This is a genomic window from Pseudomonas sp. B21-047, from assembly GCF_024748775.1.
In the GTDB taxonomy this organism is placed as follows: Bacteria; Pseudomonadota; Gammaproteobacteria; order Pseudomonadales; family Pseudomonadaceae; genus Aquipseudomonas; species Aquipseudomonas capeferrum.
In genome coordinates, this window is sequence record NZ_CP087169.1 from 4,618,920 (window position 1) to 4,674,449 (window position 55,530).

Consider the following 55,530-nt stretch of genomic DNA (forward strand, 5'->3'; position numbering starts at 1 on the left):
GCAGAGTGCTCCGGCCGTCAGGAAATCTCCCGCCGGAACGGCGGTAGCGCATTGAGAATAGCCTTGCCGTAGCGCTGGGTGACCAGACGTCGATCGAGCAAGGTGATGACACCGCGATCCTGCTCGGTACGCAGCAGCCGGCCGCAGGCCTGAATCAGGCGCAAAGAGGCGTCGGGCACGGCAATTTCCATGAACGGGTTGCCACCACGGGCCTCAATCCACTCCGCCAGGGCCGCTTCGACCGGGTCGTCAGGCACCGCGAAGGGAATCTTGGCGATCACCACGTGCTCGCAATAAGCGCCGGGAAGGTCGACCCCCTCGGCAAAGCTGGCCAGGCCGAACAACACGCTGTGCTGGCCATCATCGACCCGCGCCTTGTGCTTGTTCAGGGTTTCCTGCTTGGAGAGGTTGCCCTGGATCAGCACCAGCTTGCGCCAGTCGCGGTCCAGGCCGTCGAACACATCCTGCATCTGCTTGCGCGACGAGAACAGCACCAGCGCGCCACGGGCATCATCGAGCATGTTGGGCAGTTCACGGATGATCGCCGCGGTGTGCGCCGTCGCATCACGCGGATCGGCGCCCAGGTCGGGCACCCGCAGCACGCCGGCATCGCCATGCACGAATGGGCTGGGCACCACGCAGGTAACAGCATCGCGAGGCAGGCCAGAGCGCATGCGGTAACGGTCGAACTTGCCCAGGGCGGTGAGCGTGGCGGAGGTTACCAGCGCACCGTGGGCGACGCTCCACAGGCTGCGACGGAGCATTTCGGCCGCCAGAATGGGGCTGGCGTTGACTTCGATGTCGAACAGCGCACCGCTCTCGGCCAGGGTCAGCCAGCGCGCCATGGGCGGGCTGTCCTCGGGGTCTTCGGCGGTGAATGCCGTCCACAGTTCCCAGTTGCCCTGGGCACGGGTCACCAGGCTGCCGAACAGCGGGTACCATTCCTCGGCCTGATGGCTGGCGATACCGATATTGACTTCACCGTCCATGCCTTCCTTCAACAGGTCGGCCAGGCGGGTGAACAGATCGTTGAGGCGGGCAAAGCCCTTCTTCAACTCGATGCCCACCTCGCGGATCTGCTCCGGCACCACACCGCCTTCGAAGCGATAGCGCGGGCGCTCACGGCCCTCGGTGTCTTCACTGGGGCGGAAGTCCGCGACTTGCTCGCACAGGGTGAACATGAACTGCTGCTGGGTACGGATCTCGCGGGCCAGCTCCGGCACCTGCTCGATCAGTTTGCCCAGGTCCCCCGGCAGCGGGTGCTGGGCCAGCAGCTTGGTCAGGTTCTTGGCGGTCTGCTCCAGCCAGTCGGCGGTGGAGCGCAGGCGCGAGTAATGGGCGAAATGGCCGATGGCCTTGTCCGGCAGGTGGTGGCCTTCGTCGAACACGTACAGGGTGTCGCGGGGGTCGGGCAGCACCGCGCCGCCACCCAGGGCCAGGTCAGCCAGGACCATGTCATGGTTGGTCACGATCACGTCGACCTTGCCCATGCCTTCGCGCGCCTTGTAGAACACGCACTGCTGGAAGTTCGGGCAGTGGCGGCCCGTGCACTGGCTATGGTCGGTGGTCAGGCGTGACCAGTCCTGGTCTTCCAGGGCTTCGGACCAGCTGTCACGGTCGCCATCCCAGCGGTTGCCCGCCAGCTTCTCGATCATGCTGTTGAACAGCTTCTGGCTGCGCTCGTCGACCTCGATATGAAAGCCTTCTTCCTCGAACAACTGGGCGGTGGCCGACTGCGCGTGGCCTTCCTGCAGCAGCACGTCGAGCTTGGACAGGCACAGGTAACGGCCGCGCCCCTTGGCCAAAGCGAAGCTGAAGTTCAGCCCGCTGTTGCGCATCAGGTCGGGCAGGTCCTTGAAGACGATCTGCTCCTGCAGGGCGACGGTGGCGGTGGCGATGACCAGGCGTTTGCCGGCCGCCTTGGCAGCCGGAATCGCGGCCAGCGCATAGGCGACCGTCTTGCCGGTACCGGTACCGGCCTCCACCGCGACCACGGCAGGCTCGCCGGCGCGGCGGCCTTCATCGTCGCAGGCGATGTCGCCAAGTACCTTGGCCACTTCGGCGATCATCAGGCGCTGGCCGTAACGCGGCTTGAGGCTCTTGGCTTCGAGAAAACGCGAGTAGGCGCCTTGGATAGTGGCTTTGAGTTCGTTGCTGATCATGGTCTGCAGGCGCCCGAAGGGCTGGATATATTTTCAGTGTTTCGCATGGGGCGGCTATCATACCCCGCTATTGCCCTTTATGCCGCATGGAGATCCGGATGCTTGCCTTTGCCCTGCCCTACACACTGCATGTCCTGGCCGCCCTGGTTTGGGTCGGCGGCATGTTCTTCGCCTGGCTGGTGCTGCGCCCGGCAACGGTTGCAGCCCTCGACGGGCCTGCTCGCCTGCGGCTGTGGGTGGAAGTTTTCCGACGCTTCTTCGGCTGGGTCTGGGTGGCAGTGGCGATCTTGGCGATAAGTGGTATCGGCATGTTGCACATGCGCTTCACGGGCCTGGAGACCGCGCCCAAGTACGTGCAGGTGATGATCGGTGGCGGTATCGCCATGTTCGCTCTGTTCATGCGCATCCAGGCGTTACTGTTGCCGGAGCTGAAAACGGCCGTGCAAGCAGAGGACTGGCCAGCGGGGGCTGCGGTGCTGGGAAGGATTCGACGCATGGTCGGCATCAACCTGCTGCTGGGCATCGCCGTGGTGGCAGTGGCCAGTTCGCGATTGATGCTGTAGGCGACGCGCCCCCTTGGGCCACGCCGCCCTTTAACGTCAAAGGCGTTGCAGGATCAACTCACCTGAAGCGCCGGCCAAGCCTGGCTGGCCCGGTTGCCCTGGCCGGCCACTGGCGCCGGCATCGGTGCGATACACCAGGCACCCTTTGCTCGCCCCGCCCTTGCCGGCCTTGCCAGCGGCACCGGCCTGGCCTGGCGCACCGCCATCCAGGCGCGCCACGATGCGCTCCTGGGCAAAACCTTGCGGCAGGCTCAGGCGAATTCGCCCACCCGCCGCGCCATCGTGCCCATTGCCTCCGTCATCGCCATTGGCGCCGCGGCTGGCCTGGCCCCAGGTACAGCCGCCAGGCTGGCCGTTGGCGCCGTCGAGCCCGGCATAACCGGGCGCACCCGCGCCACCTCGTGCGTCGATCGACAACAGCCCGGCATCGACCTCCTCCAGCTTCAGGTCCAGGCTTCGACCGGAACGGGCCGCACGCTGGTAGGTGCCCGACGCACCCGGGGCACTGATCTCGCTACCCTCGCCCATTTGGGCGTTGCGCACCTCGATGCGCAACGGGTGGTCAGAAGGGGCAATGGCGATACGCGCATCACGCCCCAATTGCAGATGATCGATGGTCAACTCGGTCAGCGTGGCAGGCAGCAGCAACGTCGCCGAATCGGCCACGCGCAAATGCTCCAAGTGCACGCTGGCCGACTTGTCGGGCAGGCGCAGCATGGAATTGGACGCCACTTCAAGGGTTTCGGCCTGGGCCAGGGGAGCAGCCAACATGGCCAGCAACATCAGATTACGCATTGCGCGGCGCCTCCTGCGCACGAGGAATGGACATGACATGGAAAATACCCGTCAGCAGGATCTGCAGACGGTCGAACCACCGGTGGCTACGGCCACGCAGGCTGGCGTTGAAGAACAGCACCTCGAGCACATGCAGGCTCAGCAGGACAATGCCTGCCGTATTGATCAGAAGATTGAATGGCAGTGGTTGTGGCAGCAGCAGATTGAACAGCACCACACCCCAGAAGACAACCGTCAGGACCTTGCCCAGGCCCAGGATGAATTTCATGCCCCGCCCCCTGCATTTATTGTTCTGTCTAAACGGCCCGTTCGAGCGGGCCGTGCGGCCAACAGTACCTGCACTGGCTGCCTGTGTCATTGGCCACACCCGGCTTGCCGGTTTGAAAGCGCGCCCGCGCCACTGCCCAAGGCGCGGGCGCGGGCCGTCAGCGCTGGATCTTGATCTCCGTGCGACGGTTCATGGCGCGCCCATCGGCGGTGGCATTGTCTGCCACAGGTTGGGTTTCACCCGCACCGACCACCGAGACGAAGCTGCTGCGGGGTACGCCGCTTTCGACCAGGTAATCGGTCACCGAATGAGCACGGCGCTCGGACAGTTTTTGGTTATAGCTGTCTGACCCGACACTGTCGGTATGGCCACTGACACTCAGCCGCGCACTGGGTGCTTCCTGCTTGAGGCGGGTGGAGATGGTATTGAGGCGCTCTTTATCGGCTGCAGTCAGGCGTGCAGAGTCGAACTCGAAGTGCACGTCACGGATGACGATGACTTCTTCCTTCTGCACCACCACTTCCTCGACCACCGCGACCGGCTCCGGTGGGCAGCCATTGGCATCGACCTGCACGCCGCGCGGGGTGCCTGGGCATTTGTCTCGGCTGTCCGGCACGCCGTCACCATCCTCGTCGCCATCGCCATGGGCCCAGCAATAGCCCGCCGCCAGGCCACCGCCCAGCAACGCGCCCCAGCCAGCCCAGCTGGAACTCTCGATGGCGCCCAAGGCGGCGCCGCCTACACCCCCGACGGCAGCACACTTCGGCCAGTCGGTCTTTTGCAAACCTGCACAACCAGTCAACACACTGGTGAGCAGTACCAGGGGTATCGCTGTGCGTACTATGCTCATTTTCGTCGCATCTCCTAGGGGGAATCGGCATAAGGCCGATCTCTGGCAGTAAAGACCGCACATTCCATCCCTGCCAGCAATAAGCCACGACGCAGTCACATGACGCTTTGCCCACGCGCTGCGGCCCGCTAGTCTTGGACGACTTGAACGAGGATTGGCAATGACCGACGGTTTCTCCCAGCGCACCCCCCAGCAGGCCCTGGCAGCCCTGCTCGATCGTTTCACCCCCCAACGCCTGTTGCTGGTAGGCACACGCTTCCCCGCGCTGGACGCCTTTGCCCAGGCTCACCCGCAGGTGGTGATCGCAACGACCGCGCCTGGGCCGCTGCCGGTTGACCTGGCAAACCAGCGCTTCGACTTGGCGGTACTGGTGGACTGCCTGGAACACCTGCCCAAACGCACGGGCCTGGAACTGCTCGGTGGCATTCGCAACCTCAATGCCAGCCGGGTTGCCGTGCTGGCCGACCTCTCGGCTTGCGGCTGGCAAGACACCGATTTCTTCGCCCTGGCCTTGTCGGCCAGCGAAAAATTCCGTCGTGAAGGGCAGGTACTGAGCCTGTTCACCTATGATCTACATGACTACAAGCAAGTCCCGGACTGGCTCAATGCACGGTTCTGGGCCAACCCTGAAAATTTTGGAAAGTACTGGTGGTGATGATGAGTGTCTCGGTCTGCCCTTGTGGCAGTGGCAACCTGCTGGACGCCTGCTGCGGGCACTACCATGCCGGAACCCCGGCCCCCGATGCCCAGACGCTGATGCGCTCGCGCTACAGCGCTTACGTGCTGGGCCTGATCGATTACCTGGTGCACACCACCCTGCCGGCCCAGCAGGCGGCACTGGACCGTGCCGCGATGGCCAGCTGGAGCGCACAGAGCACCTGGCTGGGGCTGGAAGTGGAAAACGCCGAGGTGCTGGGTGGCCAGCCTGAGCACGGCTTTGTCACCTTCACCGCTCGCTGGCACGATCAGGAGGGCGATCACCAACACCGCGAGCGTTCGGCGTTCGTCCAGCATGATGGGCGCTGGTACTTCATCGACCCCACGGTCGGGCTCAAGGCCGGGCGCAACGACCCTTGCCCGTGCGCCAGCGGTCAGAAATTCAAGAAATGCTGCGCAAGCTACGTGGCCAGCTGAACATGATCGCCCAGGCCCGCGTACTCGTGCTTGGCGCCTTGCTGGCCCTGCTGGCCGGCTGCGCCAGCTGGGGCGGCGACGACTGGCGCGAACCCGAGGTACATCTGGTCAAGGTCGAGACGGTCAAGGCCAAGTTGCTGCAGCAGGAATTCGTGCTGCACCTGCGTGTCGACAACCCGAACGACAGCCGGCTGTTCATCCGTAGCCTGGCGTATTCGATACGGCTCAACGACCTGCTGCTGGTGCAGGATGAGACCAGTGTCTGGCGCAGCGTTGGCGGCCATGCTCGGCGCACGTTCAAGATCACCGCGCGGACCAACTTGTGGCAGCACCTCAAACCACTGGCCAAGCTGCTCAAAAGCGAACAACCGCTGCACTACACCCTGCAGGGGGAACTGGCCACGGGGCTACTCATCCATCGGGACCTGCACTTGTCGCGCAGTGGTGAGATAATCCCCGGTGATTTCTTACCGGAGTAACCCTGCAATGACCCAGCAACCCCATGTTCATGGCCCTGACTGCAACCACGATCATGATCACCCGCACGATCACGACCATGGCCATGTGCACGGCCCGCACTGCAACCACGGCCATCAGGAGCCGGTGCGTAACGCCCTGAAGGACGTTGGCCGCAACGATCCTTGCCCCTGCGGCAGCGAGAAGAAATTCAAGAAGTGCCACGGCGCTTGATGCGACCGCTGTGCTGATGATATCGAGCGCCTCGTACATGCCTTGAGCATGAGGGCGCTCGATCTCGACAGCACCTCAACACCCAAGCCAAGCACCTCGAAGCCCCCTACCATTCGTAAATAAACCGCCTCAGCACCTTGCACCGCGCCTGCGCGCTCACTACCTTAGCGCCTTCCAAACCCCCGCCACGCCTTGCAGGAGCCCTTGTCATGGCCGCCCCCGCCTTTCCTCCCTTCCGCCTGCGGTTCACGACCGCTGCCACGCTGCTCGGCACGCTCGGACTCGCCGGTTGCCAGATGGGCGGCTATCAGGGCAGCGTGCCACCGACCACCGGCGTGCAACCCCTCAAGGGCCTGGCGCAAAACGTCTCGGTACGGCGCAATGCCATGGGCGCTCCGCTGATCGAGAGCGGCAACTTCCATGACGCCCTGTTCAGCCTGGGGTATGTACATGCCGGCGATCGCATCGAGCAGATGGTCGCCATGCGCCTGCTCGCCCAGGGCCGCCTTGCCGAACTGGCCGGCAGCGAAGCACTGGACATCGACCGCCTGATGCGGGCCGCCAACCTCAAGCAAAGCGCCGCCCAGCAATACGCCGACGCGTCGCCACGGCTCAAGCGCTTCTTCGAGGTCTACGCCCGCGGGGTCAACGCCTACCTGTTCCGCTACCGCGACAAACTGCCCGCCGGCCTGGCCAACAGCGGCCATCGCCCCGAGTACTGGAAGCCGGAAGACTCGGCGCTGATCTTCAGCCTGTACGCCTTCAGCCAGTCGGTGAACCTGCAAGAGGAACTCAGCGCCCTGACCTTGGCGCAGAAGGTCGGCAGCGACAAGCTGGCCTGGCTGCTGCCCGGCGCTCCGGACGAGCCCTTGGCCGACGCCGAAGTGGACAAGCTCAAGGGCCTGAACCTGGCCCGCCAGCTACCCGGTTTGCCGGCTCTGGCGGCGGCCAGCCAGAAACTCGCCGACCTCGACCTGCTAGGCAGCCCCGGCTCGGCCAACCTGGCCTTGGCAGCCCAGCGCAGCCGCAGCGGCAAGAGCCTGCTGGCCAGCGACAGCCAAGCGGCCTGGGCCTTGAGCCCGGTGCAGATCCACACCAGCAAGTACCAGGTCGCCGGCCTGTCACTGCCAGGCCTGCCGATCGTGCTGGCCGGCTTCAACGGCAAAGTCGCCTGGAGCAGCAGTGCCGTGATGGCCGACAACCAGGACCTGTACCTGGAACAACTGCGCCGCCAAGGCAACCAGCTTAGCTACCTGGCCGACGGCAAGTGGCAGCCGGCCCGGGCGCGCAGCGAAACCTTCTTCGTGCGCGGCCAACGCCCTCTGCGCGAGGTGATGTACGACACACGCCACGGCACCCTGCTCGCCCAGCCGGGTAACGCAAGCCTGGGCCTGGCCCTGGCCCTGCCGCAATTGAAGGGCGACCGTAGCCTCGACGCGCTGTTTGACCTGACGCGTGCCAAAACGGTCGAACGCGCCTTCGACAGCACCCGTGAAGTCGCTGCAGCGGCGCTCAATTTCGTCTTCGCCGAGCCTAATCACATCGGCTGGCAGGTCAGTGGGCGCTACCCCAACCGCCGCGAAGGCCAGGGCCTGCTACCCTCGCCCGGTTGGGACGGGCGCTACGACTGGGACGGTTACGCAGACCCGATGCTGCACCCTTACGACCAGGACCCGCCCGCCGGCTGGATCGGCCACGCCAACCAGCGCAGCCTGCCGCGCGGCTACGGCATGCAGTTGTCCAACACCTGGTACTACCCCGAACGCGCCGAGCGCCTGGCCCAGTTGGCCGCTAACGGCCGCCACGACAGCCGCAGCCTGATGGCCCTGCAGAACGACCAAGTCACCCTGCTGGCCGACAAGCTCAAGCAGATGTTCGACGCCCCGGGCATGGCCCAGCCGCTCAAGCAGGCGATCGACGCACTGTCGCCCGCTGAGCGCGACAAAGCCCGCGACGCCCTGGCCAGGCTCAAGGCGTTCGATGGCCGCCTGAGCCCGGTGTCGGCGGATGCCGCACTGTACGAATTGTTCCTCCAGGCGTTCGCCCGCGAAACCTTCCTCGACGACCTCGGGCCGGTGTCCAGCCCTGCCTGGCAGGCGTTCGTCAGCAATGCCCGTTTGTCCTACTCGGCCCAGGCCGACCACCTGCTGGGCCGCGAGGACAGCCCGTTCTGGGATGACCGCAGCACACCGCAGAAGGAAGACAAGCCGGCAATTCTCGCCCGCAGCCTGGCCGCTGCGGTGGATGCAGGCACTGCGCAACTCGGCGCCGACCGCCGCGCCTGGCAATGGGGCAAACTGCACCAGTACCGCTGGCCAGCACCGGCCTATCACGGCCTGGGGGACACTGTCAGCCGCTCACCGCTGGCTGCCGGTGGCGATTTCAGTACCCTGGCACTGACACCCTACGCCTGGGGCAATGACTTCGACACGCACCTGCCGGCCTCGGCACGCATGGTCGTCGACTTCGGCCAGGCCGAACCCTTGCAGGTACTGACTAGCAGCGGCCAGTCCGGCAACCCGGCCAGCCAACACTACGGCGATGGGCTGGACGCCTGGTTCAAGGGCCGTTTCATGAGCCTGCCGCTGCAACCGCAGAACTTTGCGCGGGCCTATGGCAACCCGCGGCTGACCCTGGTACCTGGCCGCTAGAGGCCAGTTTCCCTCTGATCAACAGCGCGTCGGGCTCTTAGCATCCTCGGCACCGCACTGGGTAGTTCCTATCGAGTGCGGCCATTTCCAATGAGGATGCCACCATGACTACTGAAACACTGAACATAGAAATTTCCTGGCCAGAAACGCTTGACGTCCCGGCTGGCGCTACCGTGAACGCCCAAATCTGGGTCGGCACCGAGGCAGCCAGCTACCGGTTGATCTGCGATGAAGATGTCGCTGCCCCGGCCACCACTTCGCCAGCCACCATCGCGTTCACCTACAATACCGAAGACCTGCTGCCCGAAGACGCCGAAACTGTGTGGGACCACTTCCACACCTCCCCCTACCTCATGCACGATGGCAAGCGCCTCAACATTGCGCGCGCTGCAAAAATCAGCGTTTCCGAAGCTCAGTTGTCCGGTTGGAAGATAGCGATTTCCTGATGCCCCCAGGCAGCCCTGCTCCAGGGCTGCCCGTTCAATTTCGAACTTCCCGATACCTGCCACGCTCTGACTTAGCAAGCCCTTTGCCAGCCGCCGTGCCATGGACCTCGTAATCGCCCGCCCCGAAGGCCTGTACTGCCCGCCCGGTGATTTCTACATCGACCCCTGGCGGCCGGTGGACCGTGCCATCATCACCCATGGCCACGGTGATCACGCGCGTACCGGTAATCGCCACTACCTCACTGCCGCCTCTGGCGAAGGTATCTTGCGCAGTCGCCTGGGCCAGTCTATCGACCTGCAGACCCTGGCCTACGGCGAGCGCATCCGCCACCACGGGGTTACCCTGAGCCTGCACCCGGCGGGTCACGTACTGGGTTCGGCGCAAGTGCGCCTGGAACACCAGGGCCAAGTCTGGGTCGCTTCGGGCGACTACAAAGTCGAACCCGACGGCACCTGCGCAGCCTTCGAGCCTGTGGCGTGCCACACCTTCATCACCGAGTCGACCTTCGGCCTGCCGATCTATCGCTGGCCCAGCCAGGCCGAGGTCTTTGCCGGCATCAATGCCTGGTGGCGGGCCAACCGCGATCAGGGCAAAGCCAGCGTGCTGTTCTGCTACGCCTTCGGCAAGGCGCAGCGCATCCTTCATGGGCTGGACGCGAGTATCGGGCCAATTCTGGTGCACGGTGCGGTCGAGCCGCTGAACCGGGTGTACCGAGAGGCAGGCGTGTACTTGCCAGAAACCCGCTATGCCGGCGATATCCCACGCAACGACCCGTTGCTGCGCCAGGCCTTGGTCCTGGCCCCACCGTCAGCCGGCGGCAGCAGCTGGATGCGCCGCTTCGGCGACTACAGCGATGCCTTCGCCAGCGGCTGGATGCTGTTGCGCGGTACACGCCGCCGACGTGGCGTCGACCGCGGCTTCGTGCTGTCGGACCATGCTGACTGGCCAGGGCTGCTGTGGGCCATCGGCCAGACCGGTGCACAGCGGGTGATGGTCACCCATGGTTCGGTCAACGTCCTGGTGCGCTATCTCAACGAGCAGGGCCTGGATGCCCGTGCCTTCGCCACCGAATACGGCGATGAAGACGAGTCGACACCCGCCGGTGCCGAGGCATGAAGGCCTTTGCCGCGCTGTACCTGCGCCTGGACGCGACCACCTCCAGCAACGCCAAGCTCGAAGCGTTGCGCGATTACTTTGCCCAGGCCCCTGCCGACGATGCGGCCTGGGCCGTTTACTTCCTCGCCGGTGGCCGCCCCCGGCAACTGGTGCCCACCCGTGTGCTGCGTGAACTGGCCACTGCCCTGGCAGCACTGCCCGACTGGCTGTTCGAAGAAAGTTACCAAGCCGTGGGCGACCTTGCCGAGACCATTTCGTTGCTGCTGCCTCAGAACAGCCAGGGCAGCGACGATGGCTTGGCCTACTGGGTCGAGGCTCACCTGCTGCCCCTTCGCGGGTTGCCGGCCGAAGAGGTCCGCCAGCGCCTGCCACCGCTCTGGGCACAGCTCGACCGGCCCAGCCTGATGCTGTGCCTGAAGCTGATCACCGGCAGCTTTCGCGTTGGTGTGTCCAAGCTGCTGGTCACCCGCGCCCTGGCTCAGCTGGCAGGCCTCGACGCCAAGCGCGTGGCCCAACGCCTGGTCGGCTACACCGACATCGGCCACCGCCCCAGCGCCGCCGATTACCACCGTTTGGTGGCCGCCGAGTCGGCCGATGAGCACAGCCAGCGCGGCGGCCAGCCGTATCCATTCTTCCTGGCGCATGCGTTGCAAGCGCCAACCGAGCATTTCGATGCGCTGCTCGGGCCGCCGAGCGATTGGCAGGTCGAATGGAAGTGGGACGGCATCCGCGCCCAGGTGGTCAAGCGTGACGGCCAGCTGTGGGTCTGGTCACGCGGCGAAGAACTGGTCACCGATCGCTTCCCCGAGCTGCACAGCTTGGCGCAAACCTTGCCGGATGGCGTTGTGCTCGATGGCGAGATTCTGGTCTGGAAGCCTGGCGCCACCCGCGGTGCGCTGGCCGTGCAGCCCTTCGCCCTGCTGCAACAGCGCCTGGGCCGCAAGACCTTGGGCAAGAAGCTGTTGGCCGATGCCCCCGTGGTGCTGCAGGCCTACGACCTGCTGGAATGGCAGGGCGAGGATTGGCGCAACCGCGCGCAGCACGCGCGTCGGCGGCAACTGGAGCGCCTGGTGGCAGAATACCCACTGGCGCCGGTGCTGCTCTCGCCGTTACTCGAAGGGCTGAGCTGGGCCGACCTCGCCGAGCAGCGTGAGCAGTCGCGCAGCCTGGGCGTGGAAGGCCTGATGCTCAAGCAGCGTGAGGCCCTGTATGGCGTAGGCCGCACCAAGGACATGGGCACCTGGTGGAAATGGAAGATCGACCCGTTCAGCGTCGATGCCGTATTGATTTACGCCCAACGCGGCCATGGCCGCCGCGCCAGCCTCTACAGCGACTACACGTTTGCCGTGTGGAACGCGCCCCCGGGCAGCCCTGAGCGGGCTTTGGTTCCCTTCGCCAAGGCCTATTCCGGGCTGAGCGATGAAGAGATGCGCAAGGTCGACGCGATCATCCGCAAGACCACCGTTGACACGTTCGGCCCGGTGCGCAGTGTGACCCCGACGCTGGTCTTCGAACTGGGCTTCGAGGGCATTGCCCTGTCCAGCCGCCACAAAAGCGGCATCGCCGTGCGCTTTCCGCGCATGCTGCGCTGGCGCCTTGACAAACCGGTGGAAGAAGCCGACGACCTGGCCACCCTGCAGGCATTGCTGATCTGAAGAGGCACAGAGTGGCAAACTATGCTTCTATCTTTGTGCCGACCCGTGTCGCAGACCGTTTTCGCCACGTAGCCAGGACCCCCATGCACCATTCGACCCACGACCTGCTTGCCCCCGTACCGGGCATCTCACGCCAACTGCACAGCTTCCACTTTGGCCCACGCGGTGGCGGCAAGGTGTACATCCAGGCCTCGCTGCATGCCGACGAACTGCCCGGCATGCTGGTGGCGTGGCACCTCAAGCGGCGGCTGGCCGAGTTGGAGCAGCAGGGCCGCCTGCAACGGGAAATCATCCTGGTACCGGTGGCTAACCCGGTAGGCCTGGAACAGGTACTGCTGGACGCACCGCTGGGGCGCTTCGAACTGCAAAGCGGCGAGAACTTCAATCGCAATTTCGTCGACCTGTCAGACAGCATCGGTGATCAAATCGAACAGCACCTGACTCAGGACCCGGCCCACAACATTGCCCTGATCCGTGAATACCTGCGCCGCGGGCTGGACGCATACCCCGCCCGCACGCCCCTCCAGGCCCAGCGCCTGATCCTGCAGCGCCTGGCCTGTGACGCCGACCTGATACTGGACCTGCACTGCGACTTCGAGGCCGTCGAGCACCTGTACACCACCCCCGAAGCCTGGCCTCAGATCGAGCCACTGGCCCGTTACCTGGGGGCCCAGGCCAGCTTGCTGGCCACCGACTCCGGCGGGCAATCGTTCGATGAATGTTTCAGCCTGGTCTGGTGGCAGTTGCAGCAACGCTTCGGCAAGCGTTTCCCGATCCCCCTGGGCTGCTGTGCGGTGACCGTCGAGTTGCGTGGGCAGGCGGATGTGAGCCACGAACTGGCCAGCAAGGACTGCCAGGCGATACTCGACTTCCTGACCCATGCCGGTGTCATCGAAGGGGCCCACGCGCCCCTTCCACCGCTGCCCCGCCCGGCCACGCCGTTAGCCGCCGTGGAACCGATATCTGCGCCGCTGGGCGGCTTGCTGGTGTACCACGCCCGCCCAGGCCAGCACCTGCAAGCCGACCAGTTGATCGCCGAAGTCATCGACCCGCTCAACGACCGGGTAACCGCCGTGCGCAACAGCCAACCCGGCCTGCTGTACGCCCGCAGCGTGCGGCGCATGGCGACGGCGGGCATGGTCATCGCCCATGTGGCCGGCGAGCAGGTGTGCCGCAGCGGCTACCTACTGGGTAACTGATCCGGTAAAACCAATCGGCCGGGCAAGCGGTCAGTAGAAGCACAACCTTCGAAGGATCGCCTGCCCCCATGCCCGCCTCCACCGACCTCGCCAATGCCTGGTTCGCCCAGCGCGGCTGGAAGCCGTTCGCCTTCCAGCGGCGTGTCTGGGCAGCCGTCGAGCGCGGTGAATCCGGGCTGTTGCACGCCAGTACCGGCGCCGGTAAAACCTACGCGGTCTGGCTGGCAGCGCTTCGCGCGTTCGCCGCCGGCATCTCTGGCCGCCAGCCGGCCCCCTTGCAGGTGCTTTGGGTCACGCCCATGCGCGCCTTGGCCGCCGATACCGCGCGCGCCTTGCAAGCACCGCTCGATGAACTGGGGCTGAACTGGAGCGTTGCAGTCCGCAGTGGCGATACCCGCAGCGCAGAGCGTGCGCGGCAGGCAAGACGCCTGCCCAGCGTATTGATCACCACACCCGAAAGCCTGACCTTGCTGCTGACCCGGGCGCAGGCCCGCGAGGACTTCGCTGGCCTGCGCCTGGTGGTGGTGGACGAGTGGCATGAGCTGCTCGGCAACAAGCGTGGCGTGCAATTGCAGCTGGCCTTGGCGCGCCTGCGCCACTGGCACCCGCAGTTGCTGACCTGGGGGCTTTCGGCGACCCTCGGCAACCTGCAACACGCGCTTGAAGTGCTGTTGCCTCACGAAGGGTTGCTGGTGCAAGGCCGACAGGACAAACACCTGCAAGTCGACACCCTGCTGCCGCCAGAGATCGAGCGTTTCCCCTGGGCAGGGCACATGGGCCTGAAGATGCTCGACCAGGTCAGCACGCAAATCGACAATAGCGCCAGCAGCCTGGTCTTCACCAATACCCGCGCCCAGGCCGAACTCTGGTACCAGGCATTGCTCGATGCACGCCCAGACTGGGCCGGCCTGATCGCCCTGCACCATGCCTCACTGGCCCGCGATACCCGCGACTGGGTCGAACGCAACCTGAAGCAAGGCACGCTGAAAGCGGTCATCTGCACCTCCAGCCTGGACCTGGGCGTGGACTTCTTGCCTGTGGAGCGGGTGTTGCAGATCGGCTCGGCCAAAGGTATCGCCCGCCTGATGCAGCGTGCCGGGCGCTCCGGGCATGCACCCGGGCGCCCCTCGCGGGTGACCCTGGTGCCCACCCACAGCCTGGAGCTGGTGGAGGCGGCGGCGGCCCGAAAGGCGCTGCTTGCCGGGCAGATCGAGGCCAGAAGTTCGCCACGCCTGTGCATGGATGTGCTGGTGCAACACCTGGTCAGCATGGCCCTGGGCAGCGGCTTTCGGCCCGATCAGTTGCTTGCCGAAGTGCGCAGCACCTGGGCCTTTCGCACGTTGCGCGACAGCCAGTGGCAGTGGGCGCTGGACTTCGTCTGCCACGGCGGCAACTCGCTCAGCGCCTACCCGGACTACCAGCGTGTCGAGGCCCAGGCCGACGGCGTCTGGCGGGTTGCCAGCGAGCGCCTGGCACGCCGGCACCGCATGGGCATCGGCACCATCGTCAGCGACGCCAGCCTGCAGCTCAAGTACTGGAGCAAGGGCGGTGGCGGCAAGTCGCTGGGCAGTGTCGAAGAGGCCTTCATCGCCCGCCTGCGTCCGGGTGACAGCCTGGTCTTCGCCGGCCGGGTGCTGGAGTTGGTGCGGGTCGAAAACATGACCGCCTACGTACGTCGCAGCACCTCGCGCAAAGCCGCCGTGGCACGCTGGAATGGCGGGCGCATGCCACTGTCCAGCGAACTGGCCGACGCCCTGGTCGAACAGCTCGATGCCGCCGCCCACCAACATTACGACGGCCCGGAAATGCGAGCCGTACGCCCCCTGCTGGAGCTGCAGGCGCGCTGGTCGGCCCTGCCAACCACCGGCACGCTGCTGGCAGAAACCCTGAAATCACGCCAGGGCTCGCACCTGTTTCTCTATCCGTTCGCCGGGCGCATGGCCAACCTGGGGCTGGCCAACCTGATTGCCTGGCGGGTCAGCCGGGTACAGCCACTGTCTGTGTCCATCGCCGTCAGTGACTATGGCTTTGAACTGCTCAGCCCGAGCGCCGTGGACTGGGCGGCGCACTTGCCCACTGCGCTATCGCCCGAGCATCTGCTGGAGGACGTATTGGCCAGCCTCAACGCGGGCGAGATGGCGCTGCGGCGCTTTCGCGAGATCGCCCAGATCGCCGGGCTGGTGTTTGGCGGCTACCCGGCAGCGCAAAAGAGCACCCGGCAGATCCAGGCGTCGAGCGGGCTTTTCTACGAGGTGTTTCGCAAGCACGATGCCGACAATCTGCTGCTGGGCCAGGCCCGGGACGAAGTGCTGCGCGAAGAACTGGAGATCGATCGGCTGCAGCGCGAGTTGCTGAAGATGGGCCAACTGCGGCTGGACCTGCGTGAGTTGCGCCGCCCCGGCCCATTGGCCTTCGCCTTGCTGGTGGAAGGCATGCGCGAAACCTTGAGCACTGAAAAGCTGGCTGACCGCATTGCGCGAATGGTGGCAGACCTGGAGAACGCAGCGAGTGGCACGCGATGAATGATTACCTGGCCATCGAACACTGCGAAGAAACGCTTTGGCTGTTGCCGGACAAAGCCCTGTACTGGCCTGCCCGCCGCGTCCTGCTGGTAGCCGATGTGCATATCGGCAAGGCCGCCAGCTATCGCGCCCTTCATCAACCCGTGCCGCGCGGTACTACCGAAGCCACCTTGGCACGCCTGAATACCCTGCTGGCCAACCATGACTGCCAATTACTGGTCGTGCTCGGCGATTTCCTGCATGCCCGCACCGGCCGCGCACCTGCGACGCTGGCCAGGCTGCAGGCGTGGCGCCAACGGCATGCCGAGCTACGGATCGTGCTGGTGCGTGGCAACCATGATCGCCACGCGGGCGACCCGCCGGCTGAACTGGGCATCGACGTGGTGGAAGAGCCGTGGGTGTTGGCACCTTTTGCCTTGCAGCACGAGCCTCTCGCCCACCCCCAGTACCCGGTGCTGGCGGGGCATGTTCACCCTGTGTTCGTCTTGCAGGGGCGAGCCAGGCAGCGACTGCGCCTGCCTTGCTTTCTGATCGATGACAAAGTCAGCCTGCTACCCGCCTTCGGTGAGTTCACCGGTGGCTGGCGCGTCCACCCCGATAGCACCAGCCGAGTGTTTCTGACCGGCGCTGAACGGGTATGGGCGCTATAGCAGCAGCGGCTTAGGCGACCGGCGCGGGAGGCGGCTCATCGGGCAAGGTCGGTTCACCTGGCTCCATGGGCGTTTCACCGGGTTGCGATGGTTGCGGGGTATCGGGACCTGGCTGGTGAGGCACGCCCCCCGCCTGCATCGGCAGCGGATGCGCCAGCAATGACCACGGCAACAACCCGACCTGATTGGGCTGCAAGCCAGCCAGCTTGGCACTGATTGCGGGATGGAGTTTCATTGGCGGCTCCTGACGGGCGCCGATACGCGTCATGCACATCGGCAGTTACCCGTTGGAGTACCAAACACACGGGGAATTCCCCGCGCTCGTCGGCTCAGGTGCGTGGCAAGGTGACGCCGCGCTGGCCCTGGTACTTGCCGCCGCGGTCCTTGTACGACACTTCGCACTCTTCGTCGGATTCGAGGAAGAGCATCTGCGCCACACCTTCGTTGGCATAAATTTTTGCCGGCAGGGTGGTGGTGTTGGAGAACTCAAGGGTCACGTGGCCTTCCCATTCCGGCTCGAGCGGGGTGACGTTGACGATGATGCCGCAGCGCGCGTAAGTGCTTTTGCCCAGGCAGATGGTCAGCACGTTGCGTGGAATGCGGAAGTACTCCACAGTGCGGGCCAGGGCGAAGGAGTTTGGCGGGATGATGCAGACGTCGCTCTTGACGTCGACGAAGCTGCCGGCGTCGAAGTTTTTCGGGTCGACGGTGGCCGAATTGATGTTGGTGAACACCTTGAATTCGTCGGCGCAGCGCACGTCGTAGCCGTAGCTGGAGACGCCGAAGGAGATGACCCGGCTGTCGTGCTCGCCGCGCACCTGGCGCTCGACGAACGGTTCGATCATGCCGTGTTCCTGCGCCATGCGGCGAATCCACTTGTCCGATTTGATGCTCATGGCGGGGTGTCCTGAAGAGTTGCTAGGTGAAAATCGTGAGGCGCATCTTACCGGTCCCGGCGCTCGCTTCAAAGTTCCATCCTGCATTCTGGCTATAATCCCCGCCGGGCGGGGCCTACAGCCGCCGCCGATCTGAATTTCAGTAAAGCGGCTTCTGGCCATTGGCAGGTTGCAGAAAGTGGGGTAAGGTGACGCCACTGTGCTGCACGTGACACCGAGAATCTCTAGTTTGATGCACGATCTGATCGGCCCATCTCTGAATTTTCTGCTCTCTTTGCACTCAGTCCCGGGCAGGGTTTTTCCTGACCGTAATCAACTTTGTCCAAGGAGACAGAAACATGTCCAATCGCCAAAACGGTACCGTTAAGTGGTTCAACGATGAGAAAGGCTACGGCTTCATCACCCCTCAGTCGGGTGACGACCTCTTCGTACACTTCAAAGCCATCCAAGCTGACGGCTTCAAGACCCTGAAAGAAGGCCAGGCTGTTACCTTCGTCGCTACCCGCGGCCAGAAAGGTATGCAGGCTGAAGAAGTTCAGATCGCCTAAGTCGATCTAAGCTTACAAGCTTTCAAAAAACCCGCCTTCTGGCGGGTTTTTTTATGCCTCCTGCAATGGCATACCCTGTAGAAGCGGCCTTGCCGGGCCGCTCCTGCAGAGACCGCTGCAGCGGCGAGGATATCAATCCTCGCTGATGGTAATGCTCGGCATCGCCGGCGCCGCCGCTTCCTGCAGGACGATGCGCGCGCCCACCTGGCGGGCCAACTCCTGATAGACCATGGCGATCTGGCTTTCCGGCTCGGCAATCGCCGTCGGCTTGCCGCTGTCGGCCTGCTCACGGATCAGCATCGACAGCGGCAGCGAGGCCAGCAGGTCGACGCCGTATTGGGCCGCCAGCTTTTCACCGCCACCTTCGCCGAACAGGTGCTCGGCATGGCCACAGTTCGAACAGATGTGCACGGCCATGTTCTCCACCACACCCAGCACCGGGATGTTGACCTTGCGGAACATTTCCACACCCTTCTTGGCGTCCAGCAGGGCCAGGTCTTGCGGGGTGGTGACGATCACCGAGCCGGCCACCGGTACTTTCTGCGCCAGGGTCAGCTGAATGTCACCGGTGCCCGGCGGCATGTCGATCACCAGGTAGTCGAGGTCATCCCAGGCGGTCTGGGTCACCAGTTGCAGCAGCGCACCGGACACCATCGGGCCACGCCATACCATCGGCGTGTTGTCGTCGGTGAGAAACGCCATGGACATGACTTCCACACCATGCGCCTTGATCGGCACAAACCACTTCTGCTCGCGAATCTGTGGCCGGGTGCCTTCTGCGATGCCAAACATCACGCCCTGGCTTGGGCCATAGATATCCGCGTCGAGAATACCTACCCGGGCGCCTTCACGGGCCAGGGCCAGGGCCAGGTTGGCAGCAGTGGTCGACTTGCCGACGCCACCCTTGCCCGAGGCCACGGCGATGATGTTCTTGACGTTGGCCATGGCCGGCACCTGGGCCTGGGCCTTGTGCGCGGCGACCGCGCAGTCGATCGACACCTGGGCACTGGTGACGCCGTCAAGGTTGCCGATTGCTGTCTGCAGTACCTGGGCCCAGCCGTTCTTGAACAACCCTGCGGCATACCCCAGTTGCAACTGCACACTGACCTGACCGCCCTGGATATCGACGGCGCGCACACAACCGGCGCTGACCGGATCCTGGTTCAGATAGGGGTCGGTGTACTGGCGAAGCACGCCTTCGACGGCGGCACGGGTGACGGCACTCATGGAGACTCCCATTGGCAAACTGAATGTAAAACAGGCGCCTATCCTAACCCGTCAATCGTCAGCAGGTGCGACTGTGGGGTGAAATATCTTCGCCAGCCCTTTATAGTGGCCGATCACCCTCATTTTTACCCCGTAGCCAGATAAGTAGCCGAGCCACCATGTCCGAGCCACGTCAGATTCTCGTCACCAGCGCCTTGCCCTATGCCAATGGATCAATCCATCTTGGCCATATGCTCGAGTACATCCAGACAGACATGTGGGTCCGCTTCCAGAAGCTACGCGGCAACCAGTGCATCTACGTCTGCGCCGACGACGCCCACGGCTCGGCCATCATGCTGCGCGCCGAAAAGGAAGGCATCACGCCCGAACAGCTGATCGCCAACGTCCAGGCCGAGCACAGCGGCGACTTCGCCGATTTCCTGGTGGACTTCGACAACTTCCACTCGACCCACAGCGAAGAGAACCGCGAGCTGTCCGGCCTGATCTACACGCGCCTGCGTGAGGCCGGGCACATTGCCACCCGTTCGGTGACCCAGTATTTCGACCCTGAAAAGGGCATGTTCCTGGCCGACCGCTTCATCAAGGGCACCTGCCCCAAGTGCGCGGCCGAAGACCAGTACGGCGACAACTGCGAAAAGTGCGGCGCCACCTACGCCCCCACCGAGCTGAAGAACCCCAAGTCGGCCATCTCCGGTGCCACCCCGGTGCTGCGTGATTCCCAGCACTTCTTCTTCAAGCTGCCGGACTTCCAGGCGATGCTGCAGCAGTGGACCCGCAGCGGCACCTTGCAGGAGGCCGTCGCCAACAAGCTCGCCGAATGGCTGGACTCGGGCCTGCAGGAGTGGGACATCTCCCGCGATGCGCCGTACTTCGGCTTCGAGATCCCGGGCGAGCCGGGCAAATACTTCTACGTCTGGCTGGATGCGCCAATCGGCTACATGGCCAGCTTCAAGAACCTCTGCGCGCGCCGCCCGGAGCTGGACTTCGATGCGTTCTGGAAAGAAGACTCCACTGCCGAGCTGTACCACTTCATCGGCAAGGACATCGTCAACTTCCACGCATTGTTCTGGCCAGCCATGCTCGAAGGCGCGGGTTTCCGCAAGCCAACCGCAGTCAATGTGCACGGCTACCTGACCGTCAACGGCGCCAAGATGTCCAAGTCGCGCGGCACCTTCATCAAGGCGCGCACCTACCTGGACCACCTGCAACCGGAATACCTGCGCTACTACTACGCGGCCAAACTGGGCCGTGGCGTGGATGACCTGGACCTGAACCTGGAAGACTTCGTGCAGAAGGTCAACTCCGACCTGGTCGGCAAGGTGGTCAATATCGCCAGCCGTTGCGCAGGCTTCATTCACAAAGGCAACGAAGGTGTGATGGTGGCCGGCGATGCCGCACCTGAGCTGACCGAGGCCTTCCTGGCCGCCGCACCGTCCATTGCCGAGGCCTACGAGAGCCGCGACTTCGCCCGTGCGATGCGCGAAATCATGGCCCTGGCCGACCGCGCCAACGCCTGGATCGCCGACAAGGCCCCTTGGTCGCTGGCCAAGCAGGAAGGCAAGCAGGACGAGGTGCAAGCCATCTGCGCTCAAGGCGTAAACCTGTTCCGCCAGTTGGTGATCTTCCTCAAACCGGTACTGCCGTTACTGGCTGCCGACGCCGAGGCCTTCCTCAATGTCGCGCCGCTGACCTGGAACGACCACCAGTCGCGCCTGGAAAACCACCGTCTGAACGCCTTCAAGGCACTGATGAGCCGCATCGAACCGGCCAAGGTCGAAGCCATGGTCGCCGCAAGCAAGGAAGACCTGCTGGCTGCTGCCGGCCAGGCCCAGGCCCCGGCCGGCAATGGCGAGCTGACCAAGGAGCCGCTGTCGGCGGAAATCGAGTTCGACACCTTTGCCGCCGTCGACTTGCGCGTGGCCCTGATCGTCAAGGCCGAGGCCGTCGCAGGTGCCGACAAGTTGCTGCAACTGACACTGGACATCGGTGACGAACGCCGCAACGTGTTCTCCGGTATCAAGTCGGCCTACCCCGACCCCTCCAAGCTGGAAGGCCGCCTGACCATGATGGTAGCCAACCTCAAGCCTCGCAAGATGCGCTTTGGCGTGTCCGAAGGCATGGTCATGGCTGCCGGCCCTGGCGGTGAAGAGATCTACCTGCTCAGCCCCGACAGCGGCGCCAAACCAGGCCAGCGCATCAAGTAAGCCCCCTGCCCCGGCCTCAGTGCCGGGGCAGTTCCATCCCCCGCTGAATGCCGGACAATCGCTGTGATTCCCGGCTATCGTCAGTTCATGAGTGACTACATTCTGGTTCTGGTCAGCGCCACGCTGGTCAATCATCTGTGCTTGGCGCAACAGCCGACTTCCCGGCTGCGCTTGCATGTGCTCGGGCTGGCGTGCGCCTTGGCCATCGTGCTGGGGCTGATTGGCGCCCACCTGCTGAGGTGGCTGGTGCTCGACCCTTGGCAACTCCACGAACTGAGCCTGTTCCTGTTGCTGCCCTGGCTGGCGCTTCTGGCCTTCGGCATCCCCTGGGCACTGGCAAGGCTGCGCCCTGCTTGGCCGGTGGCTGACCTGCCCACGCTGCTGCTGTGCAACGCCAGCGTGCTGGGCCTGGCGCTGCAAGGGGCAGGTGACGGCAATGCCTGGTCGGCAACACTGACCAAAGGCCTGCTGGCAGGCGCAGGTTTGTGGCTTGCTCTGGTTCTTTTCGCCGACTTGCGCCAGCGCAGCGCCCAGGCCGACATCCCTGTCGCCCTGCGCGGCCTGCCCATAGAGCTGCTTGGCGCCGGAGTGATGGCCATGGCGTTTTCCGGCTTCAACGGACTCTTTGCGCAATGAAGCCCGACCCCCGCCTGCGCACGAGCATGACCCTGGTGCTACTGGCCTGCCTCCCCGGTTTGCTGACACTACTGTGGCAGCAGGGCTGGGGGCTGCTGTGCAACCTGCTGCTATGCGCCAGTGCAGCGCTGCTCTGTGAAGCACTGCTATTGAAGCTGCGTGGCGAGCCCGTCAGCCTGGCACTGACCGACGGCAGTGCACTGGTGACCGCCGTGCTACTGACGGCGGCGTTGCCCACCCTGGCCCCTTGGTGGCTGCCCATGATCGCCGCTGGCACGGCTATCGGCATCGGTAAACAGGCCTTTGGCGGGGTCGGCCGCAACTTGTTCAACCCGGCCATGCTGGGCTATGCCTTCGTGTTGCTGAGCTTTCCCTCACAGATGAACCATTGGCCAGGTCAGCCAGCTGGCTTGTACGAGACCCTGCAGCAGGTATTTGGCGGCGCCGAGCACATCGATGCCTGGGCCCAGCCGACCCTACTCGATGGCCTGCGCCATAACCGCAGCCTGACCGTTGATGAATTGTTCGCCACCCACCCGGGCTTCGGCAATATCGGCGGGCGCGGCGCGGAATGGGCCAACCTGGCGTTTTTGCTGGGTGGGCTGTTTCTCTTGCAGCGCAAGGTGTTCAGCTGGCATGCGCCAGCAGGTTTGCTGGCGGGGTTGTCGCTGTTCAGCCTGCTGGCCTGGAACGGCTCAGGCTCGGACTCCAATGGCTCCCCCTTGCTGCACCTGTTTTCTGGCTCGACCATGCTCGCCGCTTTTTTCATCGCCACCGAGCCTGTCTCCGGCCCCAGGAGCGATTGGGCCAAGCTGGTGTTCGGCTTTGCTGTGGGCCTGTTGATCTACCTGATCCGCACCTGGGGCAGTTACCCCGACGGCACGGCGTTCGCCATTCTGCTGATGAACCTTGCGGTCCCCAGCCTTGAACGGCTTGCCTTGCGCCGCCAGCAGGCTGCCCGGTGAGCCCCCATGTGCGCACGGCAGGGTTGCTGCTGGTGACTGCGGTACTGGCATTGTCGACCACGCTGATCTGGCGCGAGTGGACCCTCCCCGCCGTCAGCCAAGCCGAAAAGCAGCTGCAGAGCCGTCAGAGGCTCGCCGTCCTGCCGGAGGGCAGTTACGACAACCTGCCGTTGGATACCCCACTGCCACGGCCTGCCTCGCATCGCCCGCACAGTCGCATCGTGGCGGCCTACCGGGCTACGCTGGCGGGTAAGCCTGCGGCCATCGTCCTGGTGACCCAGGCCCAAGGCTATGCCGGGCCAGTGGTGCTAAGCATCGCCATCGCCCCTGATGGGCGACTGATCGGTGGCCAGGTGGTCGAACAGCAGGAAAGCCCCGGGCTCGGTGGTCGCCTTGCCGACCCGCAAGTGAACTGGCTGAAGCAATTTGCCAATCGCCGCTTGAGTGATCACTGGGCATTGAAGCGTGACCAGGGCGATTTCGACCAACTCGCAGGCGCAACAGTGACCTCGCGGGCAGTTATCGAGGCATTGCAAGATGCCCTGGTCTATTTCGATGAACATCGCCACGACCTCCTTGGGGACCCTGCCAATGAATAAGGACTACCTGCTGGCCGCCAGCCTTGCCCCCCTTCTAGGGGCCACGCAAACGTTGCCCTTGGCCACGGCCATAGGTGCGTGCGCGGTGATGATGATCGGCCTGCATCAAGTAGTGCTGGTGCCGTTGCGCAACCGCCTGAAGGGCGCCGCACACATGCTCGCAAGCCTGCTGTTATTGGCGGCCCTGGCCAGTTGCCTGCAATTGGCCCTGCGGGCCTGGCTGCTGCCGGTAGCACTGCTGCTGGGCCCGTACCCTGCGCTACTGTGCCTGCCGTGCCTGGTAGCAGACTATCTGCTGCCACAAGAAGGGCGTTGGCGCTCACTGTTGTTGAATCTGGCTGGCCTGCTGGCCGCCTGCCTGCTGCTCGGCGCCTGCCGCCAATGGCTAGCCGAAGGGCTGGGCCTGCACCTTGCCAGCCTCGCCCCTGGCGCGCTGCTACTGCTCGGACTGCTGTTGGCCTTGTACAATCACCTGCGTCCGGGCACCGCCCACCCACGTCGTCAAGGAAAGCGCTGATTCCATGAATGCCGCAAAACGCCTGGAGATCTTTCGCAGGCTGCACGAAGACAACCCCGACCCGAAAACGGAACTGGCCTATACCACACCGTTCGAACTGCTCGTCGCCGTCACGCTTTCAGCGCAATCCACTGACGTAGGCGTGAACAAGGCCACCGCTCGCCTGTTCCCCGTGGCCAATACGCCAGAAGCGATCTACGCCCTGGGCGTCGAAGGGCTGAGCGCATACATCAAGACCATCGGGCTCTATAACAGCAAAGCCAAGAACGTGATCGAGGCCTGCCGACTGCTGATCGAGCGCCATGACAGCCAGGTGCCAGAAACCCGGGAAGCCCTTGAAGCGCTGCCTGGCGTTGGGCGCAAGACTGCCAACGTGGTGCTCAACACGGCGTTCCGGCAGCCGACCATGGCGGTGGACACGCACATTTTCAGGGTCAGTAATCGCACCGGCATTGCACCCGGCAAAACGGTGCTTGAGGTCGAGAAGAAGCTGGTCAAGTTCGTCCCCAAGGACTACCTGCTCGATGCCCACCACTGGCTCATCCTGCATGGGCGCTACGTATGCCAGGCACGCAAGCCCAGGTGCGGGAGCTGTCGGATCGAAGACCTCTGCGAATACAAGCAGAAGACGTCTGACGATTGAGCCGATAGCGAAAAACCACCCGGCACGATTGAAAAAATCTTTTTTACCAGCGTCAGCTTTCTGGTTATAAGGACGGCCAATGGCCCCTTGGCTTGGAGCGACTCATGAGTGCCGATAAAGACGACCTGTCAATCGAAGATGATTTTGTTGCCGTGGATGATGAAGCGGAGCCCCAGGTAGAAACTGCAAAGACCAACCTGAGCAAACGCCGCACGATCGACAACCTGCTGGAAGAGCGGCGCCTGCAGAAACAACTGGCCGATTTCGACTACGATCTGTAGCTTTTTTTGCAAAGCCTCCCTCAGGGAGGCTTTGCATGCTGGCGGTCAGTTAAGCCCGTGGCGCTGAGCCAGTTCGATCAGGTCTACCAACGACCTGGCGTTCAGCTTGAGCAGCAAGCGTGACTTGTAAGTGCTGACGGTCTTGTTGCTGAGGAACATGCTGTCGGCAATTTCCTTGTTGGATCGCCCGCGCGACAGCTGCTGTAAAACGGTCATTTCCCGGGCCGAGAGGCGGTTGACCATATCCGTCTCGCTGCCACCACTGCCCCTGCCCCGTGACGCATGCAAGGCCTGGTTGGGGAAGTAGCTGTAGCCTGACAGCACGGCCTTGATGGCGCTTAGCAGCTCGGTCAACTCCTGTTGTTTGCACACATACCCCGCCGCCCCCGCCTGCATGCAGCGCATCGAGAAGTTACCAGGCACCTGCGAGGTCAGCACCAACACTTTGCTGCCTGGGCTGAAGGCTGCCATGCGGGCGATGACTTCAAGGCCATCGAGTTTTGGAATACCGATATCGAGCACCACGATATCCGGTAGGTGTTCACGCGTCAGTTGCAAGGCGGCCACGCCGTTATCGGTTTCCGCAACGACGTCGTACCCGTGCCGCTCCATCAGCATGCGCACGGCCAGACGTATAACCGGATGATCATCCACGATAAGGACTTTATTCATGCGATATCCATTCATTATTGATTTTTGCTGTGGCATGCCACGATAACCGACAGAACGCTTCAGGGTGCAACGATTTGCCAGTGAAACTCATGAATAGAGAAAACTTACAACACTTGCAGAAATTTCCTACAAAAGCATGTCCAGAGCCAACCGTGAAACTTAATGATCCGCAATTAAAACCTACCATCGCTCCAATCAACATGACCAGCTGAAAACAAACCTTCGCGTGCAGATTATTCCACTTCACAGGCGCTGAAAAAACCAGGCTTAACAGGTATTCAAAGACAATTCTCAACCGGGAAACAATCCAATCTTTAGTTGAGCGCCCGCGTAAGGTAATGATGAACAAAACCGCAGGAGACAGCCCTCATGCCCGAAGCACAACCTGTCGCCCCGCTGACGATCATTGCCATCTTCGCGGGGATTATCGAAGCATCCGCCCTTGCGACACTGCCGTTCCTCAGCGAATCCAGCCAGAGCCTCTATACATGGTTCCTGGTGGGCTTTCCGTTTTTCCTTACAGCGCTGTTCTTTTTGACGTTAAACTTCAATTACAAGTCGTTTTATAATCCTGTATCAAGCAAAACAACCAGCGACAGCCCCACCGCGACGGTCACGGAAGTATCCGAGCCTATTACCGTTATCTTCTCCGGCCCAGATGCCCAGCCCATGATGGAACAGCAAGTCCGCCTTGCCCTCGCGCAATCGCCTGAACCCGCGCACCGCTGGCGCTTCTGTAATCTCGAGAAAAACCAGTGCGCAAGGCTGTCGGTCTGCACCCTCGAGCAAGATGCCGCCAATCTCAGGGGATGACGACCCGCTGGATGTCGACACAAAAAAAACCCCGGCCTGAGCCGGGGTTCGTGCGATGCGTGCCAGTACTCAGAGCAACGAACGGCCCTTGTTGGCGGCAATGCGCATACGCAGCGCATTGAGCTTGATGAAGCCGGCAGCGTCCGCCTGGTTGTAGGCGCCGCCATCTTCCTCGAAGGTCGCAATGTTGGCATCGAACAGCGAGTCGTCCGACTTGCGGCCAACCACGGTGACATTGCCTTTGTACAGCTTCAGGCGTACCACGCCATTCACGTTGACCTGCGATGCGTCGATCATCTGCTGCAGCATCACACGCTCCGGGCTCCACCAGTAACCGGTGTAGATCAGGCTGGCATACTTCGGCATCAGCTCATCTTTCAGGTGAGCGACTTCACGGTCCAGGGTGATCGACTCGATCGCACGGTGGGCGCGCAGCATGATGGTGCCGCCAGGGGTTTCGTAGCAGCCACGAGACTTCATGCCGACGTAACGGTTCTCGACGATGTCCAGACGGCCGATGCCGTTGGCACCACCGATACGGTTCAGGTCGGCCAGAACGGTGGCCGGGGACTTCTCGACACCATCGATGGCGACGATGTCACCGTTGAGGTAAGTCAGCTCGATATAAGTAGCCTGGTCCGGGGCGTTCTCCGGAGAGACGCTCCAGCGCCACATGTCTTCCTCGTGCTCGGTCCAGGTATCTTCCAGGACACCGCCTTCGTAGGAGATGTGCAGCAGGTTGGCGTCCATCGAGTACGGCGACTTCTTCTTGCCGTGACGCTCGATCGGGATGCCATGCTTCTCGGCGTAGTCCATCAGCTTCTCGCGGGACAGCAGGTCCCACTCACGCCAAGGGGCGATGACCTTGACGCCCGGCTTGAGCGCATAGGCACCCAGCTCGAAACGAACCTGGTCATTGCCTTTACCGGTTGCACCATGGGAAATGGCGTCAGCACCGGTTTCGTTGGCGATTTCGATCAGGCGCTTGGCGATCAGCGGACGGGCGATGGAGGTACCCAGCAGGTACTCGCCTTCGTAGACGGTGTTGGCGCGGAACATCGGGAACACGAAGTCACGCACGAATTCTTCGCGCAGGTCGTCGATGTAGATCTCTTTCACACCCATTGCCTGTGCCTTGGCACGGGCCGGCTCGACCTCTTCGCCCTGACCCAGGTCAGCGGTGAAGGTCACCACTTCGCAGTTGTAGGTATCCTGCAGCCACTTGAGAATCACCGAAGTATCAAGGCCGCCGGAATACGCCAGTACGACCTTATTTACGTCCGCCATGCCATCACTCCACGGGGTTGTACGGAAAGGGGTCGATTCTAACGGCGTTATGGAAAAATTTACAGTGGGGCGACAGCTTCTGACGACAAAGCGACAGTAATTGTCGATGGCGCGACGTCTGTCGGGCGCTATGGGACGGCTGTGAGGGGGCGCGCCGCCCATCTCACTTTCAGGGCACTTTCGCACCCGGTGCGGGGGACGCCGGCGCGGCAATAGGCGGACTGGCAGCAGCAGGCAGCTGTACAGGTTTTTCCACCGGCTTCTCGACGGGTATCTCAGCGACTGCAACCCGATCCAGTTCGATATTCACCCGTCGATTGCGCGCCCGGTTGGCAGCACTGTTGTTCTTCGCCAGCGGATACCGCTCGCCGTGGAAGCGCACGGTGATCTGCGCCTCCGGCACGCCATGGGCTTTGAAATAGTCCGCCACCGTCATCGCCCTGCGCCGGGACAAATCACGGTTGGTCAGGCGGTTGCCGCTGTTGTCGGAATGGCCGTTGAGCTCGATGTGATTAACCGTCGGGTCGGCCTTGATATAGTCAAGAACCACATCCAGCCGTGCCTTGGCCGAATCGTCAAGTTCGATGCCACCGCCAGGGAAACCCACCTGAGTCTGGCGAACCTGGTCATAGTTCATCGCCAGCAACTTGCTGGCACACACCTGGTAGTCGCCATAGGCCTTGGCGAAACTGACCGGCAACACCCGCACTTCCATGGCCCGGCCCGCTTCGCCGGTGTAGTTGCGTACCACCGTGCTGCGCCCATCGAGCAGACCATTGATCAGGCGGCTGGCCTGACCCTGGGACGAGCTGAACAGCACGCCCGTGCGCGCCATGCGCACGCTGCCCAGGTTGATGTCACCGCGCCCAGGCTGCCAGGGCGCCGCCGCTGCCAGCAATGTGGCTGGCCCGGCCCCCAGCACATTGCTGTGCGAGCGCAGTTGGAACACCGGCTGCTCACCTGCCCGGCGCACGAATTCGCCACTGCCAAAACCGTCGATCGGCTGGATCAGACGGCACTCGAACTGGTCGCCCTCGACTTGCCAGGCAATGTTCTCCATGCGCGTCTGGAAAGTCAGTGCACCGGCCGGCAGGCTGGCGAACAGGGTGAACATGGCTAGGTAACGCTGGCGCACGGGCGGCTCCACAAATTCTGACGGCTTACCTGCAGGGTATCGGACGCTGCCCGAAAAACTTGATAGCCGTGCTCGGGCCAGGGTTTTCCGGTAGCATTGGGCCTTGAGTTCGACCCGCCTGGAATCCCCAATGTCCGATCGCCTGACCCTCCTGCGTCCCGACGACTGGCACATCCATCTGCGCGATGGTGCCGTCCTGCCCCATACCGTTGGTGATGTGGCGCGTACCTTCGCCCGTGCCATCATCATGCCCAACCTCGTACCGCCGGTGCGCAATGCCGTCGAAGCCGGTGCCTACCGTGAGCGCATCCTCAATGCGCGTCCGGCCGGCAGCCGCTTCGAACCGCTGATGGTGCTTTACCTCACCGACCGCACCAGCCCCGAGGACATCCGCGCGGCCAAGGCCAGCGGTATCGTGTATGCCGCCAAGCTGTACCCGGCCGGCGCCACGACAAACTCCGATTCAGGCGTGACCAGCATCGACAACATCTTCCCCGCCATCGAAGCGCTGGCCGAAGTCGGCATGCCACTGTTGGTGCACGGTGAAGTGACGCGTAGCGAGATCGATGTCTTCGATCGCGAAAAGCGCTTCATCGACGAACACATGCGTCGCGTGGTCGAACGCTTCCCGACGCTCAAGGTGGTGTTCGAGCACATCACCACCAGCGATGCCGCGCAGTTCGTCAGCGAAGCGCCGGCCAACGTCGGCGCGACCATTACCGCCCAGCACCTGTTGTACAACCGCAACCACATGCTGGTGGGCGGCATCCGCCCGCACTTCTACTGCCTGCCGATCCTCAAGCGCAACACCCACCAGGTGGCGCTGCTGGACGCGGCCACCAGTGGCAACCCGAAATTCTTCCTCGGCACTGACTCGGCCCCTCACGCCCGTCACGCCAAGGAAGCCGCCTGCGGTTGCGCCGGTTGCTACACCGCTTATGCGGCCATCGAGATGTACGCCGAAGCGTTCGAGCAGCGCAATGCGCTGGACAAGCTGGAAGGCTTTGCCAGCCTGCACGGCCCGGCCTTCTATGGCCTGCCGGCGAACACCGACACCATCACCCTGGTCCGTGAAGAGTGGACCGCACCAGAAAGCCTGCCGTTCGGCGAGCAGACGGTGATACCGCTGCGCGCTGGCGAGAAGCTGCGCTGGCGCCTGCTGGAGGAAAACGCGTGAGCGAAGACCTCTACGAAGACGATCAGGACAGCCAGGCCGGCGGTGGCTCGCGCCACCCGATGGCAGAGCGCTTCCGTGGCTACCTGCCGGTGGTGGTGGATGTCGAGACCGGCGGCTTCAATAGCGCCACCGATGCCCTGCTGGAAATCGCCGCCGTCACCATCGGCATGGACGAGAAGGGCTTCCTGTTCCCCGAACACACCTACTTCCACCGGGTTGAGCCGTTCGAAGGGGCCAATATCGAGGCGGCAGCGCTGGAGTTCACCGGCATCAAGCTGGACCACCCGCTGCGCATGGCAGTGAGTGAAGAAAGCGCGTTGACCGATATCTTCCGAGGCGTGCGCAAGGCGCTCAAGGCCAACGGCTGCAAGCGGGCCATCCTGGTCGGCCACAACAGCAGCTTCGACTTGGGCTTCCTTAACGCCGCGGTCAACCGCAACGACCTCAAGCGCAACCCCTTCCACCCGTTTTCCAGCTTCGATACCGCCACCCTCGCCGGCCTGGCGTATGGCCAGACCGTGCTGGCGCGGGCCTGTCAGAGCGCCGACATCGACTTTGATGGGCGTGAAGCGCATTCGGCGCGTTACGACACAGAGAAGACGGCCGAGCTGTTCTGCGGCATCGTCAACCGCTGGAAAGAAATGGGCGGCTGGCGCGATTTCAACGACTAAGCAGCCACAAGCTTCAAGCAGCAAGAAAGGGCAGACAGCACACGCTCGGTTTTTCTTGAAGCTTGCAGCTAGAAACTTGAAACAAAAAAAACCGGCCACGAAGGCCGGTTTTTTTTATGCGCGCGGCAATTACAGCTTGCCAGCGTTCTCGCTCAGGTAAGCAGCAACGCCTTCTGGCGAAGCGTTCATGCCTTTGTCGCCTTTTTTCCAGTTGGCAGGGCAGACTTCGCCGTGCTCTTCGTGGAACTGCAGGGCATCGACCAGACGCAGCAGCTCGTCCATGTTACGGCCCAGTGGCAGGTCGTTGACGATCTGCGAACGGACTACACCGTTGGTGTCGATCAGGAAGGCGCCACGGAAGGCCACGCCGCCTTCGGACTCAACGTCGTAGGCCTTGCAGATTTCATGGGTGATGTCGGCAGCCAAGGTGTACTTGACCTGGCCGATACCGCCGTTGTTGACCGGGGTGTTACGCCAGGCGTTGTGGGTGAAGTGCGAGTCGATCGAAACGCCGATCACTTCCACGTTGCGGGCCTGGAAGTCAGGGATGCGGTTGTCCAGGGCAATCAGCTCGGACGGGCAGACGAAGGTGAAGTCCAGCGGGTAGAAGAACACCAGGCCGTACTTGCCCTTGATGGCCGAGGCCAGGTTGAAGCTGTCGACGATTTCGCCGTTGCCCAGCACAGCTGGAACGGTGAAATCGGGGGCTTGTTTACCAACGAGTACGCTCATTGTTATCTCCTGATGAGGGTGAAAAACCGTTTGCCGGGCCAGACGGGCTTGCCCGACATCCAACAAAGGCCGACCATCATACACGGCTTCTCATGACAGACCGAATCCAACCACCGGTCGCTCAAGCACGGCCCTCACAGAAAGTCTTTTGACAAGCATTCTCATTACGATTAAGCTCCAATCCATCGACTCAACCAGCGATGGTCCGACTTTATGTATGTGTGTCTTTGTGTCGGCGTGACCGACGGACAGATCCGCGATGCGATCTTTGAAGGATGCTGCAGCTACAAGGAAGTTCGAGCCGCGACCAATGTCGCCAGCCAATGTGGCAAATGCGCCTGCCTTGCCAAGCAAGTGGTCCGCGAGACCCTGACCGAGCTTCAGGTCAGCCAGGCCGCCCTGCCCTATCCGGTAGAATTTACCGCTGCCTGAAACCACTCATTTTGAAGAACCGGACCTTGTGTCCGGTTTTTTTATGCCCGAAATTCAATAACTTAGCACTCCAACGCGCTTCACAAACATTCTTATTCCTATTCATTTTCACTTATTATTCAATAACTTAGGTTTGACAGCCCTAAGTATCGGGCTCAAACTTCCCTGTATTGGCACACTTCTACAGGGCAGGAACCCGTCATGAAAGGCGACGTAAGCGTCATCCAGCATCTCAACAAGATCCTCGGAAACGAGCTGGTCGCGATCAACCAGTACTTCCTGCACGCACGCATGTACGAAGATTGGGGCCTGAACAAACTCGGCAAGCACGAGTACAAGGAATCCATCGATGAGATGAAGCACGCTGACAAACTGATCAAGCGTATTCTCTTCCTCGAAGGCATCCCCAACGTGCAGGACCTGGGCAAGCTGCTGATCGGCGAGCACACCAAAGAAATGCTCGAGTGCGACCTGAAGATCGAGCAGAAAGGCCTGATCGACCTGAAAGCCGCCATCGCTCACTGCGAAACCGTCGGCGACTTCGGCTCGCGTGACATGCTCGAAGACATCCTCGAGTCCGAGGAAGAGCACATCGACTGGCTGGAAACCCAGCTGAGCCTGATCGACAAGATCAGCATCGAGAACTACCTGCAATCGCAGATGGGCGAAGAGTAAAATCCCGCCCATAAAAAAACCCGCCATGAGCGGGTTTTTTTAGGTCTGCGCGAAGATCAGGCTTCAGCAGCCTTTGCCTTGGCAGCAGCGTCCTTGATCAGGGCCTGCAGCTCACCCTTCTCGAACATTTCGAGCATGATGTCGCTACCGCCGACCAGCTCGCCCGCTACCCACAGCTGCGGGAAGGTTGGCCAGTTGGCGTACTTGGGCAGGTTGGCGCGGATTTCCGGGTTCTGCAGGATGTCGACGTAGGCGAACTTCTCGCCACAACCCATCACAGCTTGCGATGCCTTGGCCGAGAACCCGCACTGCGGGGCATTCGGCGAGCCTTTCATGTAAAGCAGAATGGTGTTGTTGGCAATCTGCTCTTTGATCGTTTCGATGATATCCATGGAACACCTCGTCTGAACTTTCCGACTCGATGGTCGGCACGGTGACGCATTGTATCGGAAAGCCGAGCGCTGTGCGCGGCCTTGCCATTGCTCAGGCGGCCTCCACGTGCACAGGCACGCCATTGAGGGCGGCATTGCCCGACACCTGATCGCGCAAGCGCTCATCGGTCAGGTCGTTGGCACTGACCCCGGGCTGCCCGTGGGCTATCCGCAATTGCACGCCCTGGCGCCCATGGCCATAGCCGTGCGGCAGGCTGACCACGCCTGGCATCATGTCCGTGCACGCCTGCACCTCGACTTCGAGGGTGCCGGTACGTGAGCGTATGCGCACGCGCTGGCCATCGTGCAACTGCCGCTGCTGCAAATCATCAGGGTGCATCAACAGCTGATGACGCGGCTTGCCTTTGACCAGCCGGTGGAAGTTGTGCATCCACGAGTTGTTGCTGCGCACGTGGCGGCGGCCGATCAGCAAGAGCGCGCCAGCAGCCATTGGCGCCTGCCGCGCAAGCCTGGCCAAGTCATCCAGCAACACCTGCGGTGCCGCCTCGATGGCCTGGCTGGCAGTGTTCAGGCGGGCCTGTAGATTGGCGCCTAGCGGGCCCAGGTCGAGCCCGTGGGGGTGCCGATCGAGTGCTTCCAGCGAGAGCTTCCAGGCCGAGCCGTCGCCGTAGCGCCCTTTGCGCAAGGCCCAATCGATCATCTGCGCCGGCGCCTGGGTTGGCTTGAGTTCAAGGGCGGCCCGTTCGGCCAAGGCCTTGGCCAGGCCGACAAAGATCTCCCAGTCATGCAGCGCGCCTTCGGGCTTGGCCAGGATCGCGCGGTTGAAACGGGTCACATTGCGCACCGCCAGCAGGTTGAAGGTGCTGTCGTAGTGATCGTTCTCAAGTGCCGACGTGGACGGCAGGATCAGGTCAGCATGGCGCGTGCTTTCATTGATGTACAGGTCGATGCTGAGCATGAACTCGAGCCCCGCCAGCGCCCCGTCCAGTTGCCGACCGTTGGGCGTGGACAGCACAGGGTTGCCCGCCACCGTCACCAAGGCCCGCACCTGCCCGTCACCGGGCGTGAGGATTTCTTCGGCCAAGGCGGCGACCGGCAGCTCGCCAGCGTACTCCGGCAGCCCCGAAACCCGGCTTTGCCAGGCATTGAAGTGCCCGCCCGAGGTACTCGCCACCAGGTCCACCGCAGGCTCGGTACACAAGGCGCCACCCACCCGATCCAGGTTGCCGGTTACCAGGTTGATCAATTGCACCAGCCAATGGCACAGGGTGCCGAAGGCCTGGGTCGAGACGCCCATGCGGCCATAGCAGACCGCCTTGTCGGCTGCCGCAAAATCACGCGCCAGCTGACGGATATCGGCGGCAGCGATGCCGCACAACGGGCTCATGGCGTCGGCGGTGAACAGGGCGAGTGCACTGCGCACCTGATCCAGGCCATTGATCGGCAAGTGTGATCCACGGGTCAGGCCTTCGTCGAACAAGGTATTGAGCAGGCCACTGAGCAATGCAGCATCGCCGCCGGGAAGAATGAACAGGTGCCGGTCGGCCATGGCCGCTGTTTCGCTGCGCCGTGGGTCCACCACCACCAACTGCCCGCCCCGCATACGCAGCGCCTTCAGGCGCTTTTCCACATCAGGCACGGTCATGATGCTGCCATTGGACGCCAGCGGGTTGCCTCCCAGAATCAGCATGAAGTCGGTGTGGTCGATGTCCGGTATCGGCAACAACAGACCGTGGCCGTACATCAGGTGGCTGGTCAGGTGCTGGGGCAACTGGTCCACCGAGGTGGCTGAAAACCGATTGCGGGTCTTCAACAAACCGAGGAAATAGTTGCTGTGGGTCATCAGCCCATAGTTGTGCACGCTCGGGTTGCCTTGATACACCGCCACCGCGTTGCGACCATGCGCCTGCTGGATGCTCCAGAGCTTGTCGGCCGCCAGGGCGAAAGCCTCGTCCCAGCTGATCGCCTGCCAGCGCTCGCCAATCCGACGGTGGGGCTGACGCAGGCGGTCGGGATCGTTCTGGATATCTTGCAGGGCCACTGCCTTGGGGCAGATGTGGCCGCGGCTGAACGGGTCGTCCGGGTCGCCTTTGATCGAGGTGATCAGCGCCTGCCCGTCGTCCTCATGGCTGACTTCGATGTTCAGCCCGCAGATCGCTTCGCACAGGTGACAGGCACGGTGATGCAGGGTCTTGGTCATGGCCGCCTCTGCCTGATGATGGGTCTGAGGGCGACTATGCGCCCAGCCGAACGCCCTCGCCAGCGCGCTTCGTGCCATGAATTGCCCGACATCAGGCAAACGATTCGCGACACGCATTTGCCAAATCGCGGGCAAGCCGTGTACAACCTCTGTAGCAAATAAAAAACAGCGCACGCTCAATGGGTAACGACACCCTTTGCAACAGAGCCGCTGTTTCCCCTCTTGGTTTCAGGCGACATTTAATTATAGTATTGCGCCTTTCCCTATTTCGTCCGCCCCGTGCGGCTTACGCCGCAGGTCACTCCCGTTGTCAAAAAAAACCATACGGTCGACCTGCATACCGTTGCAGATAAGGTAGTCAATCATGAGCGCTAGGCACTTTCTCTCCCTGCTGGACTTCACCACCGACGAATTGCTCGGGGTGATCCGCCGCGGCATCGAGCTGAAGGACCTGCGCAAGCGAAGCGTGCTGTTCGAGCCCCTCAAAAGCCGTGTGCTGGGGATGATCTTCGAAAAGTCATCGACCCGTACCCGCGTGTCGTTCGAGGCCGGCATGATCCAGCTGGGCGGCCAGGCCATCTTCCTGTCGCCTCGCGATACCCAACTGGGCCGTGGCGAACCGATCGGTGACAGCGCTATCGTCCTGTCGAGCATGCTCGACGTGGTGATGATCCGTACCCACGCCCACAGCACCCTCACCGAGTTCGCGGCGAAGTCGAGCGTGCCGGTGATCAATGCCCTGTCCGACGAGTCGCACCCGTGCCAACTGCTGGCCGACATGCAGACGTTCCTCGAACACCGCGGCTCGATCCAGGGCAAGACCGTGGCGTGGATCGGTGATGGCTTCAACATGTGCAACTCCTATATCGAAGCCGCCCGTCAGTTCGATTTCCAGCTGCGCATCGCCTGCCCGGAAGGTTACGAGCCGGATCCACGCTTCATGGCATTAGGCGGTGATCGCGTGCAAATCATCCGCGACCCCAAGGAAGCCGTGCGTGGCGCGCACCTGGTGACCACCGATGTCTGGACTTCCATGGGCCAGGAGGAGGAAACTGCACGGCGCCTGGCGCACTTCGCGCCTTACCAGGTCACCCGCGAACTGCTCGACCTGGCGGCACCCGACGCCCTGTTCATGCACTGCCTGCCGGCCCACCGTGGCGAGGAAATCAGCCATGACCTGCTCGACGACCCTCGTTCGGTCGCCTGGGACCAGGCTGAAAACCGCCTGCATGCACAGAAGGCCCTTCTCGAATTCCTTGTAGAACCGGCTTACCACCACGCATGAGTCAACCCCTACTGCTCAACCTGCGCAACCTCGCCTGCGGCTATGGCGACCAGCGCATCGTCCAGAACCTCAACCTGCACCTGAACGCAGGCGACATTGGTTGCCTGCTGGGTTCATCCGGTTGCGGCAAGACCACCACCCTGCGCGCCATCGCCGGTTTCGAACCTATCCATGAAGGCGAGATCCAGCTGGCGGGCGAGGTCATCTCCCGGCCAGGCTTCACCCTGGCTCCAGAAAAGCGCCGCATCGGCATGGTGTTCCAGGACTACGCCCTGTTCCCGCACCTGACCGTGGCCCAGAACATCGCCTTCGGCATTGCCAAGCACCCGCGCCAGGCGCAGGTCGTCGAAGAGATGCTCGAGCTGGTCAAGCTCGGTGGGCTGGGCGGCCGCTATCCGCATGAGCTGTCCGGTGGGCAACAGCAACGGGTCGCGCTGGCCCGCGCGCTGGCCCCGGAGCCTCAGTTGCTGCTGCTCGACGAGCCGTTCTCCAACCTCGACGTGGAACTGCGCCGGCGCTTGAGCCATGAAGTGCGCGACATCCTCAAGAGCCGTGGCACCAGCGCCATTTTGGTGACCCACGACCAGGAAGAGGCGTTTGCCGTCAGCGATCACGTGGGCGTGTTCAAGGAAGGTCGCCTGGAGCAGTGGGACACCCCTTACAACCTCTACCACGAGCCGCAGACGCCGTTCGTGGCCAGCTTCATCGGCCAGGGCTATTTCATCCGTGGCCAGATGAGCAGCCATGAGGCGGTAAATACCGAACTCGGTGAGCTGCGCGGCAACCGTGCGTACATCATGGCGCCGGGGAGTTCGGTAGATGTGCTGCTGCGCCCTGACGACATCGTGCATGCGCCAGACAGCCCGCTGCGGGCGAGCATCGTAGGCAAGAGCTTCCTGGGGGCGTCGACGCTGTATCGCCTGCAACTGGTTACCGGTAGCCAGCTGGAGGCGATCTTCCCCAGCCATGTCGATCATCAGGTCGGTGAAGAAGTCGGGATTGCCGTGGCCGCCGATCATCTGGTGCTGTTCCCGGTGCCGGGCAGTGTCGCGGCGCAGTTGCCGCGGCAGGAGAACGGCGTTCGTCGGTACAGTTCGGCGACCTGATTCACGATTGCCGGGGCTGCTGCGCGGCGGCCCCAGCCATTTCAGCCCCGGCCGATACCGGCAAACGTGCCCTGAGTATGTTCAGCCAGCACCGCAGCCGCCAACTCCACCTCCAGCCCGCGCCGCCCGGCGCTGACATGGATAGTTGCAAAGTGTTGCGCCGACTCGTCGATAAAAGTGCGCAGGCGCTTCTTCTGGCCCAACGGGCTGATACCGCCCACCAAGTATCCCGTGGCGCGCTGAGCCGCCGCCGGGTCGGCCATCTCGCACTTCTTCACACCGGCCGCATGGGCCAGTGCCTTGAGGTCCAGGGTGCCCACCACCGGTACCACGGCCACCAGCAATTCGCCTTTCTCGCTGCTCGCCAACAAGGTCTTGAACACCTGCTGCGGCTCTAGCCCGAGCTTTTCCGCTGCCTCCAACCCATACGACGCCGACTTCGGATCGTGCTCATAACTGTGCACGCGATGTTCAGCGCGGGCTTTTTTCAACACGTCTAGGGCGGGGGTCATGCGCAGCTCCGGTCGAGTACAAGTCGGCGGCTACTTTAGGACATATCCCACATCACAGCCAATACACAGCTTACGCGCCTCTCTAGCGTGCGGTTTCGCGCGCCCTAACAACGTCCAGATCGTGACTGACCGTTCACTTTCGACCTTTGACATAAGCGTTTCTTGTCTATATTTTTTCGTTTCTGAATAAATGGTGCACTTTTAAGGTGCATTTCCAACTTCTGCCTGGGGTCAATGGGGATCGACACCGGGCTTTGCTGTCGAGCGCCACGCGCCTCACAACAAAAAAAACGAGGTCATACATGACGACTGCTCTACGCGAACCCACTCTGTCCAGCCAGTGCCTGGCCGAGTTTCTCGGCACTGCGCTGCTGATCTTCTTCGGCACCGGCTGCGTGGCCGCGCTCAAAGTCGCGGGTGCCAGCTTCGGCCTGTGGGAAATCAGCATCATCTGGGGCGTCGGCGTCAGCATGGCTATCTACTTCACTGCGGGCGTTTCAGGTGCGCACCTGAACCCGGCCGTGAGCATCGCCCTCACCCTGTTCGCCGGTTTCGACAAGCGCAAGCTGCCGTTCTACATGCTCGCCCAGGTCTGTGGCGCCTTCTGCGGCGCAGCGCTGGTCTACACCTTGTACAGCAATCTGTTCTTCGATTTCGAACAAGCCCATGCCATGTTGCGAGGCAGTACCGAAAGCCTCGAACTGGCCTCGGTGTTCTCTACCTACCCGCACCCCTCACTTTCGACCGGCCAGGCATTCCTGGTGGAAGTCGTCATCACGGCCATCCTCATGGCCGTGATCATGGCCCTGACCGACGACAACAATGGCCTGCCACGTGGCGCCGTCGCGCCGCTGCTGATCGGCCTGCTGATTGCCGTGATCGGCAGCGCCATGGGGCCGCTGACCGGCTTCGCGATGAACCCAGCCCGCGATTTCGGACCAAAACTGATGACATTCCTGGCCGGTTGGGGCGAAATCGCCTTCACTGGCGGACGAGATATTCCCTATTTCCTGGTTCCGGTGTTCGCACCGATCCTCGGCGCATGCCTGGGCGCTGCCGCGTATCGCGGCATGATCGCCCGCAACCTGCCGGTGGCGCCCACCGCGAACCCTGAGACAAACGACAATCGCCAGGGCGATACTCAAGTCAACTGATGCGGCCTCACGCCCAAGCCCTGACTTCCTCATTTTGCAAGGCCAACGACCATGACAGACACCCTGGATAAGCACTACATCATCGCCCTGGACCAGGGCACCACCAGCTCGCGAGCGATCATTTTCGACCGCGACGCCAATGTGGTCGGCACCTCCCAGCGCGAATTCGTCCAGCACTACCCGCAGGCTGGCTGGGTCGAACACGACCCGATGGAGATCTTCGCCACCCAGAGCGCCACCATGGTCGAAGCCCTGGCTCAGGCCGGCATCAGCCACGCCCAGGTCGCTGCACTCGGCATCACCAACCAGCGCGAAACCACGGTGGTGTGGGACAAGGAAACCGGCCGCCCGGTTTACAACGCCATTGTCTGGCAGTGCCGCCGCAGTACCGAAATCTGCGCGCAGCTCAAGCGTGATGGCCACGAAGACTACATCCGCGAGACCACGGGCCTGGTCACCGACCCCTACTTCTCCGGCACCAAACTGAAGTGGATCCTCGACAATGTCGAAGGTGCCCGTGAACGCGCCGAACGCGGCGAACTGCTGTTCGGCACCATCGATACCTGGCTGATCTGGAAGTTCTCGGGCGGCAAGGTGCATGTCACCGACTACACCAACGCCTCGCGTACGCTGATGTTCAACATCCACAGCCTGGAATGGGACGACAAGCTGCTGGAAATTCTTGGCATTCCACGCCAGATGCTGCCCCAGGTACGCCCCTCTTCCGAAGTCTACGGCCACACCAAGAGCGGCATCGCCATCGCCGGTATCGCCGGCGACCAGCAGTCCGCGCTGTTCGGCCAGATGTGCGTTGAGCCCGGTCAGGCCAAGAACACCTACGGCACCGGCTGCTTCCTGCTGATGAACACCGGCGACAAGGCCGTCACGTCGTCCCACGGCTTGCTCACCACCATCGCCTGCGGCCCCCGCGGCGAAGTGGCCTACGCACTGGAAGGCGCCGTGTTCAACGGTGGCTCCACCGTGCAGTGGCTGCGCGACGAACTGAAGATCGTCAACGATGCCCTCGACACCGAGTACTTCGCCAGCAAGGTCAAGGACAGCAACGGTGTGTACCTGGTGCCCGCCTTCACCGGCCTGGGTGCCCCCTACTGGGACCCCTATGCCCGTGGTGCCCTGTTCGGCCTGACGCGTGGGGTGAAGGTCGACCATATCATCCGTGCTGCATTGGAATCGATCGCCTACCAGACCCGTGACGTGCTTGACGCCATGCAACAGGATTGCGGCCAACGCCTGTCCGAACTGCGCGTCGACGGCGGCGCGGTAGCCAACAACTTCCTTATGCAGTTCCAGGCCGACATCCTCGGCACCTGTGTGGAGCGCCCGAAAATGCGTGAAACCACAGCCCTTGGCGCCGCCTACCTGGCGGGCCTTGCCTGTGGCTTCTGGAGCAGCCTGGACGAGTTGCGCGACAAGGCGATCATCGAGCGCGAGTTCAGCCCACAACTGGATGAGACGCAAAAAGAGAAGCTGTACGCCGGGTGGAAGAAGGCGGTCGATCGTACCCGCGACTGGGAAGACCACGCGGTTTGAATCGGCGTTGAAGCGTGCGGCGTCATCGCGGGCTTGCCTGCGATGACGCCGACACCAACGTCCGCTGGCCGTCATCCCCTTCCTACGGCATCATTGCAGAATTTGTCCGGCTGCCCAAAAGGACCGCCCATGAATCTGCCCCCCCGCCAACAACAAATCCTCGAGCTGGTACGCGAACGCGGCTACGTCAGCATCGAAGAAATGGCACAGCTGTTCGTCGTCACCCCGCAAACCATCCGGCGCGACATCAACCAGCTCGCCGAGCTCAACCTGCTGCGCCGCTACCACGGTGGCGCCGCCTACGATTCGAGCATCGAAAACACCGCCTACGCCATGCGTGCCGACCAGATGCGCGATGAAAAGCAGCGTATCGCCGATGCCGTTGCCCAGCAGATTCCCGACCATGCTTCGCTGTTCATCAACATCGGTACCACCACCGAATCGATTGCCCGTGCGTTGCTGAACCATAGCCACCTGAAGGTGATTACCAACAACCTGCACGTGGCCTCGATTCTGGCTGCCAAGGACGATTTCGAAGTGTTGGTGGCCGGTGGCACGGTGCGGCGTGATGGTGGGGTGGTGGGCCAGGCCAGTGTCGATTTCATCAGCCAGTTCAAGGTCGACTTCGCCCTGGTCGGGATCAGCGGCATCGATGAAGATGGCAGCCTGCTCGACTTCGACTACCAGGAAGTTCGGGTTTCCCAGGCAATCATTGCCAATGCCCGGCAGGTTATTCTGGCTGCCGACTCCAGCAAGTTCGGGCGCAATGCCATGGTTCGCCTGGGGTCGATCAACCTGGTCGATTGCCTGGTGACCGACCAGACGCCCACGGCGGCCCTGAACCAGTTGCTCAATCAGTACAAGATTCGCCTTGAGGTGGTTTGAGCCCTGAGACTTCGAAGGCCTCGCTGGGAATAGAGTGAGGGCTGAAAGTCGCCTGCCTTGAGTGTTGCAGGGGCGTCAAAATCGAGCGCCGCGCGGGCGGCGCTCGATCTCACAGGCGCCAAAGATGTTGTGACAAGCACTTGCAACCCCACACCCTTCCAGAACACCCCGCAAACCCCGCAATTTTCGAATTTGTTCATTTTCTTCTCATTCAATCAGTTTTTTCTATAACCCACGACTGGATACTGCCTTTCCATTGCGCTAGTATTTTCGGAAACGAACATAAATGTTCATATTCGATGTGAACAGCCCCAGGAGGCCTTGCCCGTGTCCCAGCCCGTTTCGTCCCAGCCCCCCCTCGCCGACTGCTATGACCTCGCCGTGATCGGCGGTGGCATCAATGGCGTGGGCATCGCTGCCGACGCCGCCGGGCGTGGCCTCAAGGTCTTCCTCTGCGAAAAGGACGACCTGGCCCAGCACACCTCCTCCGCCAGCAGCAAGCTGATCCATGGCGGCCTTCGTTACCTGGAGCACTACGAGTTCCGGCTGGTCCGCGAAGCACTGGCCGAGCGTGAAGTGCTGCTGGCCAAGGCGCCGCATATCGTCAAGCCCATGCGCTTCGTGTTGCCACACCGCCCGCACTTGCGCCCGGCCTGGATGATCCGTGCCGGCCTGTTCCTCTACGATCACCTGGGCAAGCGCAAGCGCCTGGGCGCCTCGCGCAGCCTGCGCTTCGGCCCGGGCTACCCGCTCAAGCCGGCGATCACCCGTGGCTTCGAATACGCCGACTGCGCCGTTGACGACGCACGCCTGGTGGTGCTCAACGCCATGGCCGCACGCGAAAACGGTGCACACATCCATACCCGTACCCGTTGCCTGCGCGCCGAACGCGTCGACGGCCTGTGGCACGTGGAGTTGCAGCAAGCCGATGGCAGCGTGCACAGCATTCGCGCCCGGGCATTGGTCAACGCCGCCGGCCCTTGGGTCGCCAGCTTCATCAAGGATGACCTCAAGCTCGATGCGCCGTACGGCATTCGCCTGATCCAGGGCAGCCACCTGATCGTGCCGCGCCTGTACGAAGGGGATCACGCCTACATCCTGCAGAACGAAGACCAACGTATCGTCTTCTGCATCCCCTATCTGGACCGTTTCACCTTGATCGGCACCACCGACCGCGAGTACAGCGGCGACCCGGCCAAGGTGGCGATCACCGAGCAGGAAACCGACTACCTGCTGAAGGTGGTCAACGCGCACTTCAATCATCAACTGAGCCGCAGCGATATCCTGCACACCTACTCCGGCGTGCGCCCGCTGTGCAACGACGAATCGGATAACCCGTCCGCCGTCACCCGTGATTACACCCTCGCGCTTTCCGCCGCTCAAGGCGAGGCGCCTTTGCTGTCGGTGTTTGGCGGCAAACTGACCACGTACCGCAAGCTGGCCGAGTCGGCCATGGCAGAACTCAAGCCGTTTTTCAGCCAGATGAGCCAGAGCTGGACAGCCCACTCTGCCCTGCCCGGTGGTGAAGGCATGAGCACGCCTCAGGCCCTGGTCGACGACCTGCTCACGCAGCACCAATGGCTCGCGCCGGATATCGCCAAGCGCTGGGCAGTGACCTACGGCAGCCGCACCTGGCAGTTGCTGGAAGGTGTGAACGGCCCGGACGATCTGGGCCAGGCGATTGGTGGTGGCCTGTTCACCCGGGAAGTCGATTACCTGCGCGAAACCGAATGGGCTGTCAGCACTCAGGATATCCTCTGGCGCAGAACCAAACTGGGCCTGTTCACCAGCGACAGCGAACAGCGCGCACTGGCTGATTACCTGGCTCAGGGCGACGCACGCAGCAACGCCGCCTGAACCCTGCGCGGCGACCGCCTGACGGTCGCCCGCACTCAGAACTCCCGACCGTACGCCTCCTTTGCCAACTCCAGGTAAAGGGCACGCTCTTCGCCATTGAGCGTTTCCATCAATGCCGCAGCGCGCTCAAGGTACTGCTGCTCGCCCGAGTCGCCAGCCTGAAGCTCATAAGCCTCCAGCTGTTCATGAAACGGTGCGGCCAAGGCTTCGAAGCGCTCAGGGTAGCGATTGCGCACATAGCCTTGCCAGAACTCTCGTTGCGCCAGTGCCTGGCTCAGCACGTCGGTATTTTCACCGGCCAGCACGCTAGTACCCGCACGCATGATCCGCGTACGGGTCACACCGCTGTGCTCAAGGTAATTCATGTGCCGCGGTTGGGCCGGTAGATCGAGCCTGTCAGCCAGGTGAACCCGGTAGGCAAGGTAAACTTCGATGTCATCCACCGCGGCAAAAGGGTCCTGGCGCATTTCCTGGATATGCCGAGCGGCAATACTGTCCAGTTCGTCCAGGCGATAAAGCGAGCGCCCGAGCCTCAGCAAGGTCGCCTCGGCCCGCGCGCCCCCCTCACCGGCCGCGTGCAAGGCAATATGGGTTCTGACTTCCAGTTGGCTGAGGATCAGTAACAGCCGGTCCTCACAGGTCCTGCGTCCTTGCGTCTGCCAGAACACCGCTTCACGCACGTCAGTGTTGTCCGCGCAAAGCTCGAGTATCCGCCACACCCTGGCGCGGTAGTAGCGCGGGTGATCGAGGAAGTCATCAGAACTTGCGAAATCTGCCAGAAAACGAAACAGATCTACCGACTGTGTCTCCTGAGACAAACTCGTCCAGATCTGCGTGCGCTGGGTGCGTACGGCTTCGTCGGTACCCTCCATCCATCGATCCAGCAGCGTACTGTCGGCGATGGCGTGTTGATAAGAGCTACGCCGGTGGAGGGTCGCAACCGTGTGACTGTGGGCAATCAGCTCCTCGCCCGCTTCGTCCAGAGGGTTGTCATGCAGTGCCAACCGTTGCAGTCGATCGCTCAAGCTGCGCAACTGCCCGTTCAACTGACGAATCTGATTCTCGCGAACATCCACCAACCCCCTCCAAGGCATCTGGTCGTCATCTGGCAATTCTTGCAGCCCGGTTCCGCGCAGCGACACTTCGCGCAAGTTACGCAACCCTGAAAGGTCTGGCGCCTGGCCCAAGGGGTTATAGTTCAGATCAAGTTGCTGGAGCATCGCAAGGCTTGCCAGCCTTTGACTGCCCGCCCCATCGACGGTAATCCAGTTACCCGACAGTCGCAGCGTACGCAGCTCGGTTAAACGTTCCAGGCCAAGTGGCAAGGTGCTCAACTGATTGTCCCGCAGGTCCAGTTCGCGCAGGTGGGTGAACCTGCCCAGGAAATCCTCATCGACCTGCTCAAGGCTCATGTTGCGTAACGTCAAGCGTCGCACATGGCCAAACTCGATGCCTGCCGGCAAGGCCGGCAAGCTGCCCACCTGTTCGCCATCGATATGCAGGACAAAGTCATCACCGGCAAGGCCGGTCGTCTTGCGCCGCCAGGCACGACGAATCTGGTTGGCCACGCGTCGCCGCCTGAGCCCATCCATGAAGCTCACCCGCTGCCGCTGCCAGGCGTCAAGTGCACCGCGCAGGCTTTCCAGCCGCTGCTGAAGGCTGCTGAGGTGGTCCCAAAGGCCGACCCTGCGTTGCATCAGGTCGAGCAGGTAAGCGTCCAATTGAGCATCGGTCAGGGTAGGGAAAATTTCATGTAAGCCGCGCCGGATCGCCTGACGGCTGCTCTCGCCGCCGCCACTCAGTGCATAGCCAATTCGGCCGTCTGCTATGCGCTGCGGCGGTCGATAGCGTTCAGCGATAGGCGGCAAGCCCATCATTTTTGCGGTTTTTTCGCGATCGACGCTGGCTTGTCGGGAGAGCCTTTGGCCGAGTTCAGGCGCCATCAACTCGGGGCCGCCAAGCGCCACTTTCTGATCGTCCTCCAGGGTGTGCAGCAAACACGGCAACAAGCCCGTAGCTGACCCTGCTGGGGTGGCATCACTCAAGTAATAACCCTGCTCGGTCTGGATGATGCGTCTGACTTGCGACGCGTCGTTAGCGCCCTTCGACGCCAGCAAGCGACCGCCCGCTTCCCCAAGGCGCAGTTCAATGCGCACCGACGGCGGCCAAGGCGCCAGTTCATTGATCAGCTCCAAGGCCAAGCGCTGGGTATCGAAATTGATCTCACCTTCATGCTCGAACCCCATCAGTGCGCGGTCCAGCCGACTTTCCCGCAAGAACCAGCGTGCACGCTCGGCCATTGCCAATGGCACACGACCACTGGCCAGCAGCGCCTTGATTTGCTCACCGTTTGCCAGCTCGAGAATTTCTTCGGCGCAACGCACGGACAAGCCCGGAAATACCCTCATCAGTATTGCGCCGGCAGCAGAGGGTACAGCCTGGCGAATAGCCAGCTCGCGCTCGAAAGCGGCGCCCCGCAGGTGCGGCTCAAGGACATGGCACTCGTGGCGTGCATGGGCATCAAGCAGCCGTGCTGGGGCTGGCGCCTCTTGCAGGTGCAGATGGCGCAACTGGTTGTGTTCGAGTCCGGTTACCCGAAGCAGCGTTTCGGCAGTCTGGTCAGAGGCTTGCGCGAAGTCCCCGCCAAATCTGCGCATCAGCGGGCCGCCGCCATCGAGGTGATGGGCCGAGAGCGGCCGGTCCGCCAACCTGCAGCGGCCCTCGCCTTCGTGCAGGGGCGTGAGCGCATCGACAAACGGCACCCGTTCCAGCACCCGGCCCACACCCACTACCCCAACGCCCACCGCGGCACCGACAGCAAGGTTCTCTGCCACGCCAAACAGGTGATCCAGTGCCCCTTGGCGGTCCCCTATCCGCCAATCGGCATAGCTTTTGTAGACTTCGCTGACCACGTCCACCGCAGCCACGGCAAACATCACCTCCCCCAATACCGGAATGAACAGCGCAGCCAGGTTGAGCACATCGAGCCCCGCACTCTTGAGCGCTTCCAGCCGCTGATGGCGCTCGATGGCGGTTTCGTCGGCGGTGGGCACTGCCAGGATTCTTGCATCATCAAGCATCTTGTCGACCTGCAAGCCACGCAGATAGGCGAACAAGGGCGTATCGATGGCGAAATTGCGCCCATCCAGAACAGCTGGCGCTTGCATGCTACTGGCTTCGATCAGGCGCTCCAGGGTGGCCGTGAAGCTGGGCCGGTCACGTTCACTGATGAAGCGTCTGAAAAAGGATCGGTAATGAGGCGCACGCAACCGTTTGGCCAATGACTGATACAAGGTCTCCCAGGAGGCGTGCCTGGTCACCGGCCGATACGGATCCCGCGGTATCCAACTGATGATCCCCACCAGCGGCCCTTCAGCACGCTCGCGTAGCTCCAGGGTGACAAGCCCATGGATACGCTTGCCCAGCAGATATAACTGGCGGGGCGTTACAACACCCGGGGTCGCCGGCACGATGGGGTTGCTTGCGAACACCGGCAACAAGCGCAAGTAGTCGACTTCGGCCAGCTCGGACTTGATCCTTGCAATACGCACTGCAACGTCCAGCTGGGCACGCAGGTTTTCTTCGAACATGCGCTCTACAGCGACACGGGCAAAACCCTCGGGTGCCGGGGGCCTGCTTTTGGGAAAAAGTTGCGAGCGGAGCATTTTCTGATACTGGCCGCCAATGTCCAGCTCCCTGCAACAGCGGGCAAACGCTTCGAACTTCAGCGAAAGCTTCTCCCCACGGCCGTCCTGCAGGTAGGCACGTCGATGGAGTGACGGCAAGGTCTCGTCCTCGTGAAAATTATGCAACGCAGCCGTCAGCAACGGTTGCACGCTGTGGAGTGTCCTCCACGGTGTATGCAGGCGTGGTGCTGCGCTGGGCAGGGGCACATCGTCCTCGATGTAGACCTGCATGCTTCGCACATCGACATCGTCCAGGCCCTTGGCGCGCAATGCCTTTTCGAGCAGGGGCGTGGCAAAAGCCTCCAGGCTGGGAATGCCTGCCAACCTATTTTTGACATTTTCCGCAGCGGCCTGCTGTTGGCGCAGCGCCCTGTGCAAGGTCAGAAGAAGATCGACATTGGCAGTTCTCAGCCAATCGGCAAGCTGGTGGGCAATGAAGGCATCGACGGAATCGGAGGGGATCGGAATGACGGCCACGGCATGCGCTCCTGATGATGAGGCAGCCAGCTCAACATTTGCGTTTCATGCCGATGTGTTACTTAAAGCTGATGCCCCCGTTCGGATTGCCGAACGAAAAAAACCCACGCATTCGGCGTTCCGACTATGGGTTATTCCAGAAAAACCTTGAGATAGGGCTGATGCCCAGGCTTTTCGGGGGGTTATGATCATTCACAGAGTTTGGCACGAGTCATGCTCTACACTTGGAAGCCGAATGCACCGCTTCATGCTGTATTCGTTGAACGAAAGAGTCCGCCAACGGCTCCATAAAAAAAACAAACACGTCGAGGAAAATTTGATGCGTATCGTTCGTCAATTGCTGGGCGCCGCCATCGCGGCTGCAGTCATCGCTTCGCCTGTCATGGCCGAGGAGCTGACCGGCACCCTGAAGAAGATCAAGGACTCGGGCACCATCACACTGGGGCACCGTGACTCATCCATTCCATTTTCCTACCTGGCAGGCAGCACCACGCCCGTCGGCTACTCCCACGACATCCAGCTCGCTGTGGTCGAAGCGCTGAAGAAGCAGCTGGGCACCGACATCAAGGTCAAGTACAACCTCGTCACCTCCCAGACCCGTATTCCTCTGGTGCAGAACGGCACCGTCGACCTGGAATGCGGCTCCACCACCAACAACGTCGAGCGCCAGCAGCAGGTCGGTTTCTCGGTCGGCATCTTTGAAGTCGGTACCCGTCTGCTGACCAAGGTCAAGGACGGTCAGCCATCCTATAAAGACTTCCCGGACCTGGCCGGCAAGAACGTGGTGACCACCGCCGGTACCACCTCCGAGCGCATCCTCAAGGCGATGAACGCCGACAAGCAGATGAAGATGAACGTGATTTCCGCCAAGGACCACGGTGAAGCCTTCAACATGCTTGAAAGCGGCCGCGCCGTGGCCTTCATGATGGACGACGCCCTGCTGGCCGGTGAAATGGCCAAGGCGCGTAAACCTGCGGATTGGGTCATCACCGGTACTCCACAGTCGTACGAAATCTACGGCTGCATGGTGCGCAAGGAAGACGCTGCGTTCAAGAAAGCGGTCGACGACGCCATCGTGGGCTACTTCAAATCGGGTGAAGTCAACAAGAGCTACGACAAGTGGTTCATGCAACCGATCCCGCCAAAAGGCCTGAACCTGCAGTTCCAGATGAGCGACGAACTGAAGAAACTGATCGCCGAGCCGACCGACAAGGCCGCGGACGAGAAGAAGTCCTGATCCTCAGATAGTGGCCTGGTGCGCAAGCGCACGAATCTATTCTGCAGGCCACTCATTAGTGTCTAACCTTTCATCCGAGGGCGCCGAGCGCCCCCGGATGCTCGAAGGTGCCCGTGAAACAACCGTCTGAGGGGAAATCCCGATGAATTACAACTGGGACTGGGGCGTGTTCTTCAAGTCCACCGGCGTGGGCAGCGAAACCTATCTGGACTGGTACATCACCGGCCTGGGCTGGACCATCGCCATCGCCATCACCGCCTGGATCATCGCACTGCTGCTGGGGTCGGTACTCGGCGTCATGCGTACCGTGCCTAACCGCCTTATATCGGGCATCGCCACCGCCTACGTGGAGCTGTTCCGTAACGTACCGCTGCTGGTGCAATTGTTCATCTGGTACTTCCTGGTACCAGACCTGCTGCCCGAGGGCCTGCAGGAATGGTTCAAGCAGGACCTCAACCCGACCACCTCGGCGCTGATCAGCGTGGTTGTCTGCCTGGGCCTGTTCACCGCCGCGCGAGTCTGCGAACAGGTGCGGACCGGTATCCAGGCGCTGCCCCGCGGCCAAGAGGCCGCTGCCCGTGCCATGGGCTTCAGCCTGCCGCAGATCTACACCAACGTGCTGCTGCCGCAAGCGTACCGGATCATCATTCCGCCGCTCACCTCCGAGTTTCTCAACGTGTTCAAGAACTCCTCGGTGGCCTCGCTGATCGGCCTGATGGAGCTGCTGGCACAGACCAAACAGACGGCAGAATTTTCCGCCAACCTGTTCGAGGCATTCACCCTGGCCACGCTGATCTACTTCACCCTGAACATGGGCCTGATGCTACTCATGCGCCTGGTCGAGAAGAAAGTTGCCGTGCCTGGCCTGATTTCCGTGGGGGGCAAGTAAATGGACATGGATTTCAGCGAAATCATCCCGGCCCTGCCTGCCCTGTGGGGCGGCATGGTCATGACCCTGCAATTGATGGTCATGGGCGTGGTCGGCGGCATCGCGCTCGGCACCCTGTTGGCATTGATGCGCCTGTCGTCGAGCAAGCTGCTGTCGCGTGTGGCGGGTGCCTACGTCAACTACTTCCGCTCGATCCCGCTGCTGCTGGTGATCACCTGGTTCTACCTGGCGGTGCCGTTCGTGCTGCGCTGGATCACCGGCGAAGATACCCCCGTCGGTGCGTTCACCTCCTGCGTCGTCGCGTTCATGATGTTCGAGGCGGCGTACTTCTGCGAAATCGTCCGCGCCGGCGTGCAGTCGATTTCCAAAGGGCAGATGGGTGCCGCTCAAGCACTGGGCATGAATTACGCCCAGACCATGCGCCTGATCATCCTGCCCCAGGCCTTCCGCAAGATGACCCCGCTGCTGCTGCAGCAGAGCATCATCCTGTTCCAGGACACCTCGCTGGTGTATACCGTGGGCCTGGTCGACTTCCTCAACTCGGCACGCTCCAACGGCGACATCATCGGGCGCTCCCATGAGTTCCTGATCTTCGCCGGGGTTGTCTACTTCATCATCAGCTTCTCCGCTTCGTGGCTGGTCAAGCGCCTGCAAAAAAGGATCACCGTATGATTTCCATCAAGAACGTCAACAAGTGGTACGGCGACTTCCAGGTACTGACCGACTGCAGCACCGACGTCAAGAAAGGTGAAGTGGTGGTAGTGTGCGGCCCGTCGGGCTCGGGCAAGTCCACCCTGATCAAGTGCGTCAACGCCCTGGAACCGTTCCAGAAAGGCGACGTGGTGGTCGATGGCACCTCGATTGCCGACCCGAAGACCAACCTGCCCAAGCTGCGTTCGCGGGTCGGCATGGTGTTCCAGCACTTCGAGCTGTTCCCGCACCTGACCATCACCGAGAACCTGACCATCGCCCAGCGCAAGGTACTTGGCCGCAGCGAGGCGGAAGCCACCAAGAAGGGCCTGGCCCTGCTCGAACGCGTCGGCCTCAGCGCCCATGCCAAGAAGCACCCCGGCCAGCTCTCCGGCGGCCAGCAGCAGCGTGTGGCGATCGCCCGCGCCCTGGCGATGGACCCGATCGTCATGCTGTTCGACGAACCGACCTCGGCACTGGACCCGGAAATGGTCAGCGAGGTGCTGGATGTGATGGTGCAACTGGCCCACGAAGGCATGACCATGATGTGCGTGACCCACGAGATGGGCTTTGCCCGCAAGGTCGCCAATCGGGTCATCTTCATGGACAAGGGCAGCATCATCGAAGACTGCACCAAAGAGGAGTTCTTCGGTGACCAGAGCGCCCGCGACCAACGCACCCAGCACTTCCTGAGCAAGATCCTGCAACACTAAGTCGGCCTCCAGCTCCGCTGCTCTCCCCCTCCGGGCAGCGGATGCTGGTCGTGACAAGGCCACTGTGATGAAATGCGACCCTTCGCTACTGCTCCCTGCCAAGCCTGCCGTGAATTCCCGCCTGATCCGCCAATTGCTGTTGCCGCCTTTGATCATCCTGCTGATGGTCGGCTTGGGGCTGGCCGGTTACCTGGTCAGCGAGAGCAACGGCATCCGCACCTTGAGCGAAAACGGTGAACGTCAGCTGGAGCTGCACGCGCGTACGGTCGAAAGCGAGATCAGCAAGTACACCTACCTGCCCAGCTTGCTGGAGCTTGAAGACAGCGTCTCGCACCTGCTCACCGACCCTGACGGCGGCTCCCGCCAGGCCGTCAACGAATACCTCGAAGGTTTGAATCGGCGCAGCCGCAGCCGGGCGATCTTCGTCCTCGACACCAATGGCCGGGTGCAGGCCACCAGCAACTGGCGCGATGCCGATTCGTTCCTCGGTGAAGACCTGTCGTTCCGAGCCTATTTCCAGACGGCCGTGCGCGGCGAACCCGGGCGCTTCTACGGCATCGGCAGCACCACCGGCGAGGCTGGCTACTACCTGGCCCACGGGCTGGAAGAACACGGAAAGATCATTGGCGTGGCGGTGATCAAGGTGCGCCTGGACACCCTTGAGGAGCGCTGGCAACGGGCCCGCCTGGAGGCTTTCGTCAGTGACGAAAACGGCATCATCATCCTCTCCAGCGACCCGGCCCGGCGCCTGAAATCGGTGCGCCCGCTGACCCCGCAAATCAAGGAGCGCCTGGCGCGCAGCCTGCAGTATTACTGGTGGCCGTTGAACGAGCTGCAACCATTGGCGCGGGAAACCCTGGCCGATGGCGTCGAGAAGCTGACCTTCCCGGCCAACAGCGAAACGGTTCAGGGCAAGGCCCATGAAGTGGCCTACCTGGCACAAACCCGGCGCCTGGTGGATACCCCGTGGCACTTCACCCTGCTGACCCCGCTGCAGGACTTGCGCCGTGAATCCATGGTGCAGGGCATCCTGGTTGGGGTGGCATTCGCCCTGCTGGCGATTCTGGGTATCGCCTGGAATGAGCGGCGCAAGGTCATCGCCACCCGCCTGGCCGCCCGCGAGGCACTGCAGGAAGCCAACAGCCAGCTCGAACGGCGTATCACCGAGCGCACCGCCGACCTGCGCGCCAGCAATGAACGGCTCAAGGGGCAGATCCGCGAGCGCCGGCATGCCGAGCAAACCCTGCGCCACGCCCAGGACGAGCTGGTCCAGGCAGGCAAGCTGGCCGCCATCGGGCAGATGTCCACCAGCATCGCCCACGAACTCAACCAGCCCTTGGCCGCGTTGCGCACCTTGTCGGGCAACACCGTGCGCTTCCTCGAACGCGGCGCACTGGAAACGGCCAGCACCAACCTGCGCACCATGAACGACCTGATCGATCGCATGGGCCGTATCACCGCCAGCCTGCGTTCGTTCGCCCGTCGTGGCGACGACAGTGGCCAGGCGTCGCTGGCCAAGGCAGTGGACGCCTCATTGCAGGTGCTGGCCAACCGTATCAGTGGCTGCCACTTGCAGTTGCACCATCAGTTCGAAGACCAGCAACTGGCCATTGACCAGACCCGCCTGGAGCAGATCCTGGTCAACCTGATCGGCAATGCCCTCGACGCCATGGCCACCCAGCCCTTGCCAGAGCTGTGGCTGGAAGGCGAGCTGCAGGGCGACAAATATCGCCTGCGCGTGCGCGACAATGGCCATGGCATCGACGCCGAGGCGCGCAAGCACCTGTTCGAACCCTTCTTCACCACCAAACCCGGCGAACATGGCCTGGGCCTGGGCCTGACCTTGTCGGCGAGCCTTGCCGCCGCCGCCAAGGGCAGCCTGAACGTCGAGCACCCCGCCAGTGGCGGCACGGCCTTTGTCCTGGCCCTGCCTCTGGTATCCCCCCCTAGCGAACCGGCGGAGCACCCATGAACCAAGCGCCTCTTACCGTCCTGATCGTCGAAGACGACCCGCATGTGCTGCTCGGCTGCCAGCAGGCGCTGGCGCTGGAAGACATCGCCTGTGAAGGGGTCGGCAGCGCCGAACAGGCCCTGGAACGCATCAGCGACGACTTCGCCGGCATCGTCGTCAGCGATATCCGCTTGCCGGGCATCGACGGCCTCGAACTGCTCAACCGCCTCAAAGCCCGCGACCGCAGCCTGCCCGTGGTGCTGATCACCGGCCATGGCGACATCGACATGGCGGTCGGCGCCATGCGCAATGGCGCCTATGACTTCATGGAGAAACCCTTCTCGCCTGAGCGCCTGGTCGATGTGGTGCGCCGCGCCCTCGAACATCGCGGCCTTTCCCGCGAAGTGGTGGCCCTGCGCCGCCAATTGGCCGAACAGAGCAGCCTGGAGGGTCGCATCATTGGCCGCTCGGCCGCCATGGAGCAGCTGCGCGAGTTGATCGCCAATGTGGCCGACACCTCGGCCAACGTGCTGATCGAAGGCGAGACCGGCACCGGCAAGGAACTGGTCGCCCGCTGCCTGCACGACTTCAGCCGCCGCCAGGGCCAGCCCTTCGTGGCCCTGAACTGCGGGGGCCTGCCCGAGAACCTGTTCGAAAGCGAGATCTTCGGCCACGAAGCCAACGCCTTCACCGGTGCGGGCAAACGCCGAATCGGCAAGATCGAACACGCCAACGGCGGCACGCTGTTCCTCGACGAAGTCGAAAGCATGCCGATAAACCTGCAGATCAAACTGCTGCGGGTGTTGCAGGAGCGCACCCTGGAACGGCTGGGCTCGAACCAGAGCATTGCAGTGGATTGCCGGGTGATTGCCGCGACCAAGGCCGACCTCGATGCCATGGGCCAGAACGGGCAGTTTCGCAGCGACCTGTACTACCGGCTGAACGTGGTGACGCTGGAACTACCGCCACTGCGCGAACGCCGCGAAGACATCCTGCAACTGTTCGAACACTTCCTGCAGCAATCGGCCCTGCGCTTCGACCGCGAAACGCCGACCTTGGACAGCCAGACCCTGTCGCGGCTGATGGCCCATGACTGGCCCGGCAACGTGCGCGAACTGCGCAACGTGGCCGAGCGTTATGCCTTGGGCCTGCCGGCGTTCAAGAAAGGCCCGAGTGGTGGCGCCAGCCAGGGCCTGGGCTTTTCCGAGGCCGTGGAGGCCTTCGAGCGCAACCTGCTCAGCGATGCCCTGCAGCGCACCGGCGGCAACCTCAGCCAGGCTAGCCAGGAACTGGGCATGGCCAAGACCACGCTGTTCGACAAAGTGAAAAAGTACGGGCTGGGCTGAAAGATCGGCATCGCCCTCTTCGCGGACAAAACCGCTCTCAAAGGCCTGCGATATGCGTCGCGTCCTGCCGGTGTGACTGCAGGTAAGGCAGCACCGCCCCCAGCAACGGCGCCTTGAACGGCTCCTGGAAGCGGTGCGCCAACCCCGGTATCAAGCGCAACTGGCTACCCTGGATATGCGCTGCCAGGTGCACCCCATGCATCACCGGCAACAAGGGGTCGGCCGTGCCGTGCACCACAAGGGTCGGCACGCGCAACTGGTTGAGCAGCGCTACCCGGCTCGGTTCGGCAAGGATCGCCATGATCTGGCGCTTGGCGCCCTCAGGGTTGAACGCCCGGTCATAGGCCACGGCCGCCTGCTGCATCAGCGCCGCACGGTCATCGTGCACCTCGGGGCTGCCCAGTGCTGCCAGCAAATCAGCCTGCTGTTCGATGGCCACCTCGCGGTTCGGCGCACTGCGCCGGGCCAGCAACTGCACCAGGGCCGGATCTGGCGCGGGCAACCCTGCGGCCCCCGAGCTGGACATCACCAGCGTCAAGCTGCGCACCCGCTCCGGCGCCATCGCCGCCAGGTGCTGCGCGATCATCCCCCCCATGCTGACACCCAGCACATGGAATTGGTCTATGCCCAGTGAGTCCATCAGGCGCAGCCCATCCCCGGCCATGTCGGTCAGCGTATACGGCGCGGCGACTGGCAAACCCAGCTTGTAGCGCAGCAGCTCGACAGTCAGATTGGCCGAAGGGGGCAGTTGGTTCCAGCGTGACAGGCCAACATCGCGGTTGTCATA

53 protein-coding genes (1 of these 53 cut by a window edge) are annotated in these 55,530 nt (G+C 62.6%); 37 read left to right on the plus strand and 16 right to left on the minus strand.

Annotation, left to right across the window (positions count from 1 at the left end; translation table 11 throughout):
* Positions 1–17 precede the first annotated feature (17 nt).
* The gene (gene dinG, locus LOY26_RS20870; protein WP_033702639.1) at positions 18–2,162 is read right to left on the minus strand and encodes an ATP-dependent DNA helicase DinG; all 2,145 of its coding nucleotides are present in this window, start codon (positions 2,160–2,162) and stop codon (positions 18–20) included.
* Between the two features lie 98 nt (positions 2,163–2,260).
* Here dinG and LOY26_RS20875 point away from each other — a divergent pair, with 98 nt between their 5' ends.
* Entirely contained in the window at positions 2,261–2,725 is a 465-nt protein-coding gene (locus LOY26_RS20875) for a CopD family protein (protein ID WP_033702640.1), read from the plus strand.
* A 36-nt stretch (positions 2,726–2,761) separates the two neighbouring features.
* On the opposite strand, the gene LOY26_RS20880 is transcribed toward LOY26_RS20875, so the two are convergent.
* The 3 genes from LOY26_RS20880 to LOY26_RS20890 all read right to left on the minus strand — a co-directional run bounded on the left by LOY26_RS20880 (position 2,762) and on the right by LOY26_RS20890 (position 4,638).
* Positions 2,762–3,520 carry a collagen-like protein gene (locus tag LOY26_RS20880; RefSeq protein WP_186656853.1) on the minus strand — a complete coding sequence of 253 codons (759 nt, stop codon included), beginning with the start codon at positions 3,518–3,520 and terminating at the stop codon, positions 2,762–2,764.
* The gene (locus tag LOY26_RS20885; RefSeq protein ID WP_033702642.1) at positions 3,513–3,788 is read right to left on the minus strand and encodes a DUF1145 domain-containing protein; all 276 of its coding nucleotides are present in this window, start codon (positions 3,786–3,788) and stop codon (positions 3,513–3,515) included. Before LOY26_RS20885 ends, LOY26_RS20880 begins: the two co-directional genes overlap by 8 nt.
* A gap of 157 nt (positions 3,789–3,945) precedes the next feature.
* The gene (locus LOY26_RS20890; protein WP_033702643.1) at positions 3,946–4,638 is read right to left on the minus strand and encodes an OmpA family protein; all 693 of its coding nucleotides are present in this window, start codon (positions 4,636–4,638) and stop codon (positions 3,946–3,948) included.
* A 160-nt stretch (positions 4,639–4,798) separates the two neighbouring features.
* Between LOY26_RS20890 and LOY26_RS20895 the strand changes: the two genes are divergently transcribed.
* The 11 genes from LOY26_RS20895 (at position 4,799) to pdeM (ending at position 16,702) form a co-directional block, all read left to right on the plus strand.
* Positions 4,799–5,293 carry a DUF6231 family protein gene (locus LOY26_RS20895; protein ID WP_033702644.1) on the plus strand — a complete coding sequence of 165 codons (495 nt, stop codon included), beginning with the start codon at positions 4,799–4,801 and terminating at the stop codon, positions 5,291–5,293.
* Positions 5,294–5,295: 2 nt separating this feature from the next.
* Entirely contained in the window at positions 5,296–5,772 is a 477-nt protein-coding gene (locus LOY26_RS20900; protein WP_186656851.1) for a YchJ family protein, read from the plus strand.
* 2 nt (positions 5,773–5,774) lie between these two features.
* A complete protein-coding gene (locus tag LOY26_RS20905) occupies positions 5,775–6,251 on the plus strand; it encodes an LEA type 2 family protein (protein ID WP_033702988.1) in 477 nt (158 codons plus the stop codon).
* A gap of 7 nt (positions 6,252–6,258) precedes the next feature.
* On the plus strand, positions 6,259–6,462 hold the full coding sequence (locus LOY26_RS20910; protein ID WP_033702646.1) for an SEC-C metal-binding domain-containing protein: 204 nt from the start codon (positions 6,259–6,261) through the stop codon (positions 6,460–6,462).
* Between the two features lie 209 nt (positions 6,463–6,671).
* Positions 6,672–9,113 (plus strand): penicillin acylase family protein, encoded by a 2,442-nt coding sequence (locus tag LOY26_RS20915; RefSeq protein ID WP_186663453.1) that lies wholly within the window; start codon positions 6,672–6,674, stop codon positions 9,111–9,113.
* Positions 9,114–9,217: 104 nt separating this feature from the next.
* A complete protein-coding gene (locus LOY26_RS20920) occupies positions 9,218–9,559 on the plus strand; it encodes a hypothetical protein (RefSeq protein WP_186663452.1) in 342 nt (113 codons plus the stop codon).
* A gap of 100 nt (positions 9,560–9,659) precedes the next feature.
* The gene (locus LOY26_RS20925) at positions 9,660–10,676 is read left to right on the plus strand and encodes a ligase-associated DNA damage response exonuclease (protein ID WP_156311283.1); all 1,017 of its coding nucleotides are present in this window, start codon (positions 9,660–9,662) and stop codon (positions 10,674–10,676) included.
* Positions 10,673–12,331 carry an ATP-dependent DNA ligase gene (locus tag LOY26_RS20930; protein WP_186663451.1) on the plus strand — a complete coding sequence of 553 codons (1,659 nt, stop codon included), beginning with the start codon at positions 10,673–10,675 and terminating at the stop codon, positions 12,329–12,331. The genes LOY26_RS20925 and LOY26_RS20930 overlap by 4 nt, the downstream gene beginning before the upstream one ends.
* 83 nt (positions 12,332–12,414) lie before the next feature.
* Positions 12,415–13,530, plus strand: a complete 1,116-nt coding sequence (locus tag LOY26_RS20935; protein ID WP_186656840.1) for a succinylglutamate desuccinylase/aspartoacylase family protein — start codon at positions 12,415–12,417, stop codon at positions 13,528–13,530.
* 68 nt (positions 13,531–13,598) lie between these two features.
* Positions 13,599–16,052, plus strand: a complete 2,454-nt coding sequence (locus LOY26_RS20940) for a ligase-associated DNA damage response DEXH box helicase (RefSeq protein WP_258714057.1) — start codon at positions 13,599–13,601, stop codon at positions 16,050–16,052.
* Positions 16,049–16,702, plus strand: a complete 654-nt coding sequence (pdeM, locus tag LOY26_RS20945) for a ligase-associated DNA damage response endonuclease PdeM (RefSeq protein ID WP_186663449.1) — start codon at positions 16,049–16,051, stop codon at positions 16,700–16,702. The genes LOY26_RS20940 and pdeM overlap by 4 nt, the downstream gene beginning before the upstream one ends.
* A gap of 10 nt (positions 16,703–16,712) precedes the next feature.
* On the opposite strand, the gene LOY26_RS20950 is transcribed toward pdeM, so the two are convergent.
* Entirely contained in the window at positions 16,713–16,937 is a 225-nt protein-coding gene (locus tag LOY26_RS20950; RefSeq protein ID WP_033702655.1) for a hypothetical protein, read from the minus strand.
* Between the two features lie 94 nt (positions 16,938–17,031).
* Positions 17,032–17,598, minus strand: a complete 567-nt coding sequence (dcd, locus tag LOY26_RS20955) for a dCTP deaminase (protein WP_012313046.1) — start codon at positions 17,596–17,598, stop codon at positions 17,032–17,034.
* 338 nt (positions 17,599–17,936) lie between these two features.
* Here dcd and LOY26_RS20960 point away from each other — a divergent pair, with 338 nt between their 5' ends.
* Positions 17,937–18,146 carry a cold-shock protein gene (locus LOY26_RS20960; protein ID WP_012273869.1) on the plus strand — a complete coding sequence of 70 codons (210 nt, stop codon included), beginning with the start codon at positions 17,937–17,939 and terminating at the stop codon, positions 18,144–18,146.
* 132 nt (positions 18,147–18,278) lie between these two features.
* On the opposite strand, the gene apbC is transcribed toward LOY26_RS20960, so the two are convergent.
* Positions 18,279–19,373 carry an iron-sulfur cluster carrier protein ApbC gene (gene apbC, locus LOY26_RS20965; protein WP_186656823.1) on the minus strand — a complete coding sequence of 365 codons (1,095 nt, stop codon included), beginning with the start codon at positions 19,371–19,373 and terminating at the stop codon, positions 18,279–18,281.
* A gap of 158 nt (positions 19,374–19,531) precedes the next feature.
* Between apbC and metG the strand changes: the two genes are divergently transcribed.
* The 7 genes from metG (at position 19,532) to LOY26_RS21000 (ending at position 25,218) form a co-directional block, all read left to right on the plus strand.
* Positions 19,532–21,577 (plus strand): methionine--tRNA ligase, encoded by a 2,046-nt coding sequence (metG, locus tag LOY26_RS20970; protein ID WP_186656809.1) that lies wholly within the window; start codon positions 19,532–19,534, stop codon positions 21,575–21,577.
* Between the two features lie 87 nt (positions 21,578–21,664).
* Entirely contained in the window at positions 21,665–22,213 is a 549-nt protein-coding gene (locus LOY26_RS20975; RefSeq protein WP_033702989.1) for an Rnf-Nqr domain containing protein, read from the plus strand.
* Positions 22,210–23,178, plus strand: coding sequence for an RnfABCDGE type electron transport complex subunit D (locus LOY26_RS20980; RefSeq protein WP_258714058.1), 969 nt, complete (start codon positions 22,210–22,212; stop codon positions 23,176–23,178). The genes LOY26_RS20975 and LOY26_RS20980 overlap by 4 nt, the downstream gene beginning before the upstream one ends.
* Entirely contained in the window at positions 23,175–23,777 is a 603-nt protein-coding gene (locus LOY26_RS20985; RefSeq protein ID WP_258714059.1) for an RnfABCDGE type electron transport complex subunit G, read from the plus strand. The genes LOY26_RS20980 and LOY26_RS20985 overlap by 4 nt, the downstream gene beginning before the upstream one ends.
* Entirely contained in the window at positions 23,770–24,294 is a 525-nt protein-coding gene (locus LOY26_RS20990) for an Rnf-Nqr domain containing protein (RefSeq protein ID WP_258714060.1), read from the plus strand. Before LOY26_RS20985 ends, LOY26_RS20990 begins: the two co-directional genes overlap by 8 nt.
* A 4-nt stretch (positions 24,295–24,298) precedes the next feature.
* Complete coding sequence (gene nth, locus LOY26_RS20995) at positions 24,299–24,937, plus strand: endonuclease III (RefSeq protein WP_033702661.1); 639 nt, start codon at positions 24,299–24,301, stop codon at positions 24,935–24,937.
* 104 nt (positions 24,938–25,041) lie between these two features.
* Positions 25,042–25,218, plus strand: a complete 177-nt coding sequence (locus tag LOY26_RS21000; protein WP_033702662.1) for a PA3496 family putative envelope integrity protein — start codon at positions 25,042–25,044, stop codon at positions 25,216–25,218.
* A 45-nt stretch (positions 25,219–25,263) separates the two neighbouring features.
* Here the strand turns inward: LOY26_RS21000 and LOY26_RS21005 are convergent, their stop codons facing one another.
* Positions 25,264–25,890, minus strand: a complete 627-nt coding sequence (locus LOY26_RS21005) for a response regulator transcription factor (protein ID WP_033702663.1) — start codon at positions 25,888–25,890, stop codon at positions 25,264–25,266.
* A 369-nt stretch (positions 25,891–26,259) separates the two neighbouring features.
* Here LOY26_RS21005 and LOY26_RS21010 point away from each other — a divergent pair, with 369 nt between their 5' ends.
* Positions 26,260–26,703, plus strand: coding sequence for a hypothetical protein (locus tag LOY26_RS21010; RefSeq protein WP_186656777.1), 444 nt, complete (start codon positions 26,260–26,262; stop codon positions 26,701–26,703).
* 69 nt (positions 26,704–26,772) lie between these two features.
* Here LOY26_RS21010 and LOY26_RS21015 read toward each other — a convergent pair whose 3' ends face one another.
* Entirely contained in the window at positions 26,773–27,990 is a 1,218-nt protein-coding gene (locus LOY26_RS21015; protein WP_033702665.1) for an argininosuccinate synthase, read from the minus strand.
* Between the two features lie 169 nt (positions 27,991–28,159).
* Entirely contained in the window at positions 28,160–29,125 is a 966-nt protein-coding gene (locus LOY26_RS21020; RefSeq protein ID WP_258714061.1) for an OmpA family protein, read from the minus strand.
* Between the two features lie 130 nt (positions 29,126–29,255).
* Between LOY26_RS21020 and pyrC the strand changes: the two genes are divergently transcribed.
* Both pyrC and rnt read left to right on the plus strand, forming a co-directional pair.
* Positions 29,256–30,302 carry a dihydroorotase gene (gene pyrC / locus LOY26_RS21025; protein ID WP_033702667.1) on the plus strand — a complete coding sequence of 349 codons (1,047 nt, stop codon included), beginning with the start codon at positions 29,256–29,258 and terminating at the stop codon, positions 30,300–30,302.
* A gap of 59 nt (positions 30,303–30,361) precedes the next feature.
* Complete coding sequence (gene rnt / locus LOY26_RS21030) at positions 30,362–30,973, plus strand: ribonuclease T (RefSeq protein ID WP_371097688.1); 612 nt, start codon at positions 30,362–30,364, stop codon at positions 30,971–30,973.
* Between the two features lie 129 nt (positions 30,974–31,102).
* On the opposite strand, the gene LOY26_RS21035 is transcribed toward rnt, so the two are convergent.
* Positions 31,103–31,705: a peroxiredoxin gene (locus tag LOY26_RS21035; RefSeq protein ID WP_033702669.1), complete on the minus strand. Its 603-nt coding sequence runs from the start codon at positions 31,703–31,705 to the stop codon at positions 31,103–31,105.
* A gap of 213 nt (positions 31,706–31,918) precedes the next feature.
* Here LOY26_RS21035 and LOY26_RS21040 point away from each other — a divergent pair, with 213 nt between their 5' ends.
* Both LOY26_RS21040 and bfr read left to right on the plus strand, forming a co-directional pair.
* Positions 31,919–32,137, plus strand: coding sequence for a bacterioferritin-associated ferredoxin (locus LOY26_RS21040; RefSeq protein ID WP_095064234.1), 219 nt, complete (start codon positions 31,919–31,921; stop codon positions 32,135–32,137).
* Between the two features lie 201 nt (positions 32,138–32,338).
* Positions 32,339–32,812 (plus strand): bacterioferritin, encoded by a 474-nt coding sequence (bfr, locus tag LOY26_RS21045; protein ID WP_186656768.1) that lies wholly within the window; start codon positions 32,339–32,341, stop codon positions 32,810–32,812.
* Between the two features lie 56 nt (positions 32,813–32,868).
* Here the strand turns inward: bfr and grxD are convergent, their stop codons facing one another.
* Entirely contained in the window at positions 32,869–33,204 is a 336-nt protein-coding gene (gene grxD / locus LOY26_RS21050) for a Grx4 family monothiol glutaredoxin (RefSeq protein ID WP_033702671.1), read from the minus strand.
* A gap of 91 nt (positions 33,205–33,295) precedes the next feature.
* Complete coding sequence (locus LOY26_RS21055; protein WP_258714062.1) at positions 33,296–35,404, minus strand: molybdopterin oxidoreductase family protein; 2,109 nt, start codon at positions 35,402–35,404, stop codon at positions 33,296–33,298.
* A 364-nt stretch (positions 35,405–35,768) separates the two neighbouring features.
* Here LOY26_RS21055 and argF point away from each other — a divergent pair, with 364 nt between their 5' ends.
* Complete coding sequence (argF, locus tag LOY26_RS21060) at positions 35,769–36,689, plus strand: ornithine carbamoyltransferase (RefSeq protein ID WP_033702673.1); 921 nt, start codon at positions 35,769–35,771, stop codon at positions 36,687–36,689.
* Entirely contained in the window at positions 36,686–37,795 is a 1,110-nt protein-coding gene (locus LOY26_RS21065; protein ID WP_033702674.1) for an ABC transporter ATP-binding protein, read from the plus strand. The genes argF and LOY26_RS21065 overlap by 4 nt, the downstream gene beginning before the upstream one ends.
* 41 nt (positions 37,796–37,836) lie before the next feature.
* Here the strand turns inward: LOY26_RS21065 and ybaK are convergent, their stop codons facing one another.
* Entirely contained in the window at positions 37,837–38,307 is a 471-nt protein-coding gene (ybaK, locus tag LOY26_RS21070; RefSeq protein ID WP_033702675.1) for a Cys-tRNA(Pro) deacylase, read from the minus strand.
* 302 nt (positions 38,308–38,609) lie between these two features.
* On the opposite strand from ybaK, the gene LOY26_RS21075 reads away from it, so the two are divergent.
* The 4 genes from LOY26_RS21075 to glpD all read left to right on the plus strand — a co-directional run bounded on the left by LOY26_RS21075 (position 38,610) and on the right by glpD (position 43,754).
* Positions 38,610–39,461, plus strand: a complete 852-nt coding sequence (locus LOY26_RS21075) for an MIP/aquaporin family protein (RefSeq protein ID WP_186663441.1) — start codon at positions 38,610–38,612, stop codon at positions 39,459–39,461.
* A 51-nt stretch (positions 39,462–39,512) separates the two neighbouring features.
* A complete protein-coding gene (gene glpK / locus LOY26_RS21080) occupies positions 39,513–41,012 on the plus strand; it encodes a glycerol kinase GlpK (protein ID WP_033702677.1) in 1,500 nt (499 codons plus the stop codon).
* Between the two features lie 129 nt (positions 41,013–41,141).
* Positions 41,142–41,897: a DNA-binding transcriptional repressor GlpR gene (gene glpR, locus LOY26_RS21085; protein WP_033702678.1), complete on the plus strand. Its 756-nt coding sequence runs from the start codon at positions 41,142–41,144 to the stop codon at positions 41,895–41,897.
* 327 nt (positions 41,898–42,224) lie between these two features.
* Positions 42,225–43,754 carry a glycerol-3-phosphate dehydrogenase gene (gene glpD / locus LOY26_RS21090; RefSeq protein WP_047583643.1) on the plus strand — a complete coding sequence of 510 codons (1,530 nt, stop codon included), beginning with the start codon at positions 42,225–42,227 and terminating at the stop codon, positions 43,752–43,754.
* Between the two features lie 35 nt (positions 43,755–43,789).
* Here the strand turns inward: glpD and LOY26_RS21095 are convergent, their stop codons facing one another.
* Positions 43,790–47,917 carry an NEL-type E3 ubiquitin ligase domain-containing protein gene (locus LOY26_RS21095; protein WP_258714063.1) on the minus strand — a complete coding sequence of 1,376 codons (4,128 nt, stop codon included), beginning with the start codon at positions 47,915–47,917 and terminating at the stop codon, positions 43,790–43,792.
* Positions 47,918–48,236: 319 nt separating this feature from the next.
* Between LOY26_RS21095 and LOY26_RS21100 the strand changes: the two genes are divergently transcribed.
* From LOY26_RS21100 to LOY26_RS21125, 6 genes are all read left to right on the plus strand, one after another.
* Entirely contained in the window at positions 48,237–49,154 is a 918-nt protein-coding gene (locus LOY26_RS21100) for a glutamate/aspartate ABC transporter substrate-binding protein (protein WP_033702990.1), read from the plus strand.
* A gap of 142 nt (positions 49,155–49,296) precedes the next feature.
* Positions 49,297–50,043 (plus strand): amino acid ABC transporter permease, encoded by a 747-nt coding sequence (locus LOY26_RS21105; RefSeq protein WP_047583641.1) that lies wholly within the window; start codon positions 49,297–49,299, stop codon positions 50,041–50,043.
* Positions 50,044–50,715, plus strand: coding sequence for an amino acid ABC transporter permease (locus tag LOY26_RS21110; protein ID WP_033702682.1), 672 nt, complete (start codon positions 50,044–50,046; stop codon positions 50,713–50,715).
* The gene (locus LOY26_RS21115; RefSeq protein WP_047583640.1) at positions 50,712–51,446 is read left to right on the plus strand and encodes an amino acid ABC transporter ATP-binding protein; all 735 of its coding nucleotides are present in this window, start codon (positions 50,712–50,714) and stop codon (positions 51,444–51,446) included. The genes LOY26_RS21110 and LOY26_RS21115 overlap by 4 nt, the downstream gene beginning before the upstream one ends.
* 67 nt (positions 51,447–51,513) lie before the next feature.
* Complete coding sequence (locus LOY26_RS21120) at positions 51,514–53,418, plus strand: ATP-binding protein (RefSeq protein WP_156310215.1); 1,905 nt, start codon at positions 51,514–51,516, stop codon at positions 53,416–53,418.
* Complete coding sequence (locus tag LOY26_RS21125) at positions 53,415–54,743, plus strand: sigma-54 dependent transcriptional regulator (RefSeq protein ID WP_033702685.1); 1,329 nt, start codon at positions 53,415–53,417, stop codon at positions 54,741–54,743. The genes LOY26_RS21120 and LOY26_RS21125 overlap by 4 nt, the downstream gene beginning before the upstream one ends.
* Positions 54,744–54,780: 37 nt before the next feature.
* Here the strand turns inward: LOY26_RS21125 and LOY26_RS21130 are convergent, their stop codons facing one another.
* A protein-coding gene (locus tag LOY26_RS21130; protein WP_258714064.1) for an alpha/beta fold hydrolase crosses the window boundary here: on the minus strand, positions 54,781–55,530 show its 3' portion. It continues 246 nt past the right edge of the window; 750 of the gene's 996 nt are visible here — the last part of the coding sequence; the start codon falls outside the window, past its right edge; it ends in the stop codon at positions 54,781–54,783.

What these genes read in the sequence shown, in the direction of transcription:
- dinG (WP_033702639.1), bottom strand. Translation starts at nt 2,162, where the DNA reads ATGATCAGCAACGAACTCAAAGCCACTATCCAAGGCGCCTACTCGCGT.
- LOY26_RS20875 (WP_033702640.1), top strand. Translation starts at nt 2,261, where the DNA reads ATGCTTGCCTTTGCCCTGCCCTACACACTGCATGTCCTGGCCGCCCTG.
- LOY26_RS20880 (WP_186656853.1), bottom strand. Translation starts at nt 3,520, where the DNA reads ATGCGTAATCTGATGTTGCTGGCCATGTTGGCTGCTCCCCTGGCCCAG.
- LOY26_RS20885 (WP_033702642.1), bottom strand. Translation starts at nt 3,788, where the DNA reads ATGAAATTCATCCTGGGCCTGGGCAAGGTCCTGACGGTTGTCTTCTGG.
- LOY26_RS20890 (WP_033702643.1), bottom strand. Translation starts at nt 4,638, where the DNA reads ATGAGCATAGTACGCACAGCGATACCCCTGGTACTGCTCACCAGTGTG.
- LOY26_RS20895 (WP_033702644.1), top strand. Translation starts at nt 4,799, where the DNA reads ATGACCGACGGTTTCTCCCAGCGCACCCCCCAGCAGGCCCTGGCAGCC.
- LOY26_RS20900 (WP_186656851.1), top strand. Translation starts at nt 5,296, where the DNA reads ATGAGTGTCTCGGTCTGCCCTTGTGGCAGTGGCAACCTGCTGGACGCC.
- LOY26_RS20905 (WP_033702988.1), top strand. Translation starts at nt 5,775, where the DNA reads ATGATCGCCCAGGCCCGCGTACTCGTGCTTGGCGCCTTGCTGGCCCTG.
- LOY26_RS20910 (WP_033702646.1), top strand. Translation starts at nt 6,259, where the DNA reads ATGACCCAGCAACCCCATGTTCATGGCCCTGACTGCAACCACGATCAT.
- LOY26_RS20915 (WP_186663453.1), top strand. Translation starts at nt 6,672, where the DNA reads ATGGCCGCCCCCGCCTTTCCTCCCTTCCGCCTGCGGTTCACGACCGCT.
- LOY26_RS20920 (WP_186663452.1), top strand. Translation starts at nt 9,218, where the DNA reads ATGACTACTGAAACACTGAACATAGAAATTTCCTGGCCAGAAACGCTT.
- LOY26_RS20925 (WP_156311283.1), top strand. Translation starts at nt 9,660, where the DNA reads ATGGACCTCGTAATCGCCCGCCCCGAAGGCCTGTACTGCCCGCCCGGT.
- LOY26_RS20930 (WP_186663451.1), top strand. Translation starts at nt 10,673, where the DNA reads ATGAAGGCCTTTGCCGCGCTGTACCTGCGCCTGGACGCGACCACCTCC.
- LOY26_RS20935 (WP_186656840.1), top strand. Translation starts at nt 12,415, where the DNA reads ATGCACCATTCGACCCACGACCTGCTTGCCCCCGTACCGGGCATCTCA.
- LOY26_RS20940 (WP_258714057.1), top strand. Translation starts at nt 13,599, where the DNA reads ATGCCCGCCTCCACCGACCTCGCCAATGCCTGGTTCGCCCAGCGCGGC.
- pdeM (WP_186663449.1), top strand. Translation starts at nt 16,049, where the DNA reads ATGAATGATTACCTGGCCATCGAACACTGCGAAGAAACGCTTTGGCTG.
- LOY26_RS20950 (WP_033702655.1), bottom strand. Translation starts at nt 16,937, where the DNA reads ATGAAACTCCATCCCGCAATCAGTGCCAAGCTGGCTGGCTTGCAGCCC.
- dcd (WP_012313046.1), bottom strand. Translation starts at nt 17,598, where the DNA reads ATGAGCATCAAATCGGACAAGTGGATTCGCCGCATGGCGCAGGAACAC.
- LOY26_RS20960 (WP_012273869.1), top strand. Translation starts at nt 17,937, where the DNA reads ATGTCCAATCGCCAAAACGGTACCGTTAAGTGGTTCAACGATGAGAAA.
- apbC (WP_186656823.1), bottom strand. Translation starts at nt 19,373, where the DNA reads ATGAGTGCCGTCACCCGTGCCGCCGTCGAAGGCGTGCTTCGCCAGTAC.
- metG (WP_186656809.1), top strand. Translation starts at nt 19,532, where the DNA reads ATGTCCGAGCCACGTCAGATTCTCGTCACCAGCGCCTTGCCCTATGCC.
- LOY26_RS20975 (WP_033702989.1), top strand. Translation starts at nt 21,665, where the DNA reads ATGAGTGACTACATTCTGGTTCTGGTCAGCGCCACGCTGGTCAATCAT.
- LOY26_RS20980 (WP_258714058.1), top strand. Translation starts at nt 22,210, where the DNA reads ATGAAGCCCGACCCCCGCCTGCGCACGAGCATGACCCTGGTGCTACTG.
- LOY26_RS20990 (WP_258714060.1), top strand. Translation starts at nt 23,770, where the DNA reads ATGAATAAGGACTACCTGCTGGCCGCCAGCCTTGCCCCCCTTCTAGGG.
- nth (WP_033702661.1), top strand. Translation starts at nt 24,299, where the DNA reads ATGAATGCCGCAAAACGCCTGGAGATCTTTCGCAGGCTGCACGAAGAC.
- LOY26_RS21000 (WP_033702662.1), top strand. Translation starts at nt 25,042, where the DNA reads ATGAGTGCCGATAAAGACGACCTGTCAATCGAAGATGATTTTGTTGCC.
- LOY26_RS21005 (WP_033702663.1), bottom strand. Translation starts at nt 25,890, where the DNA reads ATGAATAAAGTCCTTATCGTGGATGATCATCCGGTTATACGTCTGGCC.
- LOY26_RS21010 (WP_186656777.1), top strand. Translation starts at nt 26,260, where the DNA reads ATGCCCGAAGCACAACCTGTCGCCCCGCTGACGATCATTGCCATCTTC.
- LOY26_RS21015 (WP_033702665.1), bottom strand. Translation starts at nt 27,990, where the DNA reads ATGGCGGACGTAAATAAGGTCGTACTGGCGTATTCCGGCGGCCTTGAT.
- pyrC (WP_033702667.1), top strand. Translation starts at nt 29,256, where the DNA reads ATGTCCGATCGCCTGACCCTCCTGCGTCCCGACGACTGGCACATCCAT.
- rnt (WP_371097688.1), top strand. Translation starts at nt 30,362, where the DNA reads ATGGCAGAGCGCTTCCGTGGCTACCTGCCGGTGGTGGTGGATGTCGAG.
- LOY26_RS21035 (WP_033702669.1), bottom strand. Translation starts at nt 31,705, where the DNA reads ATGAGCGTACTCGTTGGTAAACAAGCCCCCGATTTCACCGTTCCAGCT.
- LOY26_RS21040 (WP_095064234.1), top strand. Translation starts at nt 31,919, where the DNA reads ATGTATGTGTGTCTTTGTGTCGGCGTGACCGACGGACAGATCCGCGAT.
- bfr (WP_186656768.1), top strand. Translation starts at nt 32,339, where the DNA reads ATGAAAGGCGACGTAAGCGTCATCCAGCATCTCAACAAGATCCTCGGA.
- grxD (WP_033702671.1), bottom strand. Translation starts at nt 33,204, where the DNA reads ATGGATATCATCGAAACGATCAAAGAGCAGATTGCCAACAACACCATT.
- LOY26_RS21055 (WP_258714062.1), bottom strand. Translation starts at nt 35,404, where the DNA reads ATGACCAAGACCCTGCATCACCGTGCCTGTCACCTGTGCGAAGCGATC.
- argF (WP_033702673.1), top strand. Translation starts at nt 35,769, where the DNA reads ATGAGCGCTAGGCACTTTCTCTCCCTGCTGGACTTCACCACCGACGAA.
- LOY26_RS21065 (WP_033702674.1), top strand. Translation starts at nt 36,686, where the DNA reads ATGAGTCAACCCCTACTGCTCAACCTGCGCAACCTCGCCTGCGGCTAT.
- ybaK (WP_033702675.1), bottom strand. Translation starts at nt 38,307, where the DNA reads ATGACCCCCGCCCTAGACGTGTTGAAAAAAGCCCGCGCTGAACATCGC.
- LOY26_RS21075 (WP_186663441.1), top strand. Translation starts at nt 38,610, where the DNA reads ATGACGACTGCTCTACGCGAACCCACTCTGTCCAGCCAGTGCCTGGCC.
- glpK (WP_033702677.1), top strand. Translation starts at nt 39,513, where the DNA reads ATGACAGACACCCTGGATAAGCACTACATCATCGCCCTGGACCAGGGC.
- glpR (WP_033702678.1), top strand. Translation starts at nt 41,142, where the DNA reads ATGAATCTGCCCCCCCGCCAACAACAAATCCTCGAGCTGGTACGCGAA.
- LOY26_RS21100 (WP_033702990.1), top strand. Translation starts at nt 48,237, where the DNA reads ATGCGTATCGTTCGTCAATTGCTGGGCGCCGCCATCGCGGCTGCAGTC.
- LOY26_RS21105 (WP_047583641.1), top strand. Translation starts at nt 49,297, where the DNA reads ATGAATTACAACTGGGACTGGGGCGTGTTCTTCAAGTCCACCGGCGTG.
- LOY26_RS21110 (WP_033702682.1), top strand. Translation starts at nt 50,044, where the DNA reads ATGGACATGGATTTCAGCGAAATCATCCCGGCCCTGCCTGCCCTGTGG.
- LOY26_RS21115 (WP_047583640.1), top strand. Translation starts at nt 50,712, where the DNA reads ATGATTTCCATCAAGAACGTCAACAAGTGGTACGGCGACTTCCAGGTA.
- LOY26_RS21120 (WP_156310215.1), top strand. Translation starts at nt 51,514, where the DNA reads ATGAAATGCGACCCTTCGCTACTGCTCCCTGCCAAGCCTGCCGTGAAT.
- LOY26_RS21125 (WP_033702685.1), top strand. Translation starts at nt 53,415, where the DNA reads ATGAACCAAGCGCCTCTTACCGTCCTGATCGTCGAAGACGACCCGCAT.